This is a genomic window from Flavobacterium sp. M31R6, assembly GCF_013284035.1.
Taxonomy (GTDB): domain Bacteria; phylum Bacteroidota; class Bacteroidia; order Flavobacteriales; family Flavobacteriaceae; genus Flavobacterium.
The window spans coordinates 1,557,131-1,614,801 of record NZ_CP054141.1; the positions used below are offsets into that span (position 1 = coordinate 1,557,131).

Annotated in this window: 46 protein-coding genes and 4 tRNA genes (2 of these 50 running past the window's edge); 37 read left to right on the forward strand and 13 right to left on the reverse strand. The window is 34.8% G+C overall.

Features of this window, described 5'->3' with window-relative positions; all coding sequences use genetic code 11:
* Nucleotides 1-957, reverse strand: the 5' portion of a protein-coding gene (gene lysS, locus HQN62_RS06390; protein WP_173503738.1) for a lysine--tRNA ligase. Its footprint begins 741 nt before the window's first position; the window shows 957 of its 1,698 coding nt (coding positions 1-957); its start codon is at nt 955-957; its stop codon lies off the left edge, out of view.
* A 412-nt stretch (nt 958-1,369) separates the two neighbouring features.
* On the opposite strand from lysS, the gene HQN62_RS06395 reads away from it, so the two are divergent.
* Both HQN62_RS06395 and lipB read left to right on the forward strand, forming a co-directional pair.
* The gene (locus HQN62_RS06395; RefSeq protein ID WP_173503739.1) at nt 1,370-2,110 is read left to right on the forward strand and encodes a hypothetical protein; all 741 of its coding nucleotides are present in this window, start codon (nt 1,370-1,372) and stop codon (nt 2,108-2,110) included.
* 248 nt (nt 2,111-2,358) lie between these two features.
* Entirely contained in the window at nt 2,359-3,057 is a 699-nt protein-coding gene (gene lipB / locus HQN62_RS06400) for a lipoyl(octanoyl) transferase LipB (protein ID WP_173503740.1), read from the forward strand.
* Nucleotides 3,058-3,238: 181 nt separating this feature from the next.
* Here lipB and HQN62_RS06405 read toward each other — a convergent pair whose 3' ends face one another.
* Nucleotides 3,239-3,898 carry a ribonuclease HII gene (locus HQN62_RS06405; protein ID WP_173503741.1) on the reverse strand — a complete coding sequence of 220 codons (660 nt, stop codon included), beginning with the start codon at nt 3,896-3,898 and terminating at the stop codon, nt 3,239-3,241.
* Nucleotides 3,899-4,278: 380 nt separating this feature from the next.
* On the opposite strand from HQN62_RS06405, the gene HQN62_RS06410 reads away from it, so the two are divergent.
* The 5 genes from HQN62_RS06410 (at nt 4,279) to HQN62_RS06430 (ending at nt 10,098) form a co-directional block, all read left to right on the forward strand.
* On the forward strand, nt 4,279-6,234 hold the full coding sequence (locus HQN62_RS06410; protein ID WP_173503742.1) for a putative porin: 1,956 nt from the start codon (nt 4,279-4,281) through the stop codon (nt 6,232-6,234).
* Between the two features lie 122 nt (nt 6,235-6,356).
* A complete protein-coding gene (locus tag HQN62_RS06415) occupies nt 6,357-7,718 on the forward strand; it encodes a pyridoxal-phosphate dependent enzyme (protein WP_173503743.1) in 1,362 nt (453 codons plus the stop codon).
* Between the two features lie 106 nt (nt 7,719-7,824).
* Nucleotides 7,825-8,307: a 3'-5' exonuclease gene (locus tag HQN62_RS06420; protein WP_173503744.1), complete on the forward strand. Its 483-nt coding sequence runs from the start codon at nt 7,825-7,827 to the stop codon at nt 8,305-8,307.
* Nucleotides 8,308-8,479: 172 nt separating this feature from the next.
* Entirely contained in the window at nt 8,480-9,751 is a 1,272-nt protein-coding gene (locus HQN62_RS06425) for a DUF2851 family protein (protein WP_173503745.1), read from the forward strand.
* A 119-nt stretch (nt 9,752-9,870) separates the two neighbouring features.
* Nucleotides 9,871-10,098, forward strand: a complete 228-nt coding sequence (locus tag HQN62_RS06430; RefSeq protein WP_111411249.1) for a PspC domain-containing protein — start codon at nt 9,871-9,873, stop codon at nt 10,096-10,098.
* A 75-nt stretch (nt 10,099-10,173) separates the two neighbouring features.
* On the opposite strand, the gene HQN62_RS06435 is transcribed toward HQN62_RS06430, so the two are convergent.
* Nucleotides 10,174-11,652, reverse strand: coding sequence for an amino acid permease (locus tag HQN62_RS06435; RefSeq protein WP_173503746.1), 1,479 nt, complete (start codon nt 11,650-11,652; stop codon nt 10,174-10,176).
* A gap of 253 nt (nt 11,653-11,905) precedes the next feature.
* On the opposite strand from HQN62_RS06435, the gene HQN62_RS06440 reads away from it, so the two are divergent.
* From HQN62_RS06440 to HQN62_RS06535, 20 genes are all read left to right on the forward strand, one after another.
* Nucleotides 11,906-12,790, forward strand: coding sequence for a ComEA family DNA-binding protein (locus tag HQN62_RS06440; RefSeq protein WP_173503747.1), 885 nt, complete (start codon nt 11,906-11,908; stop codon nt 12,788-12,790).
* Nucleotides 12,791-12,807: 17 nt separating this feature from the next.
* Nucleotides 12,808-13,947: an acyl-CoA dehydrogenase family protein gene (locus HQN62_RS06445; RefSeq protein WP_173505528.1), complete on the forward strand. Its 1,140-nt coding sequence runs from the start codon at nt 12,808-12,810 to the stop codon at nt 13,945-13,947.
* A 256-nt stretch (nt 13,948-14,203) separates the two neighbouring features.
* Nucleotides 14,204-14,401: a 30S ribosomal protein S21 gene (gene rpsU / locus HQN62_RS06450; protein WP_100431805.1), complete on the forward strand. Its 198-nt coding sequence runs from the start codon at nt 14,204-14,206 to the stop codon at nt 14,399-14,401.
* A gap of 73 nt (nt 14,402-14,474) precedes the next feature.
* Nucleotides 14,475-15,374, forward strand: a complete 900-nt coding sequence (locus HQN62_RS06455; protein ID WP_173503748.1) for a tyrosine-type recombinase/integrase — start codon at nt 14,475-14,477, stop codon at nt 15,372-15,374.
* A gap of 33 nt (nt 15,375-15,407) precedes the next feature.
* Nucleotides 15,408-15,710, forward strand: a complete 303-nt coding sequence (gene hpf, locus HQN62_RS06460) for a ribosome hibernation-promoting factor, HPF/YfiA family (protein ID WP_111411245.1) — start codon at nt 15,408-15,410, stop codon at nt 15,708-15,710.
* A 91-nt stretch (nt 15,711-15,801) separates the two neighbouring features.
* Nucleotides 15,802-15,875 (forward strand) — tRNA-Thr (locus HQN62_RS06465).
* Nucleotides 15,876-15,905: 30 nt separating this feature from the next.
* Nucleotides 15,906-15,986: transfer RNA gene (locus HQN62_RS06470), tRNA-Tyr, on the forward strand.
* An 86-nt stretch (nt 15,987-16,072) separates the two neighbouring features.
* Nucleotides 16,073-16,144 (forward strand) — tRNA-Thr (locus HQN62_RS06475).
* A gap of 54 nt (nt 16,145-16,198) precedes the next feature.
* A complete protein-coding gene (tuf, locus tag HQN62_RS06480) occupies nt 16,199-17,386 on the forward strand; it encodes an elongation factor Tu (RefSeq protein WP_111411244.1) in 1,188 nt (395 codons plus the stop codon).
* Between the two features lie 56 nt (nt 17,387-17,442).
* A tRNA-Trp gene (locus HQN62_RS06485) sits at nt 17,443-17,513 on the forward strand.
* 18 nt (nt 17,514-17,531) lie between these two features.
* Nucleotides 17,532-17,729, forward strand: a complete 198-nt coding sequence (gene secE, locus HQN62_RS06490) for a preprotein translocase subunit SecE (protein ID WP_111411243.1) — start codon at nt 17,532-17,534, stop codon at nt 17,727-17,729.
* Nucleotides 17,730-17,738: 9 nt separating this feature from the next.
* Nucleotides 17,739-18,290, forward strand: coding sequence for a transcription termination/antitermination protein NusG (gene nusG / locus HQN62_RS06495; protein WP_111411242.1), 552 nt, complete (start codon nt 17,739-17,741; stop codon nt 18,288-18,290).
* A 66-nt stretch (nt 18,291-18,356) separates the two neighbouring features.
* Complete coding sequence (gene rplK, locus HQN62_RS06500) at nt 18,357-18,794, forward strand: 50S ribosomal protein L11 (RefSeq protein ID WP_035639405.1); 438 nt, start codon at nt 18,357-18,359, stop codon at nt 18,792-18,794.
* Between the two features lie 13 nt (nt 18,795-18,807).
* Nucleotides 18,808-19,497, forward strand: coding sequence for a 50S ribosomal protein L1 (gene rplA, locus HQN62_RS06505; protein WP_039111376.1), 690 nt, complete (start codon nt 18,808-18,810; stop codon nt 19,495-19,497).
* A 22-nt stretch (nt 19,498-19,519) separates the two neighbouring features.
* Nucleotides 19,520-20,020, forward strand: coding sequence for a 50S ribosomal protein L10 (gene rplJ / locus HQN62_RS06510; protein WP_111411241.1), 501 nt, complete (start codon nt 19,520-19,522; stop codon nt 20,018-20,020).
* Nucleotides 20,021-20,114: 94 nt separating this feature from the next.
* Nucleotides 20,115-20,486 carry a 50S ribosomal protein L7/L12 gene (gene rplL, locus HQN62_RS06515; RefSeq protein WP_111411240.1) on the forward strand — a complete coding sequence of 124 codons (372 nt, stop codon included), beginning with the start codon at nt 20,115-20,117 and terminating at the stop codon, nt 20,484-20,486.
* Between the two features lie 276 nt (nt 20,487-20,762).
* Nucleotides 20,763-24,575 carry a DNA-directed RNA polymerase subunit beta gene (gene rpoB / locus HQN62_RS06520; RefSeq protein WP_111411239.1) on the forward strand — a complete coding sequence of 1,271 codons (3,813 nt, stop codon included), beginning with the start codon at nt 20,763-20,765 and terminating at the stop codon, nt 24,573-24,575.
* Nucleotides 24,576-24,814: 239 nt separating this feature from the next.
* The gene (gene rpoC, locus HQN62_RS06525) at nt 24,815-29,122 is read left to right on the forward strand and encodes a DNA-directed RNA polymerase subunit beta' (protein WP_111411238.1); all 4,308 of its coding nucleotides are present in this window, start codon (nt 24,815-24,817) and stop codon (nt 29,120-29,122) included.
* A 63-nt stretch (nt 29,123-29,185) separates the two neighbouring features.
* Nucleotides 29,186-29,497: a DUF3467 domain-containing protein gene (locus tag HQN62_RS06530; protein WP_116795918.1), complete on the forward strand. Its 312-nt coding sequence runs from the start codon at nt 29,186-29,188 to the stop codon at nt 29,495-29,497.
* Nucleotides 29,498-29,763: 266 nt separating this feature from the next.
* A complete protein-coding gene (locus HQN62_RS06535) occupies nt 29,764-30,135 on the forward strand; it encodes a hypothetical protein (protein WP_173503749.1) in 372 nt (123 codons plus the stop codon).
* Nucleotides 30,136-30,218: 83 nt separating this feature from the next.
* Here HQN62_RS06535 and HQN62_RS06540 read toward each other — a convergent pair whose 3' ends face one another.
* A complete protein-coding gene (locus HQN62_RS06540; RefSeq protein WP_173503750.1) occupies nt 30,219-31,808 on the reverse strand; it encodes a peptide chain release factor 3 in 1,590 nt (529 codons plus the stop codon).
* A gap of 161 nt (nt 31,809-31,969) precedes the next feature.
* Nucleotides 31,970-33,412 carry an alpha-amylase gene (locus tag HQN62_RS06545; protein WP_173503751.1) on the reverse strand — a complete coding sequence of 481 codons (1,443 nt, stop codon included), beginning with the start codon at nt 33,410-33,412 and terminating at the stop codon, nt 31,970-31,972.
* A gap of 763 nt (nt 33,413-34,175) precedes the next feature.
* Between HQN62_RS06545 and HQN62_RS06550 the strand changes: the two genes are divergently transcribed.
* The 4 genes from HQN62_RS06550 (at nt 34,176) to HQN62_RS06565 (ending at nt 42,493) form a co-directional block, all read left to right on the forward strand.
* Complete coding sequence (locus HQN62_RS06550; protein ID WP_371811638.1) at nt 34,176-35,585, forward strand: peptidylprolyl isomerase; 1,410 nt, start codon at nt 34,176-34,178, stop codon at nt 35,583-35,585.
* An 80-nt stretch (nt 35,586-35,665) separates the two neighbouring features.
* On the forward strand, nt 35,666-36,619 hold the full coding sequence (locus HQN62_RS06555; RefSeq protein ID WP_173503753.1) for an AAA family ATPase: 954 nt from the start codon (nt 35,666-35,668) through the stop codon (nt 36,617-36,619).
* A gap of 286 nt (nt 36,620-36,905) precedes the next feature.
* A complete protein-coding gene (locus HQN62_RS06560; RefSeq protein WP_173503754.1) occupies nt 36,906-39,674 on the forward strand; it encodes a bifunctional aconitate hydratase 2/2-methylisocitrate dehydratase in 2,769 nt (922 codons plus the stop codon).
* A gap of 551 nt (nt 39,675-40,225) precedes the next feature.
* Nucleotides 40,226-42,493: an aconitate hydratase gene (locus HQN62_RS06565; protein WP_173503755.1), complete on the forward strand. Its 2,268-nt coding sequence runs from the start codon at nt 40,226-40,228 to the stop codon at nt 42,491-42,493.
* Between the two features lie 557 nt (nt 42,494-43,050).
* Here HQN62_RS06565 and HQN62_RS06570 read toward each other — a convergent pair.
* The 5 genes from HQN62_RS06570 to HQN62_RS06590 all read right to left on the reverse strand — a co-directional run bounded on the left by HQN62_RS06570 (nt 43,051) and on the right by HQN62_RS06590 (nt 46,478).
* On the reverse strand, nt 43,051-43,605 hold the full coding sequence (locus HQN62_RS06570; protein WP_173503756.1) for an REP-associated tyrosine transposase: 555 nt from the start codon (nt 43,603-43,605) through the stop codon (nt 43,051-43,053).
* A gap of 122 nt (nt 43,606-43,727) precedes the next feature.
* Nucleotides 43,728-44,009 carry a hypothetical protein gene (locus HQN62_RS06575; RefSeq protein WP_173503757.1) on the reverse strand — a complete coding sequence of 94 codons (282 nt, stop codon included), beginning with the start codon at nt 44,007-44,009 and terminating at the stop codon, nt 43,728-43,730.
* Between the two features lie 155 nt (nt 44,010-44,164).
* Entirely contained in the window at nt 44,165-45,121 is a 957-nt protein-coding gene (locus HQN62_RS06580) for a DUF2971 domain-containing protein (RefSeq protein ID WP_173503758.1), read from the reverse strand.
* A gap of 154 nt (nt 45,122-45,275) precedes the next feature.
* Nucleotides 45,276-45,638: a hypothetical protein gene (locus tag HQN62_RS06585; RefSeq protein ID WP_173503759.1), complete on the reverse strand. Its 363-nt coding sequence runs from the start codon at nt 45,636-45,638 to the stop codon at nt 45,276-45,278.
* 342 nt (nt 45,639-45,980) lie between these two features.
* A complete protein-coding gene (locus HQN62_RS06590) occupies nt 45,981-46,478 on the reverse strand; it encodes a hypothetical protein (RefSeq protein WP_173503760.1) in 498 nt (165 codons plus the stop codon).
* Nucleotides 46,479-46,904: 426 nt separating this feature from the next.
* Here HQN62_RS06590 and trhA point away from each other — a divergent pair, with 426 nt between their 5' ends.
* The 3 genes from trhA to HQN62_RS06605 all read left to right on the forward strand — a co-directional run bounded on the left by trhA (nt 46,905) and on the right by HQN62_RS06605 (nt 50,921).
* Nucleotides 46,905-47,537: a PAQR family membrane homeostasis protein TrhA gene (gene trhA / locus HQN62_RS06595; protein ID WP_173503761.1), complete on the forward strand. Its 633-nt coding sequence runs from the start codon at nt 46,905-46,907 to the stop codon at nt 47,535-47,537.
* 211 nt (nt 47,538-47,748) lie between these two features.
* Nucleotides 47,749-49,173 (forward strand): C40 family peptidase, encoded by a 1,425-nt coding sequence (locus HQN62_RS06600; RefSeq protein ID WP_173503762.1) that lies wholly within the window; start codon nt 47,749-47,751, stop codon nt 49,171-49,173.
* 341 nt (nt 49,174-49,514) lie between these two features.
* The gene (locus HQN62_RS06605) at nt 49,515-50,921 is read left to right on the forward strand and encodes an APC family permease (RefSeq protein WP_173503763.1); all 1,407 of its coding nucleotides are present in this window, start codon (nt 49,515-49,517) and stop codon (nt 50,919-50,921) included.
* A gap of 192 nt (nt 50,922-51,113) precedes the next feature.
* Here HQN62_RS06605 and ald read toward each other — a convergent pair whose 3' ends face one another.
* Nucleotides 51,114-52,238 carry an alanine dehydrogenase gene (gene ald, locus HQN62_RS06610; protein WP_173503764.1) on the reverse strand — a complete coding sequence of 375 codons (1,125 nt, stop codon included), beginning with the start codon at nt 52,236-52,238 and terminating at the stop codon, nt 51,114-51,116.
* Between the two features lie 212 nt (nt 52,239-52,450).
* Between ald and HQN62_RS06615 the strand changes: the two genes are divergently transcribed.
* Entirely contained in the window at nt 52,451-52,909 is a 459-nt protein-coding gene (locus tag HQN62_RS06615; RefSeq protein ID WP_077370209.1) for an Lrp/AsnC family transcriptional regulator, read from the forward strand.
* Nucleotides 52,910-53,217: 308 nt separating this feature from the next.
* Here HQN62_RS06615 and HQN62_RS06620 read toward each other — a convergent pair whose 3' ends face one another.
* Together HQN62_RS06620 and HQN62_RS06625 are read right to left on the reverse strand one after the other, a co-directional pair.
* Nucleotides 53,218-54,666 (reverse strand): glyceraldehyde-3-phosphate dehydrogenase, encoded by a 1,449-nt coding sequence (locus tag HQN62_RS06620; RefSeq protein WP_173503765.1) that lies wholly within the window; start codon nt 54,664-54,666, stop codon nt 53,218-53,220.
* 155 nt (nt 54,667-54,821) lie between these two features.
* Nucleotides 54,822-56,222, reverse strand: coding sequence for a trypsin-like peptidase domain-containing protein (locus tag HQN62_RS06625; protein WP_173503766.1), 1,401 nt, complete (start codon nt 56,220-56,222; stop codon nt 54,822-54,824).
* 139 nt (nt 56,223-56,361) lie between these two features.
* On the opposite strand from HQN62_RS06625, the gene dapF reads away from it, so the two are divergent.
* Together dapF and HQN62_RS06635 are read left to right on the forward strand one after the other, a co-directional pair.
* Nucleotides 56,362-57,144: a diaminopimelate epimerase gene (dapF, locus tag HQN62_RS06630; protein WP_173503767.1), complete on the forward strand. Its 783-nt coding sequence runs from the start codon at nt 56,362-56,364 to the stop codon at nt 57,142-57,144.
* 65 nt (nt 57,145-57,209) lie between these two features.
* A protein-coding gene (locus HQN62_RS06635; protein WP_173503768.1) for an ORF6N domain-containing protein crosses the window boundary here: on the forward strand, nt 57,210-57,671 show its 5' portion. 63 nt of this gene lie beyond the right edge of the window; only the first 462 of its 525 coding nucleotides appear in the window; it begins with the start codon at nt 57,210-57,212; the stop codon falls past the right edge of the window.

Sequence of the window (57,671 nt, forward strand, 5' to 3'; positions counted from 1 at the left end):
TGCGTAAGGTGCTTTAAAGTTGATTTTATGCTCGCCAAAAGTAACTTCACTAGTTCCGTTTACAGCAATAGCACAATGCTCAATCAAACCTTCAGCAAATTCCATCATCCAGTTGTAGTCTTTGTAGGCTACATATATTTCCATTGCAGTAAATTCAGGATTATGCGTTCTGTCCATTCCTTCGTTACGGAAGTTTTTAGAGAACTCATAAACACCTTCAAAACCACCAACAATTAATCTTTTCAAATACAATTCGTTTGCAATACGCATATAAAGCGGAATATCAAGCGAATTATGATGCGTTATAAAAGGTCTTGCCGAAGCTCCACCCGGAATTGATTGTAAAACCGGAGTTTCAACCTCAAGATAACCTGCATCATTAAAATAACCACGCATAGCAGTAAACAGCTTAGTACGTTTGATAAAAGTATCTTTAACATGTTGATTCACTGTTAAATCTACATAACGCATTCTGTAACGCAATTCAGCATCGTTAAAAGCATCATGAACGTTTCCTTCTTCATCAACTTTAGGCAATGGCAACGGACGCAACGTTTTACTCAAAAACGTGAAACCACTCACGCGGATACATTTCGCACCAACTTGGGTAGTGAATAATTCTCCTTCAATACCAATAAAATCTCCCAAATCGGTCAATTTTTTAAATACTTGATTGTAAAGTGTTTTATCATCACCTTCGCACAAAACATCGCGATTCACGTACAATTGTATACGCCCTTCGCTATCCTGCAACTCAGCAAAACAAGCTTTTCCTTGATCTCTAACGCTCATCAAACGCCCGGCAACAATCACTTTTTTGCCCTCTTCAAAAGACTCCTTTATTTGCTTCGAAGTATGATTTACAGGAAAAAGATTGGCAGGATAAGGATTGATTCCTAAATTACGTAAAGATTGAAGTTTTTCTCTTCGGATGATTTCTTGTTCTGATAAGGCCATTATATACTGTTTTTTAAGAGCGCAAAGATAACAAATTGATTGCAGATTTCAGAATGCAGATTTCAGATTTTTTGGAGCAGAAAATTCGCGTGTTTTCAAGACCATTTCTCCCGCTATCCGTTGCAATCTTTTTATTTTTTAAAAAAAAATAAAAGGATTTTCACTGCTATCGGGGCTAGGCCACAAGTTTAGTTTTTCATAAGATCTTTATTCATAAATCTTTGTCAAAGTTTTGAACTTTGACAAAGATGAATGGTATTAAACTGTTTGTATTTAACCGCAATGAACACAAAGCTTAGCGAACTTTGCGTAATTCTTTGCGAACCTTGCGGTTATTTACTTAGTTAAAAACAATATAAAATCCGTACAAAATAATGTAACTTCGCTTTTCAAAACTTAGAAACCCTTAAAAATGAAAAGATACTTGTTCCTGCTCCTCATTCTCCTAACCGTAAGTTGTCAAGTTACCGAAACCCTTCAACTCAACTCTGATGGAAGCGGAACAATTGAAGTTGTCAATTTAAGAGACGAACATAGCTATATGCAAATTGCTAAGGAAAACTATTCGAAGGAAGATGTCTACAGAGATACAACTTACATTTTTGGTGATTATATCAAGAAGCATCACGAAACATTTTCCAGAACACCTGTAGCTGACCAAAAAGTATTTTTAAGGTATTCAGGGGTGAAAGTTCATAAAAAAGCAAGTTCCTACGATAAGGAATTTCGAGCTACTTATACCCAAAATTTTCAAAAAGCATCCGATATCGTCGATCTTTCAAAAACCGATCATTATTTAGACGATATAAAAAAGAATTACGCCTTAAGTGCAGAAGAACACTATTACAAAGTATGCTACGACTACACCGGCAATCGTTTCAACAGAATCGTAACGATTATTGATACATTGGAGCAAAAAAAGGAATTTGATAAAATAGAAAGTTTAAAAGCAGAATATAAAGGATATAAACTAGTTCAGAATTATATCTTGAATTATCATTTTCCTCGAAAAATCCAATCGGTTTCCAATCCACTTGCCAAAATAAGCGATGACCATAAATCACTATCACTACAATTTCCATTATCCGATTGCTTACAAAATCCGCTAAGCACAAATCTGGAAGTGATTTTGGAACCCGAATCAGTTGATTGAAATATTTCCTGCAAGGTTTTTTTCAAACCTTGTAGGTATTTCTTTTAGCGAAAAACACATAGAAAGTGATTGTTGAAGAAAATCAATTATTTACGGCTCATTGATTTCAAATTTTATACGATACCTACAAGGTTTGAAAAAAACCTTGCAGGAAAAATGCTGAACTTAAAACTTTGTATCTTTGCAAAAATAATTCTTAGTCCCGATATCGGGATAGCAACTTAGATTCTCAGCATCTCATAAAAAAAATGAACAAAACCATCCAACTTCAAGATTTAGGAAATAAAGATTACAAAGAAACTTGGGAATACCAAGAAGAATTGTTCAAGGGAATTGTGGATTTGAAGATCCAAAATAGGAGAGAAGAAACCGCTATTCCAACACCTAATTATTTTCTATTTGTAGAGCATCCTCACGTTTACACTTTAGGAAAAAGTGGTGATTTGAGCAATTTGCTTTTATCTGAAAAACAATTGGAAGCCAAAGGTGCCACTTTCTATAAAATCAATCGCGGTGGTGATATTACTTATCATGGACCTGGGCAGATTGTGGGTTATCCAATTCTGGATTTGGAAAACTTCTTTTCGGATATTCATAAATACTTGCGTTTTCTTGAGGAAGCTATTATTCTGACTTTACAGGAATATGGATTGGAATGTGGCCGAAGCGACGGCGAAACTGGAGTTTGGCTTGGAGTGGGAACACCATTTGCCCGAAAAATTTGTGCCTTGGGAGTTCGCGCTTCCCGCTGGGTGACTATGCATGGTTTTGCTTTAAACGTCAATGCCGACTTAGGATATTTTGATAACATCATCCCGTGCGGAATCCGTGGTAAAGCGGTTACTTCCCTTCATGTAGAACTCGGTGTCGAAAAAGTGGATGAACAAGAAGTGAAAGAAAAAATCTTGAAACATTTTTCTCAATTATTTGAAGCTGAGATTTTGTGAACATAAATTTTTTTCAAACCATTAAGATATCAAGATTAATTAAGAAATCCTTTAAATCTTAATTTTCTTAATATCTTAATGGTTAAAAATTAAAACAATACTAAATTGTTTTTACCTTTCTCAGGCTATAAGTTGAGGGAAAAATAAATAATTTAATGTTTAATGTTTTTTATTTTTAAAATTATAACTCCAATTTCAACTGTTCCGGCAATAACCTAAAACTCATTCTGTGATATTTTGTGGTGCCGTATTTTCGGATGGCTTCACGGTGTTCCGCTGTGGGATAGCCTTTGTTTTTCTTCCAATTGTACATTGGGAATTCTTCGTGAATTTTATCCATATATTCGTCACGGTACGTTTTTGCCAGAACCGAAGCAGCAGCAATACTCAAATATTTCGAATCTCCTTTTATGATACTTTGATTGGGAATTGATTTCAATAATTCGATTTCGGCTTTCGAGAATTTTTTTCCGAAAGTATTTTTCAAACCCAATTTAGCATTTAGCGATCGATTGCCGTCAACAATAATAAATTCTGGGGTTTGGGTTAATTTCAAGACGCATTCCTGCATTCCTTTCATCGAAGCGTTTAAGATGTTTATTTCATCAATTTCTTTCGGATGCAAATGCGTTACGGCGAATGTAATGGCGTGTTCTTCTATGATAGGTCTAAGTTTTTCTCTCGCTTTTTCGGATAATTGTTTACTGTCGTTTAGGATTGTATTTTTAAAATCAATTGGAAGAATTACGGCGGCGGCGGTAACTGGGCCCGCAAGACAACCACGTCCGGCTTCGTCGGTGCCGGTTTCTAGTAAGAAAGTGGAGAAATTAGTAAGAAGCATATTGAAATCTTTTCGTGTGGCAAATATTGTGAATTTTTCTCGATTTTCTTTTTTGATGGCAAATTGATTTCGGAAATATAAAAGATGTGGGGATTGTATTATGTTGTTGCGAGCGCGAGAGGGATAGAAGCAAGCTACCAAAGTAGCGCATATAGCCCGACAGCAGTAGAGAAAGGGGCGAATAAGCGGTACTGTGGGTTAGCCCCTTTTTCTACTGGTGGCTCGTCCAAGTAATTTGGAAGCGATATGTTGTGGTTTGTAACTAAATTATGTTTTGTTGTTTGTTCTATAAATTGTGGTGTTTTTTTATTTATACGTTTTTATCCTTTACCTTTGCTCGACATATCAGTGAAATAATTGCCTAATTATAACCTTTTCAAATGAGAATTTTCTTTTCTTTATTTTTTTTAGCTTTCCCAATTCTCCTGTTTTCTCAAGTAAATAGTGCTAAAGAAATTGATTATAATAGTAAATACAATTCTTCGGATTCCATAAAGAAGAAAAAAGCGCCAGAGGCAACTTATGATATGTATCAGATTATTTCGTTGAATAAGGATACGACTTATATTGATACCACACAATCTATCCGAAAAGAGCACAGTCATAATTATTTAAGGAAGGACAATTTTGGTCTTTTGAGTTTTACCAATGAGGGGCAAACGTATAATACGTTGCAATATGGGCTTAATGGTTTTTCACCTTATCCCGAATTTGGATTTACTGCAAAACAATTTAATTATAGCAAGGCCGAAGATATTAGATACGCAAATGTGGCAACTCCTGTAACCGAGTTGTATTTTAAAACAACAATACAAAGAGGTCAGTCGGCAGATTCTTATTTTTCCATAAATCCGTCTCCAAGACTGAACTTTTCTATTGCTTACAAAGCATTACGATCGGAAGGTAGATACATCAACCACGAATCCAGAACAAATAATTTTAGATTTACGACGAGTTATAATACCAAAAACGGGCGTTATGTTGTCAATGCGCATTATGTTGCCCAGAAGATCCAAAACGAGGAAAACGGAGGGATTAGTAATGTAAGTGATTTTGAGAGTGGTGATCCATCGTTTGATAATAGAGCCCGATTGGGTGTTTATTTTGAGGATGCTATGTCTGTGTTAAAAGGGAAACGTTTTTTTGTTGATCAAACTTTTAGAATAAATCCAAAAAAAGGCAGCAATAATTTATATGTTACTGAGCAGTTTAATTATGAGGATATTTATTTTAATTATACTCAACAAACGGTACCCTCAACTGTTGGAGGTGTAATAGTGGATCGTTATGGAGATTCCTTTGTGACCGGTGGGATTGATGACAAAACGACCTACAATAAAATGTACAACAAATTGGGGTTAGTGTATGAGAACATGACGTTGGGTGCTTTTACTTTTTTTGTTGATGATTTACATTCGAATTATTTCTATAATAATATTTTGTATTTAGACACAGAAACCGTTCCAAATTTGTTAAGCCAAACCATAAACACTGTTGGAGGACAATACAATTATCGCAAGGACAAATGGAATGGGAAGTTCTTATATTCCAAGTCGGTTACGGATCAAAATTTATTCAATCTTGATGCATCGGCTATGTATGATATAAATGATGAGAATCAAATCTCATTTAGATATCAAAGTATGAATAAATTGCCTAATAACAATTATAATTTGTACCAAAGTAGTTATAGAAAATACAATTGGTCAAACGATTTTGTAAATGAAAAAATAAACGCAATAAGTGTGAATGCTGACACTAAATGGGTGTCGTTGTCTGTGCAGCTGAATTCGATAAACGATTATTTGCATTTTGCGGATGTATCGACTGATGCCGAAAGAGCAGTGGGCACACAAATAGTGGCTCCGGCTCAATATGGTAAAGCAATTAATTATGCATCGCTTAAAGTTGCAAAAGAGTTTGTTGTTGGAAAATGGGCTCTAGATAATACTTTATTATTCCAAAAAGTGGATCAATCGGATTTTATTTTGAATGTGCCTGAATTTGTGACCAGAAACACACTGTATTATTCGGACTTTATGTTTGAAAAAAGATTGTTTTTGCAAATAGGGACGGAACTAAATTATTTTACGAGTTATTATAGTAATAGTTACAATCCTTTGATTGGTGAATTTTTTGTTCAAGATAAGGTGAAGATCGGAAATTATCCGCTCCTTGATTTTTTTGTAAATGCCAAAATTCAGCGCACTCGAATTTATTTAAAGGCAGAACATTTTAATTCGCTGTTTTCAAAAAATAACTATTTATCGGCCCCTGATTATCCGTATCGTGATTTCTTAATTCGTTTTGGATTAGTTTGGAACTTCTTCAATTAATTTAGTACTTAGTTATTTAAAAGTTAAGTTTAAATTTGAAAAATTGACTAATTTTGCTTTTATATACAAACTATATCTAAATAGTATGGTTTAAAAACAACCCCCCAATAAAAAAGACAAAAATGGAATACTCAGAAAATATATTAGGAACTATTGGGAATACTCCATTAGTAAAACTCAATAAAGTGACTGTAGAAGTGGATGCTTTGGTTTTGGCCAAAGTAGAGACATTCAATCCCGGTAATTCGGTAAAAGATCGTATGGCTGTAAAAATGATTGAAGATGCCGAAGCAGATGGGCGTTTGCAACCAGGAGGAACTATAATTGAAGGAACATCCGGAAATACCGGGATGGGATTGGCACTAGTTGCCATTATAAAAGGATACAAATTGATTTGCGTTATATCCGATAAACAATCTAAAGAAAAAATGGATATTCTTCGTGCAGTCGGAGCCAAAGTAGTGGTTTGCCCTACCGATGTGGAGCCAACCGATCCACGTTCGTATTATTCGGTTTCCAAAAGATTAGCGGAAGAAACACCAAACTCTTGGTATGTAAACCAATATGATAATTTGTCCAATTCATTGGCGCATTACGAGCAAACAGGTCCTGAAATTTGGAAGCAAACGGAAGGAAAGATTACTCATTTTGTGGTTGGAGTAGGTACAGGAGGAACGATTTCTGGCGTTGGAAAATTCTTAAAAGAGAAAAATCCGAACATCAAAATCTGGGGAATTGATACCTATGGTTCTGTTTTTAAAAAATACCACGAAACAGGTATTTTTGACGAAAATGAAATTTATTCTTATATCACCGAAGGAATTGGGGAGGATATTTTGCCAAAGAATGTGGATTTCTCCTTAATTGATGGATTTACCAAAGTAACTGACAAGGACGCTGCAGTTTATACACGAAAAATTGCACTCGAAGAAGGAATATTTGTTGGGAATTCGGCTGGTGCTGCGGTAAAAGGATTATTACAGCTCAAAGAACATTTCAAGCCGGAAGATGTAGTTGTAGTATTGTTTCATGATTCAGGAAGTCGTTATGTGGGTAAAATGTTCAACGATGACTGGATGCGTGAAAGAGGGTTTCTTGAAGAGGATGTGACCAAAGCCGAAGATGTTATCAAAGATCATATCGATAAGCCTTTGATTGTTGTTCGTACCGAAGAATTGGTTTCGCATGCAATTGATCGTATGCGTAAGTATAATATTTCACAAATTCCTGTGGTAGATATTAATGGATTTGTTGGTTCTGTTGACGAAACTGACCTGTTTAGAAGTTATATGGCCGACAAAAATGTAATTGATAAACCTATAAAAGAAGTAATGGGAAAACCTTTTCCTGTCGTTAAATTAAGCACATCAATCGAAGAAGTTTCCAAGTTTTTCACCAAAGATAATGATGCTGTTTTGGTAGAACTTGGAAATGGAAACCATCAAATTATTACAAAATCAGATATTATTAAGGCGATGAAATAAATTTATTTGGATTGCAGATTTTGTAATAATTATTAAAATCTGCAATCTAAAATCTGCAATCTATCCCGATAGCTATCGGGACCGCAATATAAATTCTAAAATTCCCATGACTTTCACCGCTATAGATTTTGAAACTGCAACTGCTTATCATCCTTGTTCGGTAGGTATTGTTACCGTTGAAAATGGTGTTATTGTAGACGAGTTTGTTACCTTAATCAAACCACCCAATAATGAATATAATCCTTTCACGATACGAGTGCATGGAATATATCCAAGAGACACGGCTAACGCCAAAACGTTTGTGGAAGTATTTCCTGAAATTAAAAAAAGACTACAAAACAGAACCATAGTAGCACATAATGAAAGCTTCGATCGTAATGTTTTGTCCAAATCAATGGCGCTTTATGGTTTGAACTACGAGGATTTGAATATTGGTTCTCGTTGGGAATGCACCGTGAAAATATATAAATCGAAAGGGTTGAAGCCTACAACTTTAAGTGATTGTTGTAGAGCCATGAAAATTAAACTTAATCATCACGAGGCTTTATCGGATGCGAGAGCTTGTGCCAAATTGTATTTATTGAGATGATTTCAATCTATAACAAGATATAATTAGTTTTAGCCAAAGTTCGATTTTTTAATTTTGTAGAATTACCTGTCTTTTTTAATTTTGTAAGTTAAGTTGTTTGTTTTTTTAGTACTTTAGTCTTTTAGGATGAGTCTACTATCTCTCATCGTTTCATCTAATATCAAAAAAAGACATGAAAGAAGATTTTCTCCATCACCTTTGGAAGTTCAAAAAGTTTGATACTTTAAATTTAAAAACTTGCAACCAAGAGGAAATCACGATAAGTAATGTAGGACAGTATTTGGAATTGGCGGGTCCCGATTTTTTTAATGCCCAAATTACTATTGGAAATCAAAAGTGGGCAGGAAATGTCGAAATTCATGTCAAATCATCCGATTGGTATATACATCATCATGAAAAAGATGCGGGTTATGAAAATGTAATTTTACATGTCGTTTGGGAACACGATTCCGAGATTTACAGAAGTAACAATTCGGAAATTCCCGTTCTCGAACTCAAAAACTATGTCAGTAACGATATTTTAAACAATTATAAGAAGCTGCTGACTCCCAAATCTTGGATTTTTTGCGAAAAGCAACTAAAAGAGATTCCTCAATTTACATTAATTAATTGGCAAGAGCGTTTGTTTTTTGAACGTTTGGAAAGAAAGGCTAAACCTATTTTGGATTTGTTGGAATCAACGAACAATGATTGGGAAGCAGTTTTGTTTTGCCTTTTGGCAAAGAATTTTGGTTTAAATACCAATGGTGAAATATTTCTCAAAGTTGCTCAGTCTATTCCTTTTTCTGTTATCCGTAGAGAATGTTTTGAAGTGGAGAATTTGGAAGCATTATTATTTGGTTCAGCAGGATTACTGGATGCTGAGAAAGAAGACGAGTATTTCAAAGATTTAAAATTCAGATATTTTTATTTGCTCCATAAATACCAAATTGAGAAAAGCTGTATCGCACCCGTTCAATTTTTCAAACATCGTCCTGATAATTTCCCGACGATTCGACTCTCACAATTAGCTAATTTGTACCACAAACAGCAAAATCTATTTTCGAAAATAAGTGATCTGAATTCTGTTGAGGCTATTTATGAAGTTTTTGGTGTTTCAGTTGCTCCGTATTGGCAAACCCATTATCAATTTGATAAAGAAAGTCCGAAGAAAAAGAAAATTTTGAGCAAATCTTTCATGGATTTGATAGTTTTAAATACGATTCTTCCGCTTCAATTTGCGTATGCTAAAAGTCAGGGAAAAGAAATCTCCGAAGATTTAATTGCTATTTTAAATGATGTTGAACCAGAAAACAATTCAATTATAGGGAAATTTACTTCTTTTGGTTTAAAGTCTAAAAATGCCTTTGAAACCCAGTCATTATTGCAACTCAAAAATGAATATTGCAATAAAAACAAATGTTTGGATTGTGCTATCGGAATGGAGTTGCTAAAGAATAATTAGGCATTATGAAGTAACTGCTAAATTTTGTCTTTTCACTAATCTATTTAAGAACTTTTTCGCTAGTGAGCTATAGTATTAAAAGATTCTGTAATTTTGCTGATAACTCATAATTCAAATCAATGCGAGCTGTAATAAGATTGAAATTCTTTTTAGAAAAATATGGTTTCCATGTGTCTTCCCGTTTGGCTGACAAGTTAGGGATGCGCGTTACAAATGTCCGTTTGTTTTTTATCTATATTTCGTTTGTGACCGCTGGTTTGGGATTTGGAGTTTATCTTACGTTGGCTTTCTGGATTCGGCTAAAAGATTTAATCCGAGCCAAAAGGACTTCTGTTTTTGATTTGTAGAAAATTATAAGGTATAAAAAAAGGGATTTTAAAGTGGTTAAGCTTTAAAATCCCTTTTTTTTATGTGAATTGGAATTATTCTTTAGTCTTGTTCAATACACTGTTTTTCTTGCCATAAGCAAAATAGAAAACAATACCTAAAGCCATCCAAACAAAAAGTCTCAACCAGTTCGTCCAACCTAAACCGTACATCATTGCACAACATACAAACACTCCTAAAAGTGGTACGAAAGGAACAAGTGGAGTTTTAAATTCTCTCACCATGTTTGGTTCTTTTTTTCTTAAGATAATAACAGAAATACATACAAGAACAAAAGCGAATAAAGTTCCAATACTTGTCATATCTCCAACAATATCTCCTGGAATAAAAGCCGCAAAGGCTCCAACAATTATTAGAATAGCTAGATTTGCTTTGTATGGAGTTTTGTATTTTGAATGTAAATCACTAAATGCTTTAGGTAGTAAGCCGTCTTTACCCATAGAGTAAAAAACTCTTGATTGTCCTAATAACATCACCAAAATAACTGATGAAAAACCTGCTAATATGGCAACGGTAACAAACTGAGCAAGCCAGTTGTAACTTTCTCCCATAGCGTGTATAATTGCATTCGCAACAGATGCTTCCTTACCGCTAGTTCTGAAGAATTCCACTGGTTCAAGGCCTGTTAATACATGTCCAAAAAGAATATATAAAACGGTGCACACTGCTAAGGATCCTAAAATACCGATTGGCATATTTTTCTTAGGATTGATAGTTTCTTGTGCGGCAGTACTCACAGCGTCAAATCCTATGAAAGCAAAGAAAACGGTACCAGCAGCACCTAATATTCCCATTATTCCTCCATAAGCGTGTCCAACTCCATGTTCATCAACGAAAACATCTGTTGGTGGAATGTAAGGGGTATGGTTTGCTGGGTTGATGAAATGCCATCCCAATACAATGATTAGAATTACAATTAGAACTTTAACGACAACGATGATACCATTTACCACTGCTGATTCATGAATTCCTTTTATCAATAATAAACTAATTACGGCAACTATAAAAAGAGCTGGTAAATTTATGATTCCATGTTCTCCTGTTAGGGATGTTTGAAATGGAGAATGACAATACGCAAAGGGAATGGGGTCTATGTGTAGTACATTTGTGAGTAAATTATTTAGATATTCACTCCAGGCAATCCCTACTGTTGCAGCACCTACTGCATATTCGAGAATTAAATCCCAACCAATAATCCAGGCTAAAAACTCACCCATAGTAGCATAAGTATAAGTATATGCACTTCCGGAAATAGGAATAGAAGAAGAAAGCTCGGCATAACACAATCCTGCTAATGCACAGCCAATGGCGGCTACAACAAACGCTATTGTTACTGATGGTCCTGCACTTTGTGCTGCTGCGGTTGCTGTTCTAACGAATAATCCAGCACCAATAATTGCACCGATTCCTAATGCAACTAATGACCAAGCGGTTAATGTTCTTTTTAATCCTTTTTCAGAATCAGCAGCTTCGGCTAATAGTAGGGCTAATGGTTTTCTTTTCCAAATAGACATGGTTTTTATGGTTTAAATGTTATTAAGCGCCAAATGTATTGTTTTTTATAAAAAATAAAAACTATAATTTCATTTAACTAACAAATTAATGAGGTATTCTGGTTTTTTATTTAGAAAAAAAATAGTACAAGTGTGTTTTAAGTTAATTAAAGAATAATAAGTGTTAATATTTTTCTTATAAAAGATTTATTTGTAAATAATTTTTATATTTTTAGATTTCAAATGTTTTGCTCAAAAGCACTTAATTTTAACTATGGGTTTTAACACTATCAAAGATTTTTTTAAATTTTCACGTGAACAACGAATAGGGATTGTTTTCTTGTTTGGGATTATTATAGCTCTTCAATTGGTTTATTTTTTTGTTGATTTCGATGCAATTGAAAAAGAATATCCAGACAAGCAAAAATGGCTTTCCCTGCAATCGGAAGTGGATGCTCAGAAAATGCAGAATCAAAACTATAAACCCAAAATCTACCCTTTTAATCCTAATTTTATTTCTGATTACAAAGGCTATAAACTAGGAATGTCTGTTCAGGAAATTGACAGACTTCTCGCTTTTAGAAAACAAAATAAGTTTGTTAATTCGGTTAAAGAATTTCAAGATGTCACAAAAGTTTCTGATTCATTATTGAATGTAATCGCTCCATTTTTCAAATTTCCCGATTGGGTAAATCATAAAAAAGAAGCTAAAGATTTTAAATATGGTTCGAATTCTACTTTCGGCAAAAAAGAGAAAATTGTTCTAATCGATATGAATCAAGCAACCAAAGATGATTTGATTAAAATAAATGGAATAGGTGAGGCGCTTTCGCTTCGGATTTTAACTCAAAAAGAAAAATTAGGAGGATTTGTTTCTATGGAACAACTCAAAGAGGTTTGGGGTCTCTCTCCAGAAGTGATTTTAAATTTAAACACTCACTTTACCATTATAAAACTTCCGATTTTGCATAAAATTGATGTCAATAATGCGTCAATAAAGGAGCTTTCTCAGTTTTTTTATTTCAAATATGACTTAGCAAGACAAATTGTGAAATATAGAAGTATGAATGGTGATTTTAAAAATATTGAGGATTTGATAAAAATTAACGGCTTTCCTGTTGAAAAAGCAAATTTTATTGCCTTATATTTGGACTTTTAATATAAAAGACATTTATGATGAATTTTGATTACAACGAAACACAATCTTTAATAGCGCAATCTATAAGAGATTTTGCCGAGAAAAATATAAGACCTTATATAATGGAGTGGGATGAAGCTCAAATTTTTCCAGTTCCTTTGTTTAAAAAACTTGGAGAAATGGGATTTATGGGTGTTCTGGTTCCAACAGAATTAGGAGGCTCAGGATTGGGTTACCATGAATATATTACGGTAGTTGAAGAAATTTCAAAAGTTGATCCTTCTATTGGTTTGTCTGTTGCGGCACACAATTCTTTATGTACCAATCATATTCTTACTTTTGGAAACGAAGAACAAAAGAAAAAATGGATTCCGAAACTAGCAACTGCCGAGCATATTGGTGCTTGGGGCTTGACAGAACACAATACAGGGTCAGATGCTGGTGGAATGAATACAACTGCCGTTCGTGATGGAGATTTTTGGGTGGTAAATGGAGCCAAAAACTTTATTACGCATGCCATTTCTGGTGATATTGCGGTGGTAATTGTACGTACTGGTGAAAAAGGAGATTCCAAAGGAATGACCGCATTTGTATTTGAAAAGGAAATGCCTGGATTTACTTCGGGTAAAAAAGAAAATAAATTAGGAATGCGTGCCAGTGAAACGGCGGAATTGATATTTGATAATTGCCGTATTCCAGATGCAAATAGGTTAGGCGAAGTAGGTCAGGGATTTATTCAAGCAATGAAAATTCTGGATGGCGGACGTATTTCCATCGGAGCTTTGTCATTAGGAATTGCTAAAGGGGCATATGAAGCAGCTTTGAAATATTCGCAAGAAAGATATCAGTTTGGTCAACCTATTTCCGATTTTCAAGCAATTTCTTTTAAATTGGCTGATATGGCTACCGAGATTGAGGCTTCAGAACTATTATTGCACAAAGCGGCTTTCCTCAAAGAGCAACACAGACCTGTAACGACATTAGGTGCAATGGCCAAAATGTATTCATCAGAGGTTTGTGTAAAAGTAGCCAATGATGCGGTTCAAATACACGGTGGCTATGGTTATACCAAAGATTATCCCGTAGAAAAATTCTATAGAGATTCAAAATTATGCACCATAGGCGAAGGAACTACCGAAATTCAAAAACTGGTAATTTCCAGAAATTTATTGAAATAAAGATTAGGGCGTGCCACCATCCTGATTAAAGGGCTAATTCTCGTTGTGATTATGTGCCCTTTAATCAGGATGCTGTCGGGCTGTTCGCGTTACTTCGGTAACTTGCTTCCATCCCTCACGCTTGACCAAGAGTATTTTCGGTTTGGATACTATTTTTGGGGCTGTTGAAAATAAATTCAAAAAAATAAAAATAAAGTGCTCAGAATTCAAAATAATGTTTAATTTTGCGCACTTAACGAAAGGGGGTGATAAAATTATGTTAATTATACCAATTAAAGACGGAGAAAATATCGATAGAGCACTTAAGCGCTACAAAAGAAAATTCGATAAAACTGGAACTGTAAGACAACTAAGAGCACGTACTGCTTTTATTAAGCCATCAGTTATCAATAGAATGAAATTCCAAAAAGCGGCTTATATCCAGAATATGAGAGATAGTATAGAGAATATCTAATACGTCACTGCATTTTAAAATAAATTACCGTTAGTAATTAAAGTTTCTTAACTTTGATGCTAACGGTTTTTTTATGGCTACAAATAATAAAGATGCATTTAGAGATTATCTGCAATTTGAAAAAAAATATTCTCCACATACCATAAATGCTTATTTGAATGATATAATATACTTTGAGTCATTTAATAAGCAATATTTTGAACAAGAGACTATTGAGCAGGTAAATTACAGTCAAATTAGAAGTTGGATTGTTTCGCTTGTTGAAGACGGTGTTTCAAATAGTACGGTAAATAGAAAGATAGCTTCTCTAAAGGCTTTTTATAGATTTCTTTTAAAAATAAAACAAATTCAAATTAATCCGTTATTGAAGCACAAAGCTTTAAAAACGGAAAAAAAACTTCAAATTCCCTTTTCAGAAAAAGAACTTACAGAAGCGCTGTCTCAAAATTCGCATTCCGAAGGGTTTCAGGAAATAAGAGATAAGCTAATTGTGGAGTTGTTTTATACTTCAGGAATACGTAGAACGGAACTTATTCATTTGAAATGCTCCAATGTTAATATAATGAGTAATACTTTAAAGGTGTTGGGGAAGAGAAATAAAGAACGCATTCTTCCAATTTTGCCTATAGTGGTAGAGCAGTTGTCGTTATATATTAAGGAGCGTTCCTTTTTGGAAACAATAGTGGATGGGGATTATTTATTTCTAACAAAAAAAGGGTTAAAATTGAGTGATTCTTTTGTGTATCGTTTAATAAATTCATACTTTAGTACTGTCTCCGAGAAGGTAAAAAAAAGTCCTCATATATTACGACATACGTTTGCGACTCACTTATTAAACAACGGAGCCGATTTGAATTCAGTTAAAGAGTTATTAGGACATTCTAGTTTGGCTTCTACACAAATTTATACTCATAGCAGTTTGTCGGAGCTTAAAAAAGTGTATCAAGAGGCGCATCCTAGGAATAAAAAATAACTCTGAAATGTTTAACCATTAAAAAGATTGATTATGAAGGTAAATGTTCATGCAGTTAACTTTACTGTTGACAAAAAGCTAGTAGATTTCGTTCAAGAGAGAATGGATAAATTGGAGAAATATTATGACAGAGTTGTCTCTTCGGATATTTTTATGAAAGTGGAAAAGACAAGTGAGAAGGAAAATAAAATTGTCGAAATAAAGATTAATGTTCCTGGAGATGATTTTTTGGTTAAAAAGCAGTGCAAAACCTTTGAGGAGGCAGTCGAACAATCAGCAGAATCTCTAGAGCGATTGCTGGTAAAACGTAAAGAAAAGTTAAGAACACATATTTAATTAAATTTTTTTTCAAAAAATGTTTTGATTAAAAGATAAAATCTCTACATTTGCAGTCCGTTAGAAATAGCGGACTTTTTTTATTGATATTGCCAGCGTAGCTCAGTTGGCTAGAGCAGCTGATTTGTAATCAGCAGGTCGTGGGTTCGAGTCCCTCCGCCGGCTCAAAAGGCGAAAGTTGTAATAAAAAAAGTTGGGGAGATACTCAAGCGGCCAACGAGGGCAGACTGTAAATCTGCTGTGTGAACTTCGCAGGTTCGAATCCTGCTCTCCCCACAAGAATTAATTTTAGATTGAAGGTTTAAGATTGTAGATTGAAAAAATCTAAAATTAGAAATCTAATCTCTTTAATCAAGGATTCTGCCGACTTAGCTCAGAGGTAGAGTGCTTCCTTGGTAAGGAAGAGGTCACGGGTTCAATTCCCGTAGTTGGCTCAAGTAAGTAGGAAATTGAAATAAATATATAAACTAGATTAAAAATTAAGTAAAATGGCAAAAGAAACCTTTAACCGTTCGAAACCACACTTAAATATTGGTACGATCGGACACGTAGATCACGGTAAAACTACTTTAACAGCAGCAATCACAAAAGTGTTATCTGATGCTGGTTACTGTCAAGCAAAATCATTTGATCAAATTGATAATGCTCCTGAAGAAAAAGAAAGAGGTATTACAATTAATACGTCACACGTAGAGTATGAAACTGCTAACCGTCACTACGCACACGTTGACTGTCCTGGTCACGCGGATTACGTAAAAAACATGGTTACTGGTGCTGCTCAAATGGACGGTGCTATCCTTGTTGTAGCTGCAACTGACGGACCAATGCCACAAACACGTGAGCACATCCTTTTAGGTCGCCAAGTAGGTATTCCTAGAATGGTAGTTTTCATGAACAAAGTGGATATGGTTGATGATGCTGAGTTATTGGAATTAGTTGAAATGGAAATCAGAGACTTATTGTCTTTCTATGAATATGATGGTGATAATTGTCCAGTTATTCAAGGGTCTGCTCTTGGAGGATTGAATAATGATCCAGCTTGGGTACCAAAAATTCTTGAATTGATGGAAGCTGTTGATAGCTGGATTGAAGAGCCGGTTCGTGATACTGAAAAACCATTCTTGATGCCAGTTGAGGACGTGTTTACAATTACAGGTCGTGGAACTGTTGCTACAGGTCGTATCGAAACTGGTATTGCTAATACAGGAGATGCTGTTGAAATCATTGGTATGGGAGCTGAGAAATTAACTTCTACTATTACAGGAGTTGAGATGTTCCGTAAAATCCTTGATAGAGGTGAAGCTGGAGATAACGTAGGTTTATTGTTAAGAGGTATTGATAAAGAATCTATCAAAAGAGGAATGGTTATCATTAAGCCAGGATCAGTAAAACCACACGCTACTTTCAAAGCTGAGGTGTATATCTTGAAAAAAGAAGAAGGTGGACGTCATACTCCATTCCACAATAACTACCGTCCACAGTTCTACGTACGTACAACTGACGTAACAGGGGTTATTACTTTACCAGAAGGTGTAGAGATGGTAATGCCAGGTGACAACTTAACTATCAACGTTACTTTGTTAAGCCCAATCGCAATGAGCGTAGGTTTACGTTTTGCTATCCGTGAAGGTGGTAGAACAGTAGGTGCAGGTCAGGTAACTGAAATTGTAGCTTAATACTATAATAAATACCAAAACCAGTGTCGTTTTGACGACACTGGTTTTTATTAACTACGGGCGTAGTTCAAGGGTAGAATAGCGGTCTCCAAAACCGTTGATGGGGGTTCGAATCCCTCCGCCCGTGCAAAATAAACTAATCACTATGACAAAAGTTGTTAATTACATATCAGAATCATTTGAAGAATTAAAATCAAATGTAACTTGGCCAGCTTGGGCTGAAGTGCAGCGTCTTACGATCGTTGTTGCTGTATTTTCAGTGGTATTCGCTTTAGCAACATGGGGAGTAGATGAGGTATTTGCAAAAGCATTAGCTGTGTTTTTTAACTGGATAAAAGCATAATTTTTTGTAATGGCAGATAATAATATAAAAAAGTGGTATGTCGTTCGTGCAGTAAGCGGACAAGAAAATAAAGTAAAAGCTTATATCGAAACGGAAATAGCTCGTTTGGGTATGAGTGATTATGTTTCACAAGTTCTTGTGCCTACTGAAAAAGTAGTTACTGTAAAAGAAGGTAAAAAATTATCGAAAGATAAGGTTTACTTTCCGGGATATGTTATGTTGGAAGCCAATCTTGTTGGAGAAATTCCTCATATTATTAAGTCTATTACAAGTGTTATCGGATTCTTAGGGGAAACTAAAGGTGGAGAGCCAGTTCCGTTAAGAATGTCTGAGGTAAATAGAATGCTAGGTAAAGTGGATGAGTTGGCTGTAAATACAGATACTCGTGCTATTCCTTTCAACATTGGAGAAACTATTAAAGTGATCGATGGTCCTTTTAATGGATTTAACGGTACAGTTGAAAAAATTAATGAAGAAAAGCGTAAACTTGAAGTAATGGTGAAAATTTTCGGAAGAAAAACACCTTTAGAATTGAGTTTTATGCAGGTTGAAAAAGTATAATTTTTGTTACATCTATAATAACCACTGCAATCGCTTCCAATGATTGTCGTGTTAAATTTTTTAAAAATGGCTAAAGAAATTAGTAAGGTAGTTAAACTACAAGTTAAGGGAGGTGCTGCGAACCCGTCGCCACCGGTTGGACCTGCTTTAGGAGCTGCTGGGGTAAACATCATGGAGTTCTGTAAGCAATTTAATGCTAGAACTCAGGATAAACCTGGCAAAATATGCCCAGTACAAATTACTGTGTATAAAGACAAATCATTTGATTTTGTTGTAAAAACTCCTCCGGCGGCTGTCCAGTTATTGGAAGCTGCAAAGCTAAAGTCCGGATCAGGTGAACCAAATCGTAAAAAAGTAGCTAGCGTTACTTGGGATGTTATCAAAGCAATTGCTGAAGATAAAATGGTAGATTTAAATGCATTCACAATCGAATCTGCTATGAGCATGATTGCTGGAACAGCTAGATCTATGGGTATAACTGTATCAGGAGATTCTCCTTTTTAATTAAGAGAAAGACATGGCAAAATTGACAAAAAAGCAAAAAGAGGCTGCTTCAAAAATTGAAAAGAACAAATTATACTCTTTAAAAGATGCTGCTGCATTGATAAAAGTAATTGCTTCTGCAAAATTTGATGAGTCTGTTGATATCGCTGTTAGATTGGGTGTAGATCCAAGAAAAGCGAATCAAATGGTGAGAGGTGTAGTAACCTTACCTCACGGTACAGGTAAAGATGTTAAAGTATTAGCATTGGTTACTCCAGATAAAGAAGCGGAAGCTTTGGCAGCTGGTGCAGACTATGTAGGTCTTGACGATTATTTACAAAAAATAAAAGACGGTTGGACAGATGTTGATGTTATCATCACTATGCCTGCTGTAATGGGTAAATTAGGTCCATTAGGTCGTATTTTAGGACCTAGAGGTTTAATGCCAAACCCTAAAACAGGTACTGTAACTATGGATGTTGCAAAAGCTGTTCAAGAGGTAAAAGCTGGTAAAATCGATTTCAAAGTTGATAAAACTGGTATCGTTCATGCAGGAATTGGTAAAGTTTCTTTTGGAGCTGAGCAAATTTATGACAATGCACACGAAATTATTCAAACATTAATCAAACTTAAACCAACTGCTGCTAAAGGTACCTACATTAAAGGTATTCACCTTACAAGCACTATGAGTCCTGCAATTGCATTGGACCCTAAAGCAGTATAATTGGTAGTTAATAATTTTTAGTATGACTAGAGAAGAAAAATCAATCGCGATTGAAGATTTAACTGCACAGTTAGCTGGTACAAACATTATTTATGTATCTGATATTTCTGGGTTAGACGCAGAAACAACTTCAAACTTGAGAAGAGCTTGTTTTAAAGCAGGTATTAAATTAGAGGTAGTGAAAAACACTTTGCTTGCAAAAGCAATGGAAGCTTCAGATAATGATTATGGAGATTTACCTTCTGTATTGACAGGTAATAGTGCTATATTTATTTCAGATGTTGCAAACGCACCTGGAAAAATCATCAAAGATTTTAGAAAAAAATCTGCAAAACCTGTATTGAAAGGGGCTTATATCAATTCTGAAATTTACCTTGGTGATGATCAATTAGATGCATTAGCAACTATTAAATCTAAAGAAGAGCTTATCGGTGAAATCATCGGATTGTTACAATCACCAGCTCAAAGAGTTATTTCTGCTTTACAAAACCAATTCGCTGGTAGCGAAGAGGCTGAAGCATAATACTCAAAACAGGGAATTTAGTTTCCTTGTTGCTTAAAATAGCGCACAATAAATAAATTATATTTTTACAAATCATTTTAAAACGATAGAAAAAATGGCAGATTTGAAACAATTCGCAGAACAATTAGTTAATTTAACTGTAAAAGAAGTTAACGAATTAGCAACAATATTGAAAGATGAGTACGGTATCGAACCAGCTGCTGCAGCTGTAGTAGTTGCTGCTGGTGGTAGCGAAGGTGCTGCTGAAGAAGCTCAAACAGAATTTACAGTTGTATTGAAAGAAGCTGGTGCTTCTAAATTAGCTGTAGTAAAATTAGTTAAAGAACTTACAGGTTTAGGTTTGAAAGAAGCTAAAGATGTAGTTGATAGTGCTCCTAGCAATGTTAAAGAAGGTGTAACTAAAGAAGAAGCTGAAGGGCTTAAAAAATCTTTAGAAGAAGCTGGAGCTGTTGTTGAGCTTAAATAAGTTTAACTAGTTTTTGAAACAGGTTTAGGTCTTTGAGAGTATTCTCAAGGCCTAAACCATTTTTCGTATAATAAAATTATATCAAGTTTTATTATAAAATAGTTTAAAATACGAAAAGGTTTTTTTAATCAATACGAAGAAAGAAAATAATACGAGAGTCTATTTTATATTATTTTTAAAGAGGTATTGATTGTAAAAAGAAAGTATAGATTGTTTTATAAATTACTGTGTTTTACACACAAAACTACTTTTTTTTAATCAAAATTTTGTCCATTGATGATAACAAATCAGACTGAAAGATTGAATTTTGCCTCTACAAAAAATATTCCTGATTATCCAGATTTTCTAGATGTTCAGGTAAAATCGTTTAAAGATTTTTTCCAATTGGAAACCAAATCTGACGAAAGAGGCGACGAAGGGTTATACAACACCTTCATGGAAAACTTTCCAATTACAGATACAAGAAATAACTTTGTTTTGGAATTCCTTGATTACTTTGTAGATCCGCCACGTTACACTATTCAAGAATGTATTGAAAGAGGTCTTACTTATAGTGTGCCTTTAAAAGCAAGGTTGAAACTATATTGTACCGATCCTGAACACGAAGATTTTGAAACTATTGTGCAAGATGTTTATCTTGGAACAATACCTTATATGACACCAAGTGGTACTTTTGTTATCAATGGAGCTGAGCGAGTTGTGGTTTCACAATTACACCGTTCTCCTGGTGTTTTCTTTGGACAGTCGTTCCATGCAAATGGAACAAAATTATATTCTGCCAGAGTTATTCCTTTTAAAGGATCTTGGATAGAATTTTCTACAGATATCAATAGCGTAATGTATGCTTATATCGACAGAAAGAAAAAATTACCTGTTACTACTTTATTCCGTGCAATTGGGTTCGAAAGAGATAAGGATATCCTTGAGATTTTTGACCTAGCTGAAGAAATTAAAGTTTCTAAAACAGGACTTAAAAAATATATTGGTAGAAAATTGGCCGCTCGTGTTTTGAATACATGGCATGAAGATTTCGTTGATGAAGATACTGGCGAAGTTGTTTCTATTGAACGTAACGAAATAATCCTTGATAGAGATACTATTATCGACAAAGATAATGTGGAAGAAATCATTGATTCAAACGTTAAATCTATTTTGTTGCATAAAGAAGATAATAATCTTGTTGATTATTCTATCATTCATAATACATTACAAAAAGATCCAACAAACTCTGAAAAAGAAGCTGTTGAGCATATCTACAGACAATTGCGTAACGCAGAACCGCCTGATGAAGAAACTGCTCGTGGTATTATAGATAAATTATTCTTCTCTGACCAACGTTACAACTTAGGTGAAGTAGGTCGTTATAGAATTAATAAAAAACTTGGTCTTGATACTCCAATGGAAAAGCAAGTGCTTACCAAAGAAGATATCATTACTATTGTTAAGTATTTGATTGAATTGATCAACTCTAAAGCTGAGATTGATGATATTGATCACTTATCGAACCGTCGTGTTAGAACAGTTGGAGAACAATTGTCTCAACAATTCGGTGTTGGTTTAGCACGTATGGCTAGAACCATTCGTGAGAGAATGAACGTTAGAGATAACGAGGTGTTTACACCAATAGATTTGATTAATGCTAAAACATTATCATCTGTTATCAACTCTTTCTTTGGAACAAACCAGTTGTCTCAATTTATGGATCAAACGAATCCATTGGCTGAGATTACGCACAAAAGAAGATTATCTGCGCTTGGACCAGGTGGACTTTCGAGAGAAAGAGCTGGATTTGAGGTTCGTGACGTTCACTATACGCACTATGGACGTTTATGTCCAATTGAAACTCCTGAGGGACCAAACATTGGTTTGATTTCTTCTCTTGGTGTTTATGCTAAAGTTAACGGAATGGGTTTCATTGAAACACCTTACCGTAAAGTAAATAATGGAGTTGTTGATTTAGAATCTACTCCTATTTATTTAAGTGCCGAAGAAGAAGAAGGAATGTTAATTGCACAAGCAAACATTAAAATGGATGCTACTGGTAAAATCACTGCCGAAAACGTAATTGCACGTCAAGAAGGTGATTTCCCTGTAATTGATCCTTCTCAAGTACATTATACAGACGTTGCGCCAAATCAAATTGCTTCGATTTCTGCATCTTTGATTCCTTTCTTGGAACATGATGATGCGAACAGAGCATTGATGGGATCAAACATGATGCGTCAGGCCGTACCATTGATACGCCCTGAAGCTCCAATTGTTGGTACCGGTTTAGAGCGTCAAGTAGCTTCAGATTCTAGAGTGTTAATAAACGCTGAAGGAAATGGAGTTGTTGAATACGTTGATGCAAATATCATCACTATTAAATACGATCGTTCTGAGGAAGAAAGAATGGTAAGTTTTGAATCTGATGAGAAAACCTACAACTTAATTAAATTTAGAAAAACCAATCAAGGAACAAGTATCAACCTTAAACCTATCGTAAGAAAAGGGGATAGAGTGATTCCTGGTCAAGTATTGTCTGAAGGATATGCTACTCAAAATGGAGAATTAGCTTTAGGTAGAAACCTTAAAGTTGCGTTTATGCCATGGAAAGGATACAACTTTGAGGATGCGATTGTTATTTCTGAAAAAGTGGTTCGTGACGATATCTTTACCTCTATTCACGTTGATGATTATTCATTAGAAGTTAGAGACACAAAATTAGGTAACGAAGAGTTAACGAATGATATACCAAACGTTTCTGAAGAAGCTACAAAAGATTTGGATGAAAACGGTATGATTAGAATTGGTGCCGAGGTTAAACCTGGTGACATTCTTATCGGTAAAATTACTCCAAAAGGGGAATCAGATCCTACTCCGGAAGAGAAATTGCTTCGTGCAATCTTCGGGGATAAAGCAGGTGATGTAAAAGATGCTTCATTAAAAGCCTCTCCTTCTTTACACGGTGTAGTTTTAGATAAAAAATTATTTGCAAGAGCAGTAAAAGACAAACGTAAACGTACTCAAGATAAAGATGCTTTAGGAGCACTTGAAATGGAGTTCGAAGTTAAGTTTGTTGAGCTTAAAGATAAATTGATTGAGAAACTTTTCAATATCGTAAACGGAAAAACTTCTCAAGGTGTAATGAATGATTTGGGTGAAGAAGTTTTACCAAAAGGTAAAAAATATACTCAAAAAATGCTTTATGCAGTTGAGGATTTCGCTCACTTAAGTAAAGGTCAATGGGTTGCAGATGATGTAACTAATAAAATGGTTAATGATTTGATTCATAACTATAAAATTAAATTGAACGATTTACAAGGTGCTTTACGTAGAGAGAAATTTACAATTACTGTTGGAGATGAATTGCCATCAGGAATTTTGAAATTAGCTAAAGTATATATAGCTAAGAAACGTAAACTGAAAGTTGGGGATAAAATGGCGGGACGTCACGGTAACAAAGGTATTGTTGCTCGTATTGTTCGTCATGAAGATATGCCTTTCCTTGAAGACGGAACACCGGTTGATATCGTGTTGAACCCACTTGGGGTACCTTCTCGTATGAACATCGGACAAATCTATGAAACAGTTTTAGGTTGGGCTGGTATGAATTTGGGTAGAAAATTTGCTACACCAATTTTTGACGGTGCAACTCTTGATCAAATCAATGAATTGACTGATGAAGCTGGAGTACCACGTTTTGGACATACACATCTTTATGATGGTGGTACTGGAGAGCGTTTCCATCAAGCAGCAACTGTGGGTGTAATTTACATGCTTAAATTAGGTCACATGGTTGATGATAAGATGCACGCACGTTCTATTGGTCCATACTCGTTGATTACTCAACAACCACTTGGAGGTAAAGCTCAATTTGGAGGTCAGCGTTTTGGAGAGATGGAGGTTTGGGCACTTGAAGCTTATGGAGCATCAAGTACACTTCGTGAAATCTTGACTGTTAAATCTGATGATGTTATAGGTAGAGCCAAAACTTACGAGGCAATCGTGAAAGGTGAGTCTATGCCAGAACCAGGATTACCAGAATCATTCAACGTATTGATGCATGAATTGAAAGGTCTTGGACTTGACATTCGTTTAGAAGAATAAATTAAAATTTAGTAGTAATCAGTCCGATTTTTTTCGAGACTGATTACTCATTTTTACGAGTTTTTAGGATTTATGCCCGTAACCCGTTCCGATTTTTCATAATACTTTAAATGTTTTGTGACTAGCACTTCAAAATTTAGTTTGAAGTTTAGAGAAGTAATTCGAGGTAGTAGAATTGTAGCATTGCTAAGTATCTACAAAATCAATTTTTAATTGCAAATAAATCAATAGTAAAAACTATGATGAATAATAGAAATAATAAAGATAAGAATCCTGTAAAAAGATTTGATAAAATTTCAATAGGATTAGCTTCTCCTGAATCGATCTTGAAAGAGTCAAGAGGTGAAGTTTTGAAACCTGAAACTATCAATTACAGAACTCACAAACCAGAGCGCGATGGTCTTTTCTGCGAAAGAATTTTTGGACCAGTTAAAGATTTTGAGTGTGCTTGTGGTAAATATAAAAGAATACGTTACAAAGGAATTATCTGTGACCGTTGTGGTGTAGAAGTTACGGAGAAAAAAGTACGTAGAGATAGAGTAGGACACATCAACCTTGTTGTGCCTATTGCTCACATCTGGTATTTCCGTTCTCTTCCTAATAAAATTGGTTATATCCTTGGTCTTCCATCTAAGAAATTAGATATGATTATCTACTACGAAAGATATGTAGTTATTCAGCCAGGTATTGCTAAAAATGCAGATGGTGAATCTATTGAAAGATTAGATTTCTTGACAGAAGAAGAATATTTGAATATTTTAGATACTCTTCCTGCAGATAATCAATATTTAGATGATTTTGATCCAAATAAATTTGTTGCCAAAATGGGAGCAGAGTGTATTATGGATTTATTGGCTCGTATTAATCTTGACGAATTGTCATATGATTTAAGACATAAAGCGAATAACGAAACATCAAAACAACGTAAAACAGAAGCGTTAAAGAGACTGCAAGTTGTAGAATCTTTCCGTGAGTCTACTTTGAACAGAGAAAATCGTCCAGAATGGATGATTATGAAAGTGATTCCGGTAATTCCACCAGAATTGCGTCCTCTTGTGCCTCTTGATGGAGGTCGTTTTGCAACTTCAGATTTGAATGATTTATACCGTCGTGTAATAATCCGTAACAATCGTTTGAAAAGATTAATCGAGATTAAAGCTCCTGAAGTAATCCTTCGTAACGAAAAACGTATGTTGCAGGAATCTGTAGATTCACTTTTCGATAATACTCGTAAAGCTTCTGCAGTAAAAACGGAATCAAACAGACCTTTGAAATCATTATCTGATTCCTTAAAAGGTAAGCAAGGACGTTTCCGTCAAAATTTACTTGGAAAACGTGTGGATTATTCTGCTCGTTCGGTAATTGTTGTTGGACCTGAATTGAAATTGTTTGAATGTGGTTTGCCAAAAGATATGGCGGCTGAATTGTACAAACCTTTCGTTATCCGTAAATTGATAGAAAGAGGAATTGTAAAAACAGTAAAATCTGCCAAGAAAATAATTGACAAAAAAGAACCGGTTGTATGGGATATCCTTGAAAATGTAATTAAAGGACACCCTGTATTACTAAACCGTGCTCCTACTTTGCACAGATTAGGTATTCAAGCTTTCCAACCAAAATTAATTGAAGGAAAAGCAATCCAATTGCACCCTTTAGTTTGTACTGCATTTAATGCGGATTTTGATGGGGATCAAATGGCGGTTCACTTACCATTAGGACCGGAGGCTATTTTGGAAGCACAATTGTTAATGTTGGCTTCTCACAATATCTTGAACCCTGCAAATGGTGCACCGATTACAGTACCTTCTCAAGACATGGTACTTGGTCTTTATTATATGACCAAAGAGCGTTTGTCTACACCAGAGCTTAAAATTTTAGGAGAAGGAATTACATTCTATTCTGCTGAAGAGGTTAATATCGCATTGAACGAAGGAAGATTAGAATTGAATGCTCGTGTGAAAATTAGAGCTAAAGATTTTAATGAAGCTGGAGAATTAGTGTATCAAATTATCCAAACAACTGCTGGACGTGTATTGTTTAATGAAGTAGTACCTGAAGCAGCTGGATATATCAATGATGTATTGACTAAGAAAAACTTAAGAGACATTATCGGACACGTATTAAGTTCGACTGATGTTCCTACAACAGCAGCTTTCTTGGACAATATGAAAGATATGGGTTATAAATTTGCATTCAAAGGAGGATTGTCATTCTCTCTTGGTGATATTAGAATCCCAGAACAAAAACCAAAATTAATTGCAGATGCCAGAGAGCAAGTTGAAGGTATTTCTGCAAATTATAACATGGGGCTTATTACCAATAACGAACGTTACAACCAAGTTATTGATGTATGGACTTCAGCAAATGCTCAATTGACAGAGTTGGCAATGAAAAACATTAGAGAAGACCAACAAGGTTTCAACTCTGTGTATATGATGCTTGATTCTGGAGCAAGGGGTTCCAAAGAACAAATTCGTCAGTTAACCGGTATGCGTGGTTTGATGGCTAAGCCTAAAAAATCTACCGCTGGTGGTGGTGAAATTATTGAAAACCCGATTCTTTCTAACTTTAAGGAAGGTCTTTCTATCCTTGAGTACTTTATCTCTACTCACGGTGCTCGTAAAGGTCTTGCGGATACGGCTTTGAAAACGGCCGATGCTGGATACTTAACTAGAAGATTACATGACGTTTCTCAAGATGTTATTGTTAACATCGAGGATTGTGGTACTCTTAGAGGTATTGAAGTTTCTGCTTTGAAGAAAAATGAGGAAATTGTTGAATCATTAGGAGAAAGAATCTTAGGACGTGTTGCATTGCAAGATGTAATTAATCCTTTAACAAGTGAGATTTTAGTTCATGCTGGTGAGCAAATCACAGAAGCATTAGTGAAAGGTATCGAAGCTTCTCCAGTGGAGAAAGTAGAAGTGCGTTCACCATTAGTTTGTGAGGCTACTAAAGGTATTTGTGCTAAATGTTATGGTAGAAACTTAGCTACTGGTAAAATGACTCAAAGAGGTGAGGCAGTTGGTGTAATTGCAGCACAGTCTATTGGTGAGCCTGGTACACAGTTGACATTACGTACTTTCCACGTTGGAGGGGTTGCAGGAGGTATTTCTGAAGAATCTAGTATTATAACTCGTTTTGCGGGTAAACTGGAAATCGAAGATTTAAAAACTGTTAAAGGTGAAGACAGTGAAGGTAATTCAGTAGATATTGTAGTTTCTCGTTCAACAGAATTAAAATTAATTGACGAAAAAACAGGTATTTTATTAAGTACCAATAATATTCCTTACGGTTCAAGTATTTTTGTAGGTGACGGTCAGTCAGTTGCCAAAGGAGATGTGATCTGTAAATGGGATCCATATAATGGGGTTATTGTTTCTGAGTTTACCGGTAAAATTGCTTATGAAGATTTAGAGCAAGGACAATCGTTCATGGTTGAGATTGATGAGCAAACTGGTTTCCAAGAAAAAGTAATTTCTGAGTCAAGAAACAAAAAATTAATTCCAACTTTATTGGTTTACGGTAAAGAAGGAGAGTTAATCCGTTCTTACAACTTACCGGTTGGAGCTCACTTGATGGTTGAAAACGGGGAGAAAATTAAAGCTGGTAAAGTTTTGGTTAAAATTCCACGTCGTTCATCTAAATCTGGGGATATTACAGGAGGTTTACCAAGAATTACAGAGTTGTTAGAGGCTCGTAATCCTTCAAACCCAGCTGTAGTTTCAGAGATTGATGGTGTTGTTTCTTTTGGAAAAATTAAAAGAGGTAACCGTGAAATCGTTATTGAGTCTAAATTTGGTGATATTAGAAAATACTTGGTTAAATTATCAAGTCAAATTTTAGTACAAGAAAATGACTTCGTAAGAGCGGGTGTTCCTTTGTCTGATGGTGCAATTACTCCAGATGATATTTTGAGAATTCAAGGACCTGCTGCTGTTCAACAGTATTTAGTGAATGAAATTCAAGAGGTATACCGTCTTCAAGGGGTAAAAATCAACGACAAGCACTTTGAAGTAGTAATACGTCAAATGATGCGTAAAGTTAGAGTTCAAGATCCAGGAGATACTTTATTCTTAGAAGATCAATTGATTCATACCAAAGATTTTATCGTTCAAAACGATAATTTATATGGAATGAAAGTAGTTGAAGATGCTGGAGATTCAAGTATTTTAAAACCAGGTCAAATCATAACGCCACGTCAGTTGCGTGATGAGAATTCATTATTGAAGCGTACAGATAAAAACCTTGTTGTGGCACGTGATGTAATTACAGCAACTGCAACACCTGTATTACAAGGTATTACTAGAGCTTCTCTTCAAACTAAATCATTTATTTCTGCTGCTTCTTTCCAAGAAACAACAAAAGTATTAAACGAAGCTGCCGTTGCAGGTAAAGTTGATTTATTAGAAGGATTGAAAGAAAATGTAATTGTAGGACATAGAATCCCAGCCGGTACCGGTATGAGAGAATATGATAATGCAATTGTAGGATCTAGAGAAGATTATAATGATATGATGGCTAATAAAGAAGAATATATTTATTAATTCTTTTCCTCAATGTTCTCTCTCTGCTTATGTAGGGAGAGAATTTTGATAAAAATAACTTTTATGAGCAATTCTAAACAACAACAAGAGCAGATTAACATAGAATTAGATGAAAAAGTAGCTGAAGGTATTTATTCCAATTTAGCTATAATCAATCATTCTTCATCTGAATTTGTATTAGATTTTGTATGTATTATGCCAGGTGTTCCAAAAGCAAAAGTGAAATCAAGAATTGTTTTGACTCCACAACATGCTAAAAGGTTACTCAAAGCGTTGGGTGAAAATATTCACCGTTTTGAAGTAACTCATGGTGAAATCAAAGAGGTTGAACAACCTGCGATTCCCATAAATTTTGGTCCAACTGGACAAGCATAATTTGAAAAATGAAGACTCCAGAAATGGAGTCTTTTTTTATTTATAGAAATATTGTTGTCAAATATATTTAATAAATATGTTCTGAATTTTGTGTTGAATTTTGATTTGTGTGGAAAGATTAATTTCACTCTATTGTACTCAGTTTCACGTTTTTTTGTACTTAAACGGATTTTTTGACCCTTTGGCGACTTTTTTTTTTTTGAGTTGTCTATTCAAGTACTTTCGCGGCCTGTTGATATTTCTTAATTCATCACGGACGAAAAAAAATGAGTGGAATTTTTAAAATAGTGAAAAAGAGTAATAATAAAATTCAATTTTTGATTTTAGTTATTTTTGTTTTGTTTACTAGCTCTACTGTTTTTGCCCAAAAGTCTGATTTTTCGATTTCTTCAAACGAAGTTGCTATAAATCAAAATGGTAGTTCTGATGATACAACTCCTGTGAGAGTATCAACTTCAGAATCGAATTCAAATATGAGTTTTATTTTGTGGTTTATGGGAACGAAAGAAGATGTCAATGGTACTATATCTAATGATTCATCTTATTCTAAAAAAAGTGTTATAACTTCGGGTAGAGAGCCAAATCATTTATTGATAAAAACGCTTTTAAAAAAAGCGATAAATATTAAATCTTGTTAGAATTTAGGGTTAAATTTAATTTGTATAAACAAAAAACGCCAACTTTATGTTGGCGTTTTTTTTTGTTTATATTTATGATGAATTTAATCAAATTCAGAGGTGAAAAATAATTTAACACTTGGGTATTTACTTTGTGTCATTTGAATGGTAAAATCAGAATCCGCAAGAAATACTAATTGATTGTATTTGTCTTTTGCTAGAAATTTTTGCTTTATGCGTTTGAATTCTTTAAACTCTTCATTCTTTGCATCATCAGGTTTTACCCAACAGGCTTTGTGAACTGGGAAATTTTCATAGGTACATTTTGCACCGTATTCGTGCTCCAATCGGTATTGAATAACTTCATATTGTAACGCTCCGACGGTTCCAATAACTTTTCGATTGTTCATTTCTAATGTGAATAATTGAGCTACACCTTCATCCATTAATTGATCGACTCCTTTGTCAAGCTGTTTGGCTTTCATTGGATCGGCATTATTGATGTATCTAAAGTGCTCAGGAGAAAAACTTGGAATTCCTTTGAAACTCATGATTTCTCCCTCGGTCAAAGTATCGCCAATTTTGAAATTTCCAGTATCGTGTAATCCAACGATGTCTCCAGGATATGAGATGTCAACTATTTCTTTTTTCTCAGCAAAAAAAGCATTTGGACTTGAGAATTTCAAGTTCTTTTTCTGGCGAACATGATAGTAAGGTTTGTTTCTTTCAAAAGTACCGGAAACGATTTTTATAAATGCCAAACGGTCTCTGTGTTTAGGATCCATGTTGGCATGGATTTTAAATACAAATCCAGTCATTTTTTCTTCTTTTGGGTCAACTAGTCTAGTTTCGGAATCTTTTGGTCTAGGCGATGGCGCGATAGCTACAAAACAATCTAACAATTCTCGAACTCCAAAATTATTTAAGGCAGAGCCAAAAAAGACAGGTTGTAATTTACCGTCCAAATAATCTTGGCGATCAAATTTTGGATAAACTTCGTCTATTAATTCTAATTCCTCACGTAAACGATCAGCAGGTTTTTGACCAATTATTTTTTCTAATTCAGGATTTTGAACATCAGAGAAAGCGATTGTTTCTTCAATGTTTTTTCGACTATCACCACTAAATAAATTGATATTTTGTTCCCAAAGATTGTAAATACCCTGAAAGTCATACCCCATTCCGATTGGGAAACTTAGTGGAGTAACTGTTAATCCAAGTTTTTGTTCCACTTCGTCCATTAAGTCAAATGCGTCTTTTCCTTCACGGTCTAATTTATTGATAAAAACAATGATTGGGATTTTACGCATTCTACATACGGCAACCAGTTTTTCTGTTTGTTCTTCGACACCTTTAGCGACATCAATTACAACAATTACACTATCAACAGCAGTTAACGTTCTAAAGGTGTCTTCAGCAAAATCCTTGTGACCAGGTGTGTCAAGAATGTTTATTTTTTTTTCTTTGTAATTAAAGGCCAAAACAGAAGTGGAAACAGAAATTCCTCTCTGACGCTCAATTTCCATGAAATCGCTCGTCGCTCCTTTTTTTATTTTATTATTTTTAACCGCACCAGCTTCTTGAATAGCTCCTCCAAAAAGAAGTAATTTTTCAGTTAGTGTTGTTTTTCCGGCATCGGGGTGTGAAATAATCCCAAAAGTGCGTCGTCTTTGTATTTCTTTTAAAAAACTCATATTTTTATATCAATAGTTTGCAAAAGTACTATTTATAAATTCTATATAAAAAAATATAGTTATAATAAAAGAGGTAGTTATATGCTCATTATTGTGATTGTTCTAAAAAAAACAAAAAAAGCTACCCATATCGGATAGCTTTAATTTGTAAATAAGCAGTATTAGATGTTTAGTGACCAAACAGTATAACTTTTTGGCGGACATTGTATTTTTACCCATTGATCTCCTTGAGTTGTAGGATACCAAGTAGAATTTCCTGTAAAGTCTTTGATTTGTTTTGAACTCCAATTAGTTTGAATCCATCTTTCCAAGGTAGCTGTAGAATTATTAATGTAAACTACTAATCCAGGATTGCCATTATAACCATTTCTTCGGGCGATATATTCGTCGTTATCAGCATATAATATTGAAGTGTTTCCTGTAGCTTTGTTGTTGTGAATCCAGATAAGGTTATTCAATTTTGCTTTATTAAGCCATTCTTCATAATCTCTGTAAAAAATTGTTGGGTAACCTTCATGAGTAAGAATGTATGCATAGGCTAATTCTTTTGCCCAAATTTCATCAGTATCGTGATTGGTTACAAAAGTGACTGCTTTATATGGATTTCTTTTCCACATCATGTCGTCGGTCAATAAATTTAGATTATTTCCATCAAAAGCGTCATTCATTTTATAATAGCAAGCAAAATCGAATACAGAGCTGTTTGCATTGTTTGCCCAGTCATTCAGAACGTTTACGTTGGAATCCCACAATTCTCCAACAGAAAATCCGCCGACATTTGCATTCCAGTCTCTTATTACCCAGGAACCGAAACCTTTAACGTAGTCAAATCTCCATCCGTCAAATTTCATGGTGTTTTTGTAATATTTACCTACACCGTCTGTTCTTTTCCAAAGCCAATCTTGCACATTTGGTGCGGCATGACATAAATCTGGAAATCCTCCAAATGAACCTTCGTCATTGTTGCCGAAGGAATTTTTGTAAAAATCGGCGTACGTTCTTTTGAATTTTCCAGATGCTATCCCCGTAAAATTTGTCCAAGTGTTAGTTCCTGTAAATGGATTGCTTTCAGAAGCTCCTCCACTGTTGTGGTTGATTACAATGTCAGCATAGACTTTCATGTTTTCGGCGTGAGCTTTTGTGATTAAATTGACTAATTCAGTTTTTGAGCCAAAACGAGTTTCTACAGAACCATTTTGATTATAATCTCCAAAATCAAAGTAATCGGTAGGATCATATCCCATTGAGAAAGCTCCGTTTTGAGCTTTAGAGGCTGGCGGTAGCCAGATTGAACCAATACCTGCATTTCCCCAAGCTGTTACTTTTGTTCCGACAGTATTCCACCAATTTCCACCAGAAGGGACATCCCAGTAAAAGGCTTGCATCATTACACCTCCTCCAGGATTGTCAACATATTTTCCAGTAAGAGATGTTTTTGAAATTCCGAGGCTAAATGGGCGACCGTCATGTGTTGTCACATTTATAACCTTGAAAGGTGTTGTGGCTGATGTGTCTGAATTAGTGATTTCATCCGATGAATTGCACGAATAAAGTCCCGCCAGTAGAGCGGTTAATAAAAGCATTTTAAAAATTGGTTTCTTCATAATTTGGTTAATTTAAGGTTAGTAATTGGTTTTTTTGGGTTTAATAGAGATTTTGTGCTTATGAAAATCTGTTTTAGTTTTGAGCTTTTTTTTCTTTTTTAATTAGCTGTAAATTATCAGATTAACTTTTTAGCGTAGCGAATGTATTTAAAATGTAATAAGATTTGTAATTTTTTTATTTCAGAAGACTACTACAACGATGTAGTGTTTATAAATTATTGTAAAATGCTATTAATTAGCGGCTTATACATTTGTTTTTTAGGTATTCTGATTTTATCAAATGTTTTTTGAAGGATTAGTAAAAACATAAAACATAATTTAACTGACTTAAAGTATTAATTTGATATTTTAAATAGCAATAAATGTTAATTCAATAAATTAGGTATAATGAATGAAATGAAAAAAACAGTTTATTATAAGGTATTAATCAGAATTTTTTAAGATTTTACTTTTTCAAAGTAGAATCTGATTTTTGAATTGGAAACTATGGATAAATGCGCATTGAAGAACTTAATAATTTTTTGTTAATACTACTAAGGAAACTTGTTTAATGCAATCGAATTGTTATTTTTGTTCGGTTTAAATTCCGAAAATTGTAAGTATTTTGTTGAATTAATGTCTTTTAATTCTGAGGAGCTTAAGGTAAATAAACTTGATTTGTTTTAAAGTGTTCTATTTAAGTAGGATGCGGTTTATTCGAAACAAACTCTATTTAAAATAATAATAATATAAAATATAAAAAATGCCTTCAAAAATTGTACAAATGAAATCCATAACCAACAAAGTTATGCTGACTTTTTTTCTTTTGTTTTCTGCTTTAACCTTTGTAAATGCTCAAGAAGTTATAAAAGATAGTGTTGTTGCTGTTGCAAAACCAGTAGTTCCTTCTGGAAAAAAACTTAAGATTGATGGAGTTGTAGCCACTGTTGGGGATTATATTATTCTGGATTCTGATATTGATAAAGGTTTTTTGGAGATTACGGCTTCAGGAGGATCAGTAAAAGATGTAACTAGATGTCAAATTTTAGGTAATCTGTTAGAGCAAAAATTGTACGCTCATCAAGCGGTTCAGGATAGTATCATAGTTAGCGATTCTGAAGTAAAAGGGATGATGGACGAAAGATTAAGTTATATGATCGAGCAAATCGGATCTATGGATAAGTTAGTTAAATACTATCAAAAGGATTCAGAAGAAGAGTTTAGAACTTATTTCTTTGATGTTTTGAAAGAGCAAAAGCTTACATCTGAAATGACAAAAAAAATTGTTGAAAAAGTTGAAATAACTCCTGAAGAAGTTCGTGAATTTTTTAAAAAAATACCAACTGCAGATTTACCTGTTTTTGGTGCAGAATTAGAAGTAGCCCAAATCGTGGTAAAGCCTAAAGTGACTGATGAAGATAAGAAAAAGGTAATTGATAAACTGAATAGTTTTAGAAAAGAATGTCTTGAAGGATCGAGTTTTGCGACCAAAGCAGTATTGTATTCAGAAGATCCAGGATCCAGTAAAAATGGAGGGTATTATAAAATGACCCGTAAAACTCCTTTTCTAAAAGAGTTTAAAGATGTCGCGTTTAGTCTTGCTGAAGGTGAGATTTCGGAACCTTTTGAAACTATTTATGGGTATCATATAATTTATGTGGAAAAGATTAAAGGCCAGGAAATTGAATTGAGACATATATTGATATCTCCAGTAGTTTCTCAAGAATCTTTGAAAGAGGCTAAAGAGAAAATTACTTTGATAAGAAAGAAGATTGAGGATAAAGAAATCACTTTTGCGGAAGCGGCAAGAACAATGTCTGATGAAAAAGAAACGAGGGCTAATGGTGGAACTTTGGTGAATCCTAAAACACAAGATACACGTTTTGAATTGACTAAAATGGATCCTTCTATATATAGTCAGGTTTCTAATTTGAAAGATAATGAAATTTCTATGCCGTTTTTAGAAGATGTTCAGGGGAAAAAAGATTATAAAATTATGATTGTAACCAACAGAATAGATTCGCATACTGCTGATTATGCTAAGGATTATATCAAGATTAAAGATCTAGCCTTAAAAGAAAAACAATTTAAAGCGATTGGAAAATGGTTTGACACTAAGATAAAGGACACTTATATTAAAATAGTTGATGAATATAAAGATTGTACTTTTGTAAATAATTGGGTTAAAAAATAATTTTCATTAAATAAATAAAAAGAGTTAGTTTTATGTTTTCATAGAGCTAACTCTTTTTAATTTTAAAAAAAAAATATAAAATGTCGGATGTAACTGCGATACAAAATTTAGTTGAAAAGCGTAACGAATTAAAAAAAGAAATTGCCAAAATTATTGTTGGTCAAGAAGCGGTTGTTGATCAAATTTTGCTTTGTATTTTCTCAGGAGGTCATGCCTTGTTGGTTGGAGTTCCTGGACTGGCCAAAACTTTATTGGTAAATACATTGGCGCAAGCTTTAGGATTGGATTTTAAAAGAATTCAATTTACACCAGATTTAATGCCATCGGATATATTAGGAAGTGAAATATTAGATGAAAATAGACAGTTTAAATTTATAAAAGGGCCTATATTTTCCAATATTATTTTGGCTGATGAAATCAATAGAACTCCTCCAAAAACACAAGCGGCTTTGTTAGAAGCAATGCAAGAAAGATCGGTTACGATTGCTGGCGCCAATCATAAATTGAGTTTGCCTTATTTTGTATTGGCTACGCAAAATCCTATTGAGCAGGAAGGAACTTATCCTTTACCTGAAGCGCAATTAGACCGATTTATGTTTGCCATAAAATTGGAATATCCTTCTTTTGAGGAAGAAGTTCAAGTAGTGAAGCGTACAACTGCAGATTCTAATGTAAAGATAAATGCATTGTTTACAGCTCAAGAAATTATAGATTTTCAGCATTTGATTCGTCGAATTCCTGTTGCTGATAATGTGGTCGAATATGCCGTAACACTGGTAAGTAAAACTCGTCCTGATAATGTGCTTTCCAATGGTTTTGTGAAAAATTATCTGGATTGGGGAGCTGGGCCTAGAGCATCGCAGAATTTGATTTTGGCTGCCAAAGCTAATGCTGCTTTTCATGGTAAATTTTCACCAGATATTGAAGATGTAAAAGCAGTTGCAACCGGGATATTAAGACACCGAATCATTAAAAACTACAAAGCTGATGCTGAAGGAATTTCTGAGGAAATGATAATTGATAAGCTGATTTAAAAGTAAAAAATAAGAAATTATTGAAAAGTGTTATATTCCAATAGGAATGTAGCACTTTTTGTTTTAACAATAGTTTTTATTTTTGTTAAAATCCAATTTTGAAATTGCTGAATTTGTAAAATTGATAGTTGAAATATGCTTATTTCTCATTTTAACGCATCAAAATCTTTTATTTTGCAATAATAATTTTTAAAAATGGCACATCCATTAAATTTTTTTTAATTATCAGCTTTAATTCCTAAATTTGCGTACAAAAAAATAAAAATACCAATAAAAGACTTCTGTTATGACTTATAAGGATTACATTCAAGAGATTGAAGAAAGAAAAAACCAAGGGCTTAACCCGAAGCCAATTGATGGTGCTGAATTGCTAAGCGAAATCATTGTACAAATTAAAGATTTGAATAACGAGTACAGAGAGGATTCTCTTAAATTCTTTATTTATAATGTTGTACCAGGAACTACTCCTGCTGCTAATGTTAAAGCTAATTTTTTAAAAGAAATCGTTCTAGGTCAATCAGTAGTTGCTGAAATTACTCCTGCTTTTGCGTTAGAGTTGTTGTCACACATGAAAGGTGGAACTTCTATAAAGGTATTACTTGATTTAGCTTTAGGTAATGATGTTGCTATTGCAAAACAAGCTGCTGAAGTTTTAAAAACACAAGTTTTTCTTTATGAGGCCGATACAGATCGTTTAGAAGCAGCTTTCAAAAGTGGTAACGAGATAGCTAAGGATATTCTAGAGAGCTACGCTAAGGCTGAGTTTTTTACTAAATTACCTGAGATTGCAGAAGAAATTAAGGTAATTACATATATTGCTGGTGAAGGAGATATTTCAACTGATTTACTTTCTCCAGGAAACCAAGCGCACTCTCGTTCAGATCGTGAACTTCATGGAAAATGTTTAATTTCTCCTGAAGCACAAGCTGAAATTAAAGCATTAGCAACAGCTAATCCTGATAAGAGCGTGATGTTAATCGCTGAAAAAGGTACTATGGGTGTGGGTTCTTCAAGAATGTCAGGTGTAAACAACGTGGCGCTTTGGACTGGAAAACAAGCAAGTCCATATGTTCCATTTATTAATATTGCTCCAATCGTTGCAGGAACAAATGGTATTTCTCCAATTTTTCTAACAACTGTTGATGTTACTGGTGGTATTGGTCTTGATCTTAAAAACTGGGTAAAAAAGCTTGACGAAAATGGTAACGTTGTTCGTAATGAAAGCGGTGATCCTGTTCTAGAAGAAGTATACTCTGTTGCTACTGGTACTGTTCTTACAATTAACACAAAAACAAAAAAACTTTACAACGGCGATAAAGAATTAATAGATATTTCTAAGGCATTTACTCCTCAGAAAATTGAATTTATAAAAGCTGGTGGTTCTTATGCTATCGTGTTTGGAAAAAAACTGCAAACATTTGCTTCAAAGACTCTTGGTATTCCTATTGTTCCTGTTTATGCTCCGTCAAAAGAAGTTTCTATTGAAGGACAAGGTCTTACCGCTGTAGAAAAGATATTTAATAAAAATGCTGTTGGAACAACTCCGGGTAAAATTTTACATGCTGGTTCAGATGTTCGTGTTACTGTAAATATTGTAGGTTCACAAGATACAACTGGTTTGATGACTTCTCAGGAGTTAGAGTCTATGGCTGCTACTGTGATTTCACCAATCGTTGACGGCGCTTATCAATCGGGTTGTCACACAGCTTCAGTCTGGGATAATAAATCGAAAGCAAATATTCCTAGATTAATGAAATTCATGAACGACTTCGGATTAATCACTGCTCGTGACCCGAAAGGCGTTTATCATTCAATGACTGATGTAATTCACAAAGTACTTAATGATATTACTGTAAATGAGTGGGCTATCATCATTGGTGGTGACTCTCATACAAGAATGTCTAAAGGGGTTGCTTTTGGTGCTGACTCAGGAACTGTTGCTCTTGCTCTTGCTACTGGTGAAGCTTCAATGCCAATTCCAGAATCAGTAAAGGTAACTTTCAAAGGAGATATGAAAGGATATATGGATTTCCGTGATGTAGTTCATGCTACACAAGCTCAGATGCTTAAAACATTTGGTGGAGAAAATGTATTCCAAGGAAGAATTATTGAGGTTCACTTAGGAACTCTTAATGCGGATCAAGCGTTTACGTTTACGGACTGGACAGCAGAAATGAAAGCAAAAGCTTCTATCTGTATTTCTGAAGATTATACTTTGATCGAATCACTAGAGATGGCGAAAGGTAGAATTCAGATTATGATCGACAAAGGAATGGATAACAAAAATGAAGTTCTTAAGGGATTGATTGCTATAGCTGATAAGAGAATCGCTGAAATTATATCAGGTGAAAAACCAGCGCTAAGACCAGATGCAAACGCTAAATATTATGCAGAAGTTGTTGTAGATCTTGATGTGATTGCTGAGCCAATGATTGCAGATCCAGATGTTAATAATGCTGATGTTTCTAAAAGATATACTCACGATACCATCAGACCTTTATCTTTCTACGGAGGGGTTAAAAAAGTAGATCTTGGATTTATCGGTTCTTGTATGGTTCACAAGGGAGATATGAAAATTCTAGCTCACATGCTTAAAAATATTGATGAGCAAGAAGGTAAAGTAGAGTTTAAAGCGCCACTAGTTGTAGCACCTCCTACTTATAATATTGTTGATGAATTAAAAGCAGAAGGGGACTGGGAAATTTTACAAAAATACTCTGGTTTCGAATTTGACGATAACGTTCCTAAAGCTGCGGCACGCACATCATACGAAAACATGTTGTATTTAGAGCGCCCTGGTTGTAACCTTTGTATGGGTAACCAAGAAAAAGCTGCCAAAGGAGATACTGTAATGGCAACTTCTACTCGTCTTTTCCAAGGAAGAGTTGTTGAAGATACTGAGGGTAAAAAAGGAGAATCATTACTTTCTTCTACACCAGTTGTGGTATTATCTACAATCCTTGGTAGAACTCCAACTATTGAAGAATATAAAACTGCAGTAGAAGGAATCAATCTAACTAAGTTTGCACCTTCTCATAAGTTATTAGTTAAATAATTCACATAATTAGTTAATTATAGTTTAAAAGCCTGATTCATAAGACTCAGGCTTTTTTTATGACTATCCGCGATTCACAGCATTAAATTTCGATTATAAAAATTTGGAGCAGAAAGATTAGGCATTTTTGGAAAACATGGGTCCCGCTTTCCGTTACAATCTTATAAGCCTCCCGATAGCTATCGGGACCGGCTTATAAGGATTTCCACTGCAATCGGGGCTAAAAGGGGAGATTTGGCTTTTTTTGCAATTGTCAAAAGTAAAGCGAAATTCGAACTCATATTACTGCAATGGCACTAGTCTTGGACAGTCATATTTTTTTGATAACTACTTAATTTTTTTTGTAACTTGTAATGTTTAAATTAAATGACTATCCGTGACTTATACCAAGCTTGAAAAATGGCCACAGATTACACTGATTAGCACAGATTTCCCTTATCCCGGCGAATAAAATCTGTGAAAATCAGTGTAATCTGTGGCAAAAAAAAAATACTTGGTACACTTTGCGGAGCGCCGTATTAAATTATTAATAACAAAAACAATTATATGCTATGGCTTTTGATATTGAAATGATAAAAAAAGTGTACGCCAACATGAAAACTCGTGTTGATGCAGCACGCGAAATAGTTGGTCGCCCGCTTACTTTAACGGAGAAGATTTTGTACAGTCACCTTTGGGATGGGACTGTTAAACAAGCTTACGGAAGAGGAGTTGATTATGTTGATTTTGCTCCAGACAGAGTTGCTTGTCAAGATGCAACAGCTCAAATGGCATTGCTGCAATTTATGCATGCAGGAAAGAAAACAGTTGCAGTACCAACTACTGTTCACTGTGATCACTTGATTTTAGCTAAAAACGGTGCTAAATCTGATTTAGCGGTAGCAAATACTCAATCTAAAGAAGTTTTTGATTTTCTATCATCAGTTTCTAATAAATATGGAATTGGTTTCTGGAAACCGGGATCTGGAATTATTCATCAAATTGTTTTAGAAAACTACGCTTTCCCAGGCGGAATGATGATCGGTACCGATTCACATACTGTAAATGCAGGTGGGTTGGGAATGTTGGCTATCGGTGTTGGTGGTGCAGATGCTGTGGACGTAATGTCTGGAATGTCTTGGGAGCTGAAATTTCCTAAATTAATTGGAGTGAAATTGACTGGAAAATTATCGGGTTGGACAGCTCCAAAAGACGTTATCCTAAAAGTAGCCGATATTCTTACCGTAAAAGGCGGAACTGGAGCTATCGTAGAATATTTTGGGGAAGGAGCAACTTCAATGTCTTGTACAGGAAAAGGAACTATCTGTAATATGGGGGCCGAAATTGGTGCCACAACATCTACATTTGGTTATGATGATTCTATGCGCAGGTATTTAACGGCTACAGATCGTCAGGATGTGGTTGATGCTGCCGATAAAGTAGCTTCTTACTTGACTGCCGATCCAGAAGTTTATGCTAATCCGGAACAATATTTTGACCAACTTATTGAAATCAACTTATCAGAATTAGAACCACATATCAACGGGCCTTTCACGCCAGACCGCGGAACTCCAGTTTCAAAAATGAAAGCGGAAGCTGCTGCAAATGGATGGCCAATAAAAATTGAGTGGGGATTAATTGGTTCTTGTACCAACTCTTCTTACGAAGACATGGCTCGTGCAGCATCAATCGTAAATCAGGCTGTTGAACACGGAATTACCCCAAAAGCGGAGTTCGGAATCAATCCAGGATCGGAACAAATTCGTTACACTATTGAAAGAGATGGTATCATAGCCACTTTCGAAAAAATGGGAACCAAAGTATTCACCAATGCTTGTGGACCATGTATCGGACAATGGGATAGAGCAGGAGCAGATAAAGAAGAGAAAAACACTATCGTGCATTCATTCAACCGTAATTTCTCCAAAAGAGCAGATGGTAACCCAAATACGCACGCTTTTGTAACTTCGCCAGAAATGGTCGCTGCATTGGCTATTTCAGGAAGATTGGATTTCAATCCATTGACAGATACTTTAATGAATGATAATGGAGAAGCTGTAAAATTAACCGCTCCGTTTGGTGACGAATTACCAAAAAGAGGTTTTGATGTTGAAGATGCAGGTTTTCAAGCACCGGCCGAAGACGGATCAAGCGTTAAGATTGTAGTAAGCGAAACTTCAGATCGTTTACAGTTATTGGCACCTTTTGATCCATGGGACGGTAAAAACATTACTGGTGCTAAATTACTAATCAAAGCTTTCGGAAAATGTACTACAGATCACATCTCTATGGCAGGACCATGGTTGCGTTTCCGTGGACATTTAGATAATATTTCTAACAATATGCTGATTGGTGCTGTCAATGCATTCAACCAAACTGCAAATTCTGTTAAAAACCAATTGACTGGTGCTTATGAGGCAGTTCCTGCTGTAGCTCGTGCCTACAAAGCAGCCGGAATACCTTCTATTGTTGTGGGAGATCACAACTATGGTGAAGGTTCTTCTCGCGAGCATGCGGCTATGGAGCCTCGTTTCTTGGGCGTAAAAGCAGTGTTGGTAAAATCATTTGCCCGTATCCACGAAACGAATCTTAAAAAACAAGGTCTGTTAGGATTGACATTTGCCAACGAAGCCGATTATGACAAAATCCAAGAGGATGACACGATCAACTTCACTGATTTGGTTGATTTCGCTCCAGGAAAACCTTTGAGTATAGAATTCGTTCACGCCGACGGAAGCAAAGATATCATCTTGGCTAACCATACTTATAATGCAAGTCAAATAGGTTGGTTTGTTGCAGGTTCTGCATTGAACCTAATTGCGGCTGAAGCTAACGCATAAGTTTTTAAAAATTCAAATAAAAAAACTCTCAAGGCAACTTGGGAGTTTTTTGTTTAGGCACCGTAAATGTAATAAGGAGCTAATCCTGCTGTCATTTCAAGCTTGTTCATATCCTTGTTTTTTTATTACTATAAAAGGAGCTTCCGTTGGTCGCTCTTTTATAGCAATAAAAAAATACAAGTCTATTTTACAAGGCTTTGCATTCCCATCAGGGCTAGGGCATTCGTTTTCATAATGATATTTTTGTTTTGATTTGGCCAACATCAGTTTGTGGAAAACCTAAAAAGAAGCATCGATAGGCACTGATAGCGGATTTGTAATCCGTGTCGACTCCTCCTCTGGCGCTCGTTTGCAACGAGTGCCTACTTATATTAATAGATAAAATGTAGCGTTTGCAACGCGGCTCATTAAATATATTACCATAATGGTTCAACTTTTAAGTTACAAAATACAGTGTTATCTTCTTCATAATTTCTCCTCTGGCGCTCGTTTGCAACGAGTGCCTACTTATATTAATAGATAAAATGTAGCGTTTGCAACGCGGCTCATTAAATATATTACCATAATGGTTCAACTTTTAAGTTACAAAATACAGTGTTATCTTCTTCATAATTTCTATAACTACTATTTACATAATCTCTTTCATGAAAAACAATTTCTGCTTCAACTGGATTATAATGTATGTATTTTACACGTTGTTCCATTTTTTCTAAAGTATCTAAAATAACGGGATGAAAACCATCTTTCCATAATTTATAATTCTTAGCTCTTCCTGATTTTTGAGCTTCAAAACTAAATTTTCGTAACAACCATTCTCGTCTACTTTCTGGATGTTCTTGTATTGCTACTATTAATTTTTTAGAGGTATACTTCTTAAAATCACGTATCACATTTTGCAACTCCCCATCAAATGCAGAAACTATTAAATGAATATGACTTGTCATATAGACATAGGCATGTACGCTCAATCCTTTTTCCTTGATACAATAATTCAAAGATTCATCTAAGATATTGCAATAAACGGGACGTACAAACAAATCAACCCAATCAACAACAGTAATAGTAATAAAAGTGGGCACTGTACTATCTATAACTTTGTACTTCTCAGACATTCTTTTTTTTCAAATATATTGATTTTAAAAGAAAAGCAATAAAAAAAACAGGAATATACTTGTTTAAAGTTGCTCCTGTTTTAGTTAACCGCGTTGCAAACGCTACGAGTTGTTTTTACAAGTTAAGTAGGCACTCGTTGCAAACGAGCGCCAGTGGGGGTTACAGCTTTGTCATAAATTAATTTTAATGCATCTATTTGAAGCGTATTAAATCTAGAAAATTTAATTTCAGATCTCTTTAATTCATTTTTAAACTTTTCAATTTTATTAGAAACATAGATTGCTTGTAAAATTTGAAACAGAACTGTTGTCACAAAAAATCCTATCAATAGATATATATGGCTCGATGAATAATCTGAGAAATATTTTTCAAGTAATTGTTCTAAATCGTCTTTTGAAATCATATTGTGTGGTGTAATGTCTGCTAATGTTCTGGAACTACAGCGGGTTTGGGACTAAATTAAGCCCGTTATTCGGATTTACCAAATCTTTCAAATACAAAACCAATTTCAAATTAAGCCTTATACCCAAATTGCTTGTAGCATGTGTTGTGCGATGTTTAAATTTCTTCGAAGTCTAACTTATAATTACCTGTTAGTTTTGTTTGAAAAACTGGTAAATTTTTCTTTTTACAAATTTCAATAATTTCATTCTTATGGTTTTCTGATATTTTGTAACCAAGAAAAACTTTAGTTTGACAGTTCATTGGATAATTTTGCCTAAGAAATGAAGCTCCAAAATTTATTATAAATCTCCATTCTTTTTCATATTCCCAATTTTTTGATTTTGTACTACCCGATAATAACGGATATAAATTATTCCATTCAGTTCCATTTATTGACTTTAGTAAATGCGGTGTAGAATTATAAACTTCATCTTGGTAAAGAATTGGAAATAAAATTCTTCTTCTTATATCGGATTTGTTCCACCGATCAATATCGTATTCAATGCAAAATCCACGGTGAGAATCTGAATAATGACTCCACATAAGAAACTGATTGTTTTCTTCACAAAACGAACTTACCTTCATTGAATCTTGAATGAATTCAAGTTTCTCTGAACTAAGTCTTTGGTTGTTTTTTGCCACATATTCTGAAATGAAGTTGAAAAATGTATCAAATTTTAAATCAGAATATTGGTTTTCTTTCATTAAAGCTTTACCAATTATTTCAAACGGATCATCACTTTCTTTTGCTTTTTCGATTATTTCTTGACTAACTTGAATTTTACTTTTCATCATTTCAAGGAATTCATTCATATGCTTTTTAGTTATAGCATTGTTTAGCGCTTTGAAATCAATGTTTTCATAAAATTCATAAGGGTCATTATAATCGTTTGGGCTATTTAGCCAAACTGTATCTTCTACAAGGTTATTAAGAGAATATTCGTTTATAGGTCTATACTTATAGAGTTTTGATGGTATATTTTGATTTTTTAGAATTTGAGCTTTTTCAATATTAGCTATGTTTTCATCACAAGATTCTATTAATTGCCTGAATTCGTATTTCCAATTCATGATTTATTCTCGAGGGTTTATAAATATCGCACAACTTATTCATATGTGTAACTCAATCATACATATTCGCCCAAAAGGGAGTGTATAAATGTGATATAATACACACTTTTTATAAAACCAAATATAGTTGATTTCCTCATAATTCCAATTCGTTTTATTTTTTAATCAACTCCCTCATAGTCTCCATCTGGATTTCCATTTTTTGTATGATGGCCTCTTTCTGGGCAAGTTCTTCTTTTAAGGCTTTTTCGCGAATGGTTTCAAAACGATAGGGCAGGTATTCACCCAATTGAGCGATAAAATTGTGTTTCAATGCCAAGCTTAGTTTCCATAAAACGGCAAACTGCAGCGTATCTCTTTTGCAATAGGCTGTCAGTCCTTTGGGGCGTATGTTCAGTGCTCTGGCTACATCTGCTTTGGTTACAAGCTGCTGCGAAATATGGTAATTGATAAAATTCCCCACCTGCGGGTACTGATCGCCCCTGTCGAGGCTGTGTTTTTTATTGTTGTCTGTCATAATAGTTTTTTTTTAAATAGTTTATACCCAATAAAAGTGATCAAACCACCCCATTATACACCCCTATGCTCCATAAAAGCAGTACCGATACTATTATTTATAGGGTGTATGGGTACTATAAAGTAGGGGTCTTGCTCCATTAAAAGAGGGGCTATACTCCCTAAAGGAGGGAGGTTTGACCCTTATTTGTAGGGGGCTAAGGGTGTTTTTGTGGGTGCATTAGTAACCAAAAGCACCCCTATTAGACTAGAAAACAAGCCCCATAGGTCGTTTTTTGATTCACTATTTTCGGTAAAAAAAGCCCCATAGCATAATGGGGCCAGTTTAGCATTGCAACGGTTGTTATTGCACGGGTACAGGAGGTGCTGCAGTAGTTCCTGTACTGCTATTGTTTGGGAAACGTTTTTTGAGTTGATCGACTATGCTGTCGGCACCCTGAACTCCGGCATCGGCTGCCGAACCAAAGGTTTTGTACAGCGCGAGTGCCACACTGTAGGCTTCACTTCCTGCTAGCATTTTAGTGTCTTCAATGCGCTCACAAAGCTGGTTTGCCAATCCCGAGATTTCATCCAGTTGCGTAAAAAGTGTTAAATCACTTTGCATATTCGCCACCGAAAGATAGGAAGGAACAAGCGTTGGATTGTTTACCGCCGCATTAATGGCATCTTCGGTAAACGCCTTGTTACTGACATCAATAGTGATTAATGATTTTCTCTCATCGGCAGTTAAACCCACCAAAAAAGGAAGATTGGTTAGAATAGTTTGGAAAGCGGCTTTGACTGCCGTTACCTGTGCTGCCGTAGCAGTAGCGTTTACGCGATTGTTAAGCAAATTTGACATAAATAGTTTTTTATTGGTTATTGTAATAATAGATTACAAAATCAAAACTAAACTATTTTTGCTTTTTTGCATAGCTTTTTTCTTTCTTTATTTTTGTATTTTGTTAAAAATATAAGTAAAGAGCTACTGGTTAGTTTTAAAGTTGTAGGGTTTTTATCATTGTAGTTGGGTTTGCAAGTCAAATTCTCGCAAAGACGCAAAGAAACTGCCTTAACCTTTGCGTCTTTGCGAGAGTTTATTTAAATATCCTGCTTTTCACAATAGTAGAGGAGAGATTTCCACAAGAAGCTCGGCAAATGTATCTTACTATAAAAAAATGTTTGGAGTAAACGGAACAGAATTTTAAAAGCTTATGCCTCGGAATGGTTGAAATTAAATGATGAAATCGTATCTTTATTGAAATAAAAACTATTAAATCAGACTGTAATGGAAGTAAGAATACAAACGCGCAACGAAGAATTAGCCAATGGAATTTCACATGCTCTTGGTGTGCTTTTTTGTTTAATCGGAATGCCGTTCCTTCTTATGAAATCAAGCGGACAGCACAATTTAATTACCGAATCTTCCGTTATTGTTTTTGGAATAGGAATGTTATTGGTGTATTCATTTTCGTCTTTGTATCATTTGGCACAAAAAGAGAAAACGAAACAGTTGCTTAAAATTGCAGATCACATCAGTATTTACTATCTAATTGCCGGAACCTACTCACCATTGATGGTTATTTATTTGAATAAAGAAACGGCTTTGGTTTTTCTGGGAATAATGTGGTCAATAGTTTTGCTGGGAACTTTTTTTAAGATTTTTTACGTTGATCGTTTTAAGTTTCTTTCTGTTTTGTTTTATTTATTGATGGGATGGATGATTGTTTTTGTGATAAAGCCTTTGTGGGGAGTGATTCCTTTACCGGTATTTTTGTGGATACTTGCCGGAGGATTGAGTTATACTGTAGGCGTTTATTTTTATGTAAAAGGGCATAAAAACTACTTTCATACTGTTTGGCATTTCTTTGTGCTTTTAGGTACTGTTTTTCACTATGTAGCTATTTTGGAAAGTTTGTAAACTGTTTTAATAATTAACATTATCAACTGCTAAGAAGATTATTGTAACATTTTTTTAAATTTTAGTAATCCTTTAACTTTCAAATCTAACAAATAACTTATATTTGTAAATCTCGATAAAAATCTCTTTTTGAGGGATGAAATACGATAAAATTCAATAAATTACCTCGAAATCGTACGTATTGAAAAAAATGAGGTAAAAAAATACAAGTATGAAGTTTTTAAGAGTAATTGTTTTAGCGTTTATTTTTTGTAGTGTTGGTGTTTTTTCGCAAGAGAATAACATCAAACACACCATAGTAAAAGGGGAAACAATTTCTAGTATTGCTCAAAAATATAATGTTTCTATTGTTTCTATTTATAAGCTAAATCCCAAGGCTAAAAAGACATTACAACTTAATCAGGTTTTGCAGATTCCAAATTCTGAATCTAAAAAAACGAATGAATTGGTAGTTGCTGATTCTGAAAAAACAATAGATATCAATCACCAAGTATTGACCAAAGAAACAATTTACGGAATTACAAAGCAATTTAAAACTACTACAGAACTACTTTATAAAGCCAATCCTCAATTAGAAACAGAAGGATTAAAAGTTGGTCAGACAATTATTATTCCATCGAGTTTGACTAAAAAAGAGATAGCAAATTTATCCAATTCAAAAACGCAAGAGATAGTTGAGACGGTAGAAGCATCAACTCCATTAACGCACCAAGTGAAAGCTAAAGAATCCTTGTATGTTATTGCAAAGATGTATGGTGTTTCATTAAAAGAATTGCAAAATTCAAATCCAAAAATAGGAAACAAAGGATTAAGCATTGGACAAACTATTTTGATTCCAAGTAATGGTAAAATAGTAGAAAATGAAGTTGTACTTGAAGTAAAAAAGCCTGAAACGAAAGAAGTTTCTACTGCGGTTAAGGAAAGTAAAGAAGTGGCTTCCGTGCTTGACGAAAAAGAAGTTAACGATAAAGAGGTAAAAGCAGATTCACAAATTCAGACATCAGAAATCATTCATGAGGTTTTGACCAAAGAAACTAAGTACGGAATTGCAAAGAAATACGGAATTACTGTTGCAGAATTAGAAAAGCAAAATCCTGCTATTCAACAAAAATTATTGGTTGGTTCAAAGTTGAGTATTCAAGTTCCTAATGATAAAATTGAAAAGGGGAGTGAAGTGGACGTGGCAGAGTCTCAAATAAAATTAATTCCTAAAGATACAATAAGCGCAACGTTTAATAATATGTCGAATGTAGGTTTGATCGATCAATTGATACAAACAGCATACGATAAAATAGGAACAAGATATAGAAGTGGAGGTACCACAACCGCTGGATTTGATTGTTCGGGGTTTATGTGTTCTACATTCGGAAATTTTGATATAAAATTGCCGAGATCTTCTATAGAACAGTCAAGTTTTGGTGAAAGAGTAGAAACCGAGAATGTGCAAAAAGGTGATTTGATTTTCTTTAAAACTAACGGAAGAAGTCATATCAATCATGTTGGAATGGTAATCGATGTTGTAGATGATGAAATTAAATTTATTCATTCTTCAACACATTCGGGAGTGATTATTTCTTCTACCAAAGAGCCTTATTACCGTCGTAATTTTGCACAGGTGAATCGAGTATTAAAATAACTTTTAAAAAAATAATTCAATGGAACTCTTAAGGAAACTTAAGAGTTTTTTGTTTTTTATTATTTAATCTTTCGGTGTAAAGACAGGGCAAACGCATGAGTTTAAATAATGGCCGCAGATTCGCTGATTAATTTATTGGAAAGCTGATTTTTTTTTGATTTTAAAGAAATTAATTTGCGCTAATTCCGCTGAAAGCGGTTAATTCGGTATAGAAATTTCAATTAAAATCTGCGAATCTGCGGTAAAAACAACTCATGCGTTTGCCCTGGGTGTAAAGAGTATTATTAGCCATTTTCAAAAAAAAGTATATCTTTAGCCAACCAAAAAATAAACCTATAAAAATGGAAGAAAACAAACCAGAAGAATTTAAAAGAGAACTCGGATTACTAGACGGAACAATGCTTGTTGTTGGATCAATGATTGGATCAGGGATATTTATTGTGAGCTCGGATATGGTGCGCCAATTGGGTTCTGCCGGCTGGCTGATTGCGATGTGGGTGCTTACCGGATTTATTACCGTGATTGCAGCCGTTAGTTATGGCGAGTTGAGCGCGATGTTTCCCAAAGCGGGCGGGCAATACGTTTATATAAAAGAAGCTTACGGAAAACTGATTGGTTTTTTATATGGTTGGAGCTTTTTTGCAGTGATACAAACGGGCACAATTGCTGCAGTGGGTGTGGCTTTCTCGAAATTTGCCGCTTATTTGTATTCTCCTGTGAGCGAAAAAAATATTATTTATGAATTGGGTGATTTCAAACTTAGTGCTGCCCAAATCGTTTCGATAATCACCATTATTTTATTGAGTTATATCAATAGTCGCGGTGTGAAAAACAGCAAGATTTTGCAAACAGTTTTGACGGTTATTAAAATTGCCTCGATTTTTGGATTGATTATTTTCGGATTCGTGGCAGCTAAATCCGAAGTTTGGGATGCCAATTGGGCGAATGCTTGGACTTCTCAATCATTGAATACTGATACGGGTTCTTGGCTTCCGATTAGTGGAGTGGCCTTGATTTCGGCAATGTCGGCGGCATTGGTGGGTTCGTTGTTTTCTAGCGTGGCATGGGAAGGCGTGACTTTTATCGCTGGGGAAATCAAAAATCCAAAACGCAATGTAGGATTGAGTTTGTTTCTAGGAACCTTGATTGTAAGTTGTATTTATATTTTGGCCAATGTGATGTATTTGGCGGTGGTTCCTTTGCAGGATATTGCGACGGCAGAATCGGATAGAGTGGCTGTTGTGGCATCGCAAAACATTTTCGGAAATATTGGAACATTAATTATCGCCTTGATGATTATGATTTCGACTTTTGCCTGTAATAATGGTTTGATTATGACTGGGGCAAGGGTTTATTATACGATGGCGCAAGACGGTTTGTTTTTCAAAAAAGCTTCCCATTTGAACAAGGCGAGCGTACCGGCCTGGGCATTGTGGGCGCAGTGTTTTTGGGCTTCGGCCTTGTGTTTGACTGGAAAATACGGCGATTTGTTGGACTTTGTTGTAATTATCGTTTTGATATTTTACATCCTGACCATTTACGGAATTTTTGTTCTTCGCAAGAAAATGCCAGATGCCGAAAGACCGTATAGAGCTTTTGGTTATCCGTTTTTGCCAGCACTTTACATTATTATTGCCAGCGCCATTTGTATTGCGTTGTTATACACAAAGCCTAGCACTTGTGGTTGGGGTGTTTTTATAATGTTGATTGGAATTCCGATTTATTATTTGACTAAATCTAAGGAGTAATTGTTTAGGTGCTGATTTCAGAACTCAGATTCTTTAGGGAATTCGGGATTAGGATAAAGATTTTAGTTTAAAAAAGGTTTTTAAAAATCCGTCTCATGAATCGAGACGGATTTTTTGTTCCTGATATAAAACAGAAAACCCGTTTTGATGAACAAAACGGGTTTTTCTAGTGTAGTAAGCACTTATTTAATATTAGCAAACTGCGTCGGCTAATATTAACTCTTCATTAAAAGGAAGGTTCCAAGCTTCGGCTACTCCTTTGTAAAGGATTTTTCCGTTGGCAATGTTTAATCCTTTTTTTAATTCTTCGTTTTCAGCACAAGCTTTTTGCCATCCTTTGTTTGCCAATTGTACAGCATATGGCAAAGTAGCATTTGTAAGCGCCAAAGTTGAAGTATAAGGAACTGCACCTGGCATATTAGCCACACAGTAATGTACGATATCATCAATAATGAAAGTTGGATTTTCGTGAGTTGTAGGAGTACAAGTTTCAATACATCCTCCTTGATCTACAGCAACGTCAACAAGAACTGTTCCTGGACGCATAGATTTTAACATTTCACGTTTAATCAAATGTGGTGCTTTTGCTCCTGGGATTAATACAGCTCCAATAATCAAATCAGTGTCTAAAATTGCTTTTCTGATGTTGTATTCGTTAGACATTTGTGTCATAACATTAGCTGGCATAATATCGTCTAATTGACGTAAACGCGGTAAGCTAACATCCATGATAGTAACTTGAGCTCCTAGACCTGCAGCCATTTTTGCAGCTTGTGTTCCTACGATTCCACCACCAAGTACTAATACTTTAGCAGGAGGAACACCTGGGACACCACCTAGAAGAATTCCTCTTCCTTTTAATGGTTTTTCTAAGTATTTAGCACCTTCTTGAATAGACATACGTCCAGCTACTTCAGACATTGGAACTAACAATGGCAAGCTACGGTCTGTTTTTTCAACAGTTTCGTATGCCAAACAGATAGCTTGACGCTCAATCATTGCATGAGTTAATGGCTCAGATGATGCAAAGTGAAAGTATGTGAAAAGTAATTGATCTTTTTTGATAAGTGGGTATTCTGAAGCGATTGGCTCTTTTACTTTGATAATCATTTCAGCGATACCATATACTTCTTCAATAGTAGGTAAGATTACAGCACCGGCTGCAGCATATTCTTCATCAGCAAAACCGCTTCCTTCACCTGCAGTTGCTTGAACATAAACACTATGACCGTTATTTTTCAACTCAGCAACACCTGCTGGAGTTAGAGCAACACGATTTTCGTTATTCTTGATTTCTTTTGGTACACCGATTATCATAACTGTTGTATTAAGTGATTGATTTAAAATTCAATTACAAATTTAGCAGATAAAGAAAAATTTTGTTCATTGTAAATCAAAATAGGAAAATATTATTTTTATTTAGTAATTTAGCATGAAATATTTCTTTTTTTGATGCTTTTTTTATTTCTAAAAAGAAAATTAATCGGATTATTTTGTTATAAATCAATTTTATTAAACCTCTTTTTGTTATGATTTTAGACGAAAACGACAGAAAAATATTGCGCCTCCTGCAGGAAGATGCGCATTTGACATTAAAAGACATTTCAAATCGGATAAATCTCTCGCTGACTCCGGTTCATGATCGAGTGAAACGTCTTGAAAAAGAGGGTATTATAGAGCGATATGTTTCTATTTTGAACAAGAAAAAGTTAGGTAAAAACCTCACGGTTTACTGTCAAGTGACCTTGGTGAAACAAACTTTTGATATTTCGGATAGTTTCAATCAAGCGATATTGAATTTACCTGAAGTGGTGGAATGTAATTTTGTTTCGGGAAGTTTTGATTATATGCTCAAAATTGTATTGCCCGATATGGAAAGTTACCATCATTTTCATCAAATGAAATTGTCGATTTTGCCCGAGGTGTCTTTGATAAATAGTTTTTTTATTATTTCGGAAGTGAAGAGTACGACGGTTTTGCCAATTTAGATTGTTGGGCTTTGATTCTAAATATCTTTTGTGATAAAAAGTTGTCGCTTAGCGCGTGAAGGATAGAAGCTAGCTACCGAAGTAGCGCGGATAGCCTGACAGCAGTAGGGAAGGAGCCGAATAAGCGTTTTGTATATTGGGCTCCTTTTCTACTGGTGGCACGCCCAAATAGATTTTAGAGAAAATAAAAAATCCGCCTTGTTCTAAAACTTGGCGGATTTCTGTTGAATTCAGGCTGGGGCACATTTATTATCTAAAAAACTAAAATTAAAACTAAAAGAGCGATACCCAACCTGTAAATCTAAATGCTAGTAGTACGTAAAACGTCTTACTTTGGCAATATATTTGGCTAGTCTTATTACTTGGTGACTGTAACCGTATTCATTGTCGTACCAAATGTAAAGCACTATGTTTTTTCCGTCTTTGGAAACGATGGTGGCATTACTGTCATAAATTGAAGGCGCCGAAGTTCCCACGATATCTGAAGAAACTAATTCGTTATTCAATGAATATTTGATTTGTTCTACCAATTCGCCTTCAAGGGCATACTTTTTCATGATAGTGTTAATGGCTTCTATCGAAGTTTCCTTTTTTACTTCAAGATTCAACACAACCAAAGAACCATTTGGAACAGGTACGCGAATGGCATTTGAAGTTAATTTACCTTCCAATGATGGCAATGCTTTGGCAACTGCAGTTCCGGCACCAGTTTCGGTGATGACCATATTTAGTGCTGCTGCTCTACCACGACGGTATTTATTGTGCATATTGTCAACCAAATTTTGGTCGTTTGTATAGGCGTGAATTGTTTCAAGATGTCCTTTTACAACTCCCAAAGTGTCTTCAATCGCTTTTAGGATTGGAGTAATTGCATTGGTAGTGCATGAAGCAGCCGAGAAAATGTCAATTTCGTCTGGGTTGTATTCGTTTTGGTTAACACCATGAACGATATTTGGAACTCCTTTTCCTGGTGCAGTAAGCAATACTTTATCAACTCCTTTTGAAACTAAATGACGGCTCAATGCTTCTTTAGTTGTGAAAGCGCCTGTATTGTCAATTACTAGGGCATTGTCAATTCCGTATTTAGTATAGTCAATTTCCTCTGGAGTGTTTGCTGTGATGATATGAACGGTAGTACCGTTGATGATTAAAGCATTGTTTTTAGTATCGGCAACAACAGAACCTTGAAAATCTCCATGAATGGAATCGTAACGTAATAAAGAAGCTCTTTTTTCTAAGCTTGTAGCATCGTTTTTGTCTCTCGTAACGATGGCTCTCAAACGCATTTGCTCTCCTTTTCCTGTTTTGGACATTAGCTCTCGTGCCAATAAACGTCCAATACGGCCAAAACCATAAAGAATTACATCTTTGGGTTGGATTTCTTCAGAGAATTTAGCTTCTTTTAATTTGTCTAAAACAAAATGTCTTGCATCTGGGTATTTTTCATCTTCTAGACGGTACTCGTAAGTAAGTTTTCCAATGTCCAATTTTGATGGTGGTAAGTCCAAAGTAAGAATTACATTGGCGATTTCAACTGAATCGGAAACCGAGATTGGTTTGCCTACAAATTTACCTGCATATTCATGTAAGTTGATAATTTCACTTACGTTTCTATCTATTAATTGATTGCGGAACAAAACCAATTCGATTGATTTGTCATACCATAAATCACTAATAATTTTAATTAATTCTACTCCTGAACGTCTTCTGTCGGCTTGAAACGAAACCTCTTTTTCGTATAAATCCATGTTATTCATGTTGAAAATTTGTATTGTTAATTAATGCAGTTTTTTAAAATTTGGTGCAAAAGTACTTATTTCAATCGATTTCGTAACTTTTTTTATAATTTTTTTGGAATAAAAAAAGCCGACTTGCATTTACAAGTCGGCTTTAAATTTATCGTTTTAACTTTTTAGATAATGATTCGCATGACCTCACCGTTTTTATTTATCATTTCGATACGGATGCTTTGTTTTTCGTCTTTATTATTCAAAAGTTTAGAAACCGTTTCGACATTCGTTGCTTTGACATTGTCAATGCTTAAAATGATGTTTCCGACAAGTTCATCACTATATTGTGCTAAGTTTTCATTGTTAATGGATTTGATTTTTACGCCATAATCCAATTTGAATTTCTTTTTATCGGCAGTATCAATGTTCTCCAGTTCGATTCCTTTGAATTCGGTGCTAAAGTTTTCATTTTTACTCAATATAACTGGTACAACTAAATTTTTGCCATCTCTAATGATAGTAACCTGAACTTTATCATTAGGTCTTTTGGTGTTAACATAGCCTGAAAGATCAGCAAAAGTAGAAATATCCTGATTGTCTAATTTGATGATGATATCTCCTTTTTGTAATTTGGCTTTTTCGGCACCCGAGTTTTTGGATACTCTGTTAATGTAAAAGCCTTGTGTTTGTGAAATTCCCAATTCTTTGGAAGCAGTTCCGTTCAATTCACCTCCTTCAACTCCTAGAATTCCTCTTTGTACATTTCCAAATTCCATTATGTCTTCGATTATTTTTCGGGCATTATTGGAAGGAATGGCAAAAGAATAGCCAACATAAGAACCTGTCATTGATGTAATCATTGTGTTGATTCCTATCAATTCTCCACGGGTGTTTACCAATGCGCCTCCACTATTTCCTGGATTTACCGCAGCATCAGTTTGTATGAAAGACTGAATTCCTCGAGCGTCCAGATTTCTGGCTTTGGCCGAAACAATTCCGGCTGTTACGGTTGATGTCAAGTTGTATGGATTTCCTACGGCTAATACCCATTCACCTACTTTAACCGAATCGGAGTTGGCAAATGTAGAATAGGGTAATTTTTCATCGGCATCGATTTTTAGCAAAGCAATGTCCATTTTAGAATCGGTTCCAATGAGTTTTGCTTTGTACGTTTTTTTGTTGTTCAATGTGATTTCAATGTCTGTAGCGTCTTTTACCACGTGATTGTTGGTCACGATATAACCATCTTCAGAAATAATGACACCTGATCCAGTTCCAACTTGCTCTTGCTGTTGTTGTCCCCCATATCCGTAAAAGTATTCCATGATGGGATTAGAAATCGTTCTCACAGATACATTCTTTACGTGAACTACAGTGTGTACAGTTTTGTCTGCGGCGACTGTAAAATCGATGTTTTCTGCGGCTAGACCAACTTGTCTTCCGTAGGATTCAGGAGCAAGTGTTGTAATTCCATGTTTGTTGGACGAAAAATAACCATTGTTGTCAAATAATAATTTGTATGCGCCAAGGGTTGTTGCGCCACTCAACAAGGATACCAAGAATAATTTTGAAATTTGTTTCATTTTGCTTTTCGTTTTTATTAGTTATTTGATAACGAATTTAGCAGATTTTTTTTTTCGAACAATATGGTTTAACGCTCTTTAACAATGATTAACAATTCATTAATAGTTTGTACTTTTGTGTGATAAAATGGAAATAAAAATGCAATTAGAATTTTATAAATACCAAGGTGCTGGAAACGATTTTGTTATGATTGACAATCGTTCCGGATTTTTTCCAAAAGAGAATACGCAATTGATTGCTCATTTATGTGACAGACGTTTTGGGATTGGTGGAGACGGACTTATTTTGTTAGAAAATGACTCTGATACTGATTTTAAAATGGTGTATTATAATTCAGATGGGAATCAAAGTTCGATGTGTGGCAATGGAGGACGTTGTTTGGTGGCTTTCGCCAAAGATTTGAATGTGATTGAGAATGCTACTACTTTCATTGCGACTGATGGTTTGCATCATGCGTCATTTGAAGACAACGGATTGGTTTCTTTGCAGATGATTGATGTTCCGACTATAGATATTAAAAAAGACCACTCTTTCTTGAATACAGGTTCCCCACATCATGTTCAAATGGTGGAGGATTTAGAGCATTACAATATAAAAGAAAAAGGTGCTGCGATTCGTTATGGCGAATTATACGGCGCTGCAGGTAGCAATATTAATTTTGTAAAAAAAATAGACGATACCACTTTTAGACTTCGCACCTACGAAAGAGGAGTAGAAGATGAGACTTTGGCTTGCGGAACCGGTGCTACAGCAGTTGCAATTGCAATGAACGCTACAGGACAAACAAATGCCACAGCTATCAATGTAAATGTTGAAGGCGGAAAATTAGTGGTTTCTTTTGATAAAACGCCAAATGGTTTTACAAATGTGTTCCTAAAAGGTCCTGCAGAATTTGTGTTTAAAGGGACGATAGAGATTTAAGGTAAAAAGATATAGCCAGAGTCTAGGTTTTTGGTAGCCAAAAAAACTACAAGTAAATAGATATTATGAACAATGCGATTACCATTCCTGACGATATTATTAGCAGTAAAATTTACTTAATAAGAAATCAGAAAGTAATGTTGGATAAAGATTTAGCAGAACTTTATGTTGTTGAAACCAAACAACTAAAAAGACAAGTTCGTAGGAATATGGAACGATTTCCTGAAGATTTTATGTTTGAACTTAACCAACAAGAGTTCGATAACTTGAGGGGTCAATTTGGCACCTCAAATTGGGGAGGTACAAGATATTTACCAATGGCATTTACAGAGCAAGGAGTTGCAATGTTGTCAAGCGTACTTAATAGTCCTACGGCAATTAAAGTGAACATACAAATTATTAGGGTTTTTACCAGAATAAGAGAAATGCTTACTGATAGTTTGAGTATGAAACTAGAAATAGAGGAGATTAAAAAGAAACTTTCTAATCATTCTAAAAATATTGAATTAGTTTTTAATTATCTTGAT

Coding starts and splice junctions, on each gene's coding strand:
- HQN62_RS06435 (WP_173503746.1), bottom strand. CDS start 11,652: ATGTCTATTTGGAAAAGAAAACCATTAGCCCTACTATTAGCCGAAGCT.
- nusG (WP_111411242.1), top strand. CDS start 17,739: ATGGCAGATAATAATATAAAAAAGTGGTATGTCGTTCGTGCAGTAAGC.
- HQN62_RS06580 (WP_173503758.1), bottom strand. CDS start 45,121: ATGAATTGGAAATACGAATTCAGGCAATTAATAGAATCTTGTGATGAA.
- tuf (WP_111411244.1), top strand. CDS start 16,199: ATGGCAAAAGAAACCTTTAACCGTTCGAAACCACACTTAAATATTGGT.
- HQN62_RS06410 (WP_173503742.1), top strand. CDS start 4,279: ATGAGAATTTTCTTTTCTTTATTTTTTTTAGCTTTCCCAATTCTCCTG.
- HQN62_RS06420 (WP_173503744.1), top strand. CDS start 7,825: ATGACTTTCACCGCTATAGATTTTGAAACTGCAACTGCTTATCATCCT.
- HQN62_RS06620 (WP_173503765.1), bottom strand. CDS start 54,666: ATGAATAACATGGATTTATACGAAAAAGAGGTTTCGTTTCAAGCCGAC.
- HQN62_RS06625 (WP_173503766.1), bottom strand. CDS start 56,222: ATGAAACAAATTTCAAAATTATTCTTGGTATCCTTGTTGAGTGGCGCA.
- HQN62_RS06445 (WP_173505528.1), top strand. CDS start 12,808: ATGAATTTTGATTACAACGAAACACAATCTTTAATAGCGCAATCTATA.
- HQN62_RS06615 (WP_077370209.1), top strand. CDS start 52,451: ATGATTTTAGACGAAAACGACAGAAAAATATTGCGCCTCCTGCAGGAA.
- lipB (WP_173503740.1), top strand. CDS start 2,359: ATGAACAAAACCATCCAACTTCAAGATTTAGGAAATAAAGATTACAAA.
- HQN62_RS06430 (WP_111411249.1), top strand. CDS start 9,871: ATGCGAGCTGTAATAAGATTGAAATTCTTTTTAGAAAAATATGGTTTC.
- rplJ (WP_111411241.1), top strand. CDS start 19,520: ATGACTAGAGAAGAAAAATCAATCGCGATTGAAGATTTAACTGCACAG.
- rplK (WP_035639405.1), top strand. CDS start 18,357: ATGGCTAAAGAAATTAGTAAGGTAGTTAAACTACAAGTTAAGGGAGGT.
- dapF (WP_173503767.1), top strand. CDS start 56,362: ATGCAATTAGAATTTTATAAATACCAAGGTGCTGGAAACGATTTTGTT.
- rplL (WP_111411240.1), top strand. CDS start 20,115: ATGGCAGATTTGAAACAATTCGCAGAACAATTAGTTAATTTAACTGTA.
- HQN62_RS06570 (WP_173503756.1), bottom strand. CDS start 43,605: ATGTCTGAGAAGTACAAAGTTATAGATAGTACAGTGCCCACTTTTATT.
- HQN62_RS06405 (WP_173503741.1), bottom strand. CDS start 3,898: ATGCTTCTTACTAATTTCTCCACTTTCTTACTAGAAACCGGCACCGAC.
- HQN62_RS06550 (WP_371811638.1), top strand. CDS start 34,176: ATGAAATCCATAACCAACAAAGTTATGCTGACTTTTTTTCTTTTGTTT.
- rpsU (WP_100431805.1), top strand. CDS start 14,204: ATGTTAATTATACCAATTAAAGACGGAGAAAATATCGATAGAGCACTT.
- trhA (WP_173503761.1), top strand. CDS start 46,905: ATGGAAGTAAGAATACAAACGCGCAACGAAGAATTAGCCAATGGAATT.
- ald (WP_173503764.1), bottom strand. CDS start 52,238: ATGATAATCGGTGTACCAAAAGAAATCAAGAATAACGAAAATCGTGTT.
- rpoB (WP_111411239.1), top strand. CDS start 20,763: ATGATAACAAATCAGACTGAAAGATTGAATTTTGCCTCTACAAAAAAT.
- HQN62_RS06425 (WP_173503745.1), top strand. CDS start 8,480: ATGAAAGAAGATTTTCTCCATCACCTTTGGAAGTTCAAAAAGTTTGAT.
- HQN62_RS06440 (WP_173503747.1), top strand. CDS start 11,906: ATGGGTTTTAACACTATCAAAGATTTTTTTAAATTTTCACGTGAACAA.
- HQN62_RS06395 (WP_173503739.1), top strand. CDS start 1,370: ATGAAAAGATACTTGTTCCTGCTCCTCATTCTCCTAACCGTAAGTTGT.
- HQN62_RS06415 (WP_173503743.1), top strand. CDS start 6,357: ATGGAATACTCAGAAAATATATTAGGAACTATTGGGAATACTCCATTA.
- HQN62_RS06455 (WP_173503748.1), top strand. CDS start 14,475: ATGGCTACAAATAATAAAGATGCATTTAGAGATTATCTGCAATTTGAA.
- HQN62_RS06535 (WP_173503749.1), top strand. CDS start 29,764: ATGAGTGGAATTTTTAAAATAGTGAAAAAGAGTAATAATAAAATTCAA.
- hpf (WP_111411245.1), top strand. CDS start 15,408: ATGAAGGTAAATGTTCATGCAGTTAACTTTACTGTTGACAAAAAGCTA.
- rpoC (WP_111411238.1), top strand. CDS start 24,815: ATGATGAATAATAGAAATAATAAAGATAAGAATCCTGTAAAAAGATTT.
- HQN62_RS06590 (WP_173503760.1), bottom strand. CDS start 46,478: ATGTCAAATTTGCTTAACAATCGCGTAAACGCTACTGCTACGGCAGCA.
- HQN62_RS06575 (WP_173503757.1), bottom strand. CDS start 44,009: ATGATTTCAAAAGACGATTTAGAACAATTACTTGAAAAATATTTCTCA.
- HQN62_RS06560 (WP_173503754.1), top strand. CDS start 36,906: ATGACTTATAAGGATTACATTCAAGAGATTGAAGAAAGAAAAAACCAA.
- HQN62_RS06585 (WP_173503759.1), bottom strand. CDS start 45,638: ATGACAGACAACAATAAAAAACACAGCCTCGACAGGGGCGATCAGTAC.
- HQN62_RS06540 (WP_173503750.1), bottom strand. CDS start 31,808: ATGAGTTTTTTAAAAGAAATACAAAGACGACGCACTTTTGGGATTATT.
- HQN62_RS06545 (WP_173503751.1), bottom strand. CDS start 33,412: ATGAAGAAACCAATTTTTAAAATGCTTTTATTAACCGCTCTACTGGCG.
- HQN62_RS06605 (WP_173503763.1), top strand. CDS start 49,515: ATGGAAGAAAACAAACCAGAAGAATTTAAAAGAGAACTCGGATTACTA.
- HQN62_RS06565 (WP_173503755.1), top strand. CDS start 40,226: ATGGCTTTTGATATTGAAATGATAAAAAAAGTGTACGCCAACATGAAA.
- HQN62_RS06600 (WP_173503762.1), top strand. CDS start 47,749: ATGAAGTTTTTAAGAGTAATTGTTTTAGCGTTTATTTTTTGTAGTGTT.
- rplA (WP_039111376.1), top strand. CDS start 18,808: ATGGCAAAATTGACAAAAAAGCAAAAAGAGGCTGCTTCAAAAATTGAA.
- HQN62_RS06555 (WP_173503753.1), top strand. CDS start 35,666: ATGTCGGATGTAACTGCGATACAAAATTTAGTTGAAAAGCGTAACGAA.
- HQN62_RS06530 (WP_116795918.1), top strand. CDS start 29,186: ATGAGCAATTCTAAACAACAACAAGAGCAGATTAACATAGAATTAGAT.
- secE (WP_111411243.1), top strand. CDS start 17,532: ATGACAAAAGTTGTTAATTACATATCAGAATCATTTGAAGAATTAAAA.